This window comes from Microbacterium sp. 2FI, assembly GCF_005502885.1.
Classification (GTDB): Bacteria; Actinomycetota; Actinomycetes; order Actinomycetales; family Microbacteriaceae; genus Microbacterium.
The window spans coordinates 1-57,671 of sequence record NZ_SCMR01000022.1 but is presented as its reverse complement, the minus strand read 5'-3'; the positions used below and the strand labels follow the sequence as shown (position 1 = coordinate 57,671).

Annotated in this window: 48 protein-coding genes (1 of these 48 running past the window's edge); 21 read left to right on the top strand and 27 right to left on the bottom strand. The window is 70.1% G+C overall.

All coding sequences use genetic code 11. The features are described 5' to 3' along the window. The 6 genes in view from FFS15_RS15475 to mnhG are tightly spaced (each overlapping or abutting the next) and all read left to right on the top strand, a layout consistent with a single transcriptional unit that may run on beyond the window. Nucleotides 1–2,299 carry the 3' portion of a Na+/H+ antiporter subunit A gene (locus FFS15_RS15475; protein WP_137845943.1) on the top strand. It extends 641 nt beyond the left edge of the window, so only the last 2,299 of its 2,940 coding nucleotides appear in the window; its start codon lies off the left edge, out of view; it ends in the stop codon at nt 2,297–2,299. After that, nucleotides 2,299–2,874 carry a Na(+)/H(+) antiporter subunit C gene (locus FFS15_RS15470; protein WP_137845942.1) on the top strand — a complete coding sequence of 192 codons (576 nt, stop codon included), beginning with the start codon at nt 2,299–2,301 and terminating at the stop codon, nt 2,872–2,874. The genes FFS15_RS15475 and FFS15_RS15470 overlap by 1 nt, the downstream gene beginning before the upstream one ends. Next, nucleotides 2,871–4,469: a Na+/H+ antiporter subunit D gene (locus FFS15_RS15465; protein WP_137845941.1), complete on the top strand. Its 1,599-nt coding sequence runs from the start codon at nt 2,871–2,873 to the stop codon at nt 4,467–4,469. Before FFS15_RS15470 ends, FFS15_RS15465 begins: the two co-directional genes overlap by 4 nt. After that, nucleotides 4,466–5,041: a Na+/H+ antiporter subunit E gene (locus tag FFS15_RS15460; protein WP_249354114.1), complete on the top strand. Its 576-nt coding sequence runs from the start codon at nt 4,466–4,468 to the stop codon at nt 5,039–5,041. The genes FFS15_RS15465 and FFS15_RS15460 overlap by 4 nt, the downstream gene beginning before the upstream one ends. Beyond that, entirely contained in the window at nt 5,038–5,307 is a 270-nt protein-coding gene (locus FFS15_RS15455) for a monovalent cation/H+ antiporter complex subunit F (protein ID WP_137845940.1), read from the top strand. Before FFS15_RS15460 ends, FFS15_RS15455 begins: the two co-directional genes overlap by 4 nt. Further along, nucleotides 5,304–5,669, top strand: a complete 366-nt coding sequence (gene mnhG / locus FFS15_RS15450) for a monovalent cation/H(+) antiporter subunit G (protein WP_249354112.1) — start codon at nt 5,304–5,306, stop codon at nt 5,667–5,669. The genes FFS15_RS15455 and mnhG overlap by 4 nt, the downstream gene beginning before the upstream one ends. A 28-nt stretch (nt 5,670–5,697) precedes the next feature. Here mnhG and FFS15_RS15445 read toward each other — a convergent pair whose 3' ends face one another. Then, nucleotides 5,698–8,319, bottom strand: coding sequence for a penicillin acylase family protein (locus tag FFS15_RS15445; protein ID WP_137845939.1), 2,622 nt, complete (start codon nt 8,317–8,319; stop codon nt 5,698–5,700). A 225-nt stretch (nt 8,320–8,544) separates the two neighbouring features. Between FFS15_RS15445 and FFS15_RS15440 the strand changes: the two genes are divergently transcribed. Continuing rightward, complete coding sequence (locus tag FFS15_RS15440; protein WP_137845938.1) at nt 8,545–8,892, top strand: hypothetical protein; 348 nt, start codon at nt 8,545–8,547, stop codon at nt 8,890–8,892. A 31-nt stretch (nt 8,893–8,923) separates the two neighbouring features. Here the strand turns inward: FFS15_RS15440 and argG are convergent, their stop codons facing one another. Together argG and FFS15_RS15430 are read right to left on the bottom strand one after the other, a co-directional pair. Beyond that, nucleotides 8,924–10,366 (bottom strand): argininosuccinate synthase, encoded by a 1,443-nt coding sequence (gene argG / locus FFS15_RS15435; RefSeq protein WP_137845937.1) that lies wholly within the window; start codon nt 10,364–10,366, stop codon nt 8,924–8,926. Between the two features lie 43 nt (nt 10,367–10,409). Continuing rightward, a complete protein-coding gene (locus tag FFS15_RS15430) occupies nt 10,410–11,147 on the bottom strand; it encodes a Pr6Pr family membrane protein (RefSeq protein WP_137845936.1) in 738 nt (245 codons plus the stop codon). Between the two features lie 224 nt (nt 11,148–11,371). Here FFS15_RS15430 and FFS15_RS15425 point away from each other — a divergent pair, with 224 nt between their 5' ends. Beyond that, nucleotides 11,372–19,855, top strand: coding sequence for a DUF5979 domain-containing protein (locus tag FFS15_RS15425; RefSeq protein ID WP_137845935.1), 8,484 nt, complete (start codon nt 11,372–11,374; stop codon nt 19,853–19,855). A gap of 18 nt (nt 19,856–19,873) precedes the next feature. Here the strand turns inward: FFS15_RS15425 and FFS15_RS15420 are convergent, their stop codons facing one another. Beyond that, nucleotides 19,874–20,605: a Pr6Pr family membrane protein gene (locus FFS15_RS15420; protein WP_249354111.1), complete on the bottom strand. Its 732-nt coding sequence runs from the start codon at nt 20,603–20,605 to the stop codon at nt 19,874–19,876. A gap of 88 nt (nt 20,606–20,693) precedes the next feature. Between FFS15_RS15420 and FFS15_RS15415 the strand changes: the two genes are divergently transcribed. After that, entirely contained in the window at nt 20,694–21,980 is a 1,287-nt protein-coding gene (locus FFS15_RS15415; RefSeq protein ID WP_137845934.1) for an adenylosuccinate synthase, read from the top strand. 7 nt (nt 21,981–21,987) lie between these two features. Further along, complete coding sequence (locus FFS15_RS15410) at nt 21,988–23,175, top strand: beta-propeller fold lactonase family protein (protein ID WP_137845933.1); 1,188 nt, start codon at nt 21,988–21,990, stop codon at nt 23,173–23,175. Nucleotides 23,176–23,260: 85 nt separating this feature from the next. Here FFS15_RS15410 and FFS15_RS15405 read toward each other — a convergent pair whose 3' ends face one another. Next, nucleotides 23,261–24,472: an AI-2E family transporter gene (locus FFS15_RS15405; protein ID WP_137845932.1), complete on the bottom strand. Its 1,212-nt coding sequence runs from the start codon at nt 24,470–24,472 to the stop codon at nt 23,261–23,263. Nucleotides 24,473–24,554: 82 nt separating this feature from the next. Here FFS15_RS15405 and FFS15_RS15400 point away from each other — a divergent pair, with 82 nt between their 5' ends. Then, nucleotides 24,555–24,848 carry a chorismate mutase gene (locus tag FFS15_RS15400; protein WP_137845931.1) on the top strand — a complete coding sequence of 98 codons (294 nt, stop codon included), beginning with the start codon at nt 24,555–24,557 and terminating at the stop codon, nt 24,846–24,848. A 21-nt stretch (nt 24,849–24,869) separates the two neighbouring features. Here FFS15_RS15400 and FFS15_RS15395 read toward each other — a convergent pair whose 3' ends face one another. The 4 genes from FFS15_RS15395 to FFS15_RS15380 are packed head-to-tail and all read right to left on the bottom strand — an operon-like array spanning nt 24,870 to nt 27,794. Continuing rightward, a complete protein-coding gene (locus tag FFS15_RS15395) occupies nt 24,870–25,769 on the bottom strand; it encodes a hypothetical protein (RefSeq protein ID WP_137845930.1) in 900 nt (299 codons plus the stop codon). Nucleotides 25,770–25,807: 38 nt separating this feature from the next. Beyond that, nucleotides 25,808–26,494 carry a hypothetical protein gene (locus FFS15_RS15390; protein ID WP_137845929.1) on the bottom strand — a complete coding sequence of 229 codons (687 nt, stop codon included), beginning with the start codon at nt 26,492–26,494 and terminating at the stop codon, nt 25,808–25,810. Further along, nucleotides 26,491–27,408 (bottom strand): ABC transporter ATP-binding protein, encoded by a 918-nt coding sequence (locus FFS15_RS15385; protein WP_137845928.1) that lies wholly within the window; start codon nt 27,406–27,408, stop codon nt 26,491–26,493. Before FFS15_RS15385 ends, FFS15_RS15390 begins: the two co-directional genes overlap by 4 nt. Further along, nucleotides 27,405–27,794, bottom strand: coding sequence for a GntR family transcriptional regulator (locus FFS15_RS15380; protein ID WP_137845927.1), 390 nt, complete (start codon nt 27,792–27,794; stop codon nt 27,405–27,407). The genes FFS15_RS15385 and FFS15_RS15380 overlap by 4 nt, the downstream gene beginning before the upstream one ends. 99 nt (nt 27,795–27,893) lie before the next feature. On the opposite strand from FFS15_RS15380, the gene FFS15_RS15375 reads away from it, so the two are divergent. Both FFS15_RS15375 and FFS15_RS15370 read left to right on the top strand, forming a co-directional pair. After that, a complete protein-coding gene (locus FFS15_RS15375) occupies nt 27,894–28,745 on the top strand; it encodes a patatin-like phospholipase family protein (RefSeq protein ID WP_137845926.1) in 852 nt (283 codons plus the stop codon). Further along, the gene (locus FFS15_RS15370; RefSeq protein WP_137845925.1) at nt 28,745–29,857 is read left to right on the top strand and encodes a 1-acyl-sn-glycerol-3-phosphate acyltransferase; all 1,113 of its coding nucleotides are present in this window, start codon (nt 28,745–28,747) and stop codon (nt 29,855–29,857) included. The genes FFS15_RS15375 and FFS15_RS15370 overlap by 1 nt, the downstream gene beginning before the upstream one ends. On the opposite strand, the gene FFS15_RS15365 is transcribed toward FFS15_RS15370, so the two are convergent. The 8 genes from FFS15_RS15365 to FFS15_RS15335 all read right to left on the bottom strand — a co-directional run bounded on the left by FFS15_RS15365 (nt 29,846) and on the right by FFS15_RS15335 (nt 37,771). Beyond that, nucleotides 29,846–30,760, bottom strand: coding sequence for a hypothetical protein (locus FFS15_RS15365; protein WP_137845924.1), 915 nt, complete (start codon nt 30,758–30,760; stop codon nt 29,846–29,848). The two genes, FFS15_RS15370 and FFS15_RS15365, sit on opposite strands and share 12 nt — an antisense overlap. Before the next feature lie 22 nt (nt 30,761–30,782). Beyond that, nucleotides 30,783–31,538: a hypothetical protein gene (locus FFS15_RS15360; RefSeq protein WP_137845923.1), complete on the bottom strand. Its 756-nt coding sequence runs from the start codon at nt 31,536–31,538 to the stop codon at nt 30,783–30,785. A gap of 50 nt (nt 31,539–31,588) precedes the next feature. Beyond that, nucleotides 31,589–31,726, bottom strand: coding sequence for a hypothetical protein (locus FFS15_RS18695; protein WP_171013233.1), 138 nt, complete (start codon nt 31,724–31,726; stop codon nt 31,589–31,591). A 106-nt stretch (nt 31,727–31,832) separates the two neighbouring features. Further along, nucleotides 31,833–33,332: an HNH endonuclease signature motif containing protein gene (locus FFS15_RS15355; RefSeq protein ID WP_137845922.1), complete on the bottom strand. Its 1,500-nt coding sequence runs from the start codon at nt 33,330–33,332 to the stop codon at nt 31,833–31,835. 149 nt (nt 33,333–33,481) lie between these two features. Continuing rightward, the gene (gene purL, locus FFS15_RS15350; protein ID WP_137845921.1) at nt 33,482–35,815 is read right to left on the bottom strand and encodes a phosphoribosylformylglycinamidine synthase subunit PurL; all 2,334 of its coding nucleotides are present in this window, start codon (nt 35,813–35,815) and stop codon (nt 33,482–33,484) included. 74 nt (nt 35,816–35,889) lie between these two features. Continuing rightward, entirely contained in the window at nt 35,890–36,285 is a 396-nt protein-coding gene (locus FFS15_RS15345) for a PIN domain-containing protein (protein ID WP_137845920.1), read from the bottom strand. Next, nucleotides 36,282–36,536, bottom strand: a complete 255-nt coding sequence (locus tag FFS15_RS15340) for a type II toxin-antitoxin system prevent-host-death family antitoxin (RefSeq protein WP_137845919.1) — start codon at nt 36,534–36,536, stop codon at nt 36,282–36,284. The genes FFS15_RS15345 and FFS15_RS15340 overlap by 4 nt, the downstream gene beginning before the upstream one ends. Nucleotides 36,537–36,577: 41 nt before the next feature. Continuing rightward, nucleotides 36,578–37,771 (bottom strand): ROK family transcriptional regulator, encoded by a 1,194-nt coding sequence (locus FFS15_RS15335; protein ID WP_171013232.1) that lies wholly within the window; start codon nt 37,769–37,771, stop codon nt 36,578–36,580. A 178-nt stretch (nt 37,772–37,949) separates the two neighbouring features. On the opposite strand from FFS15_RS15335, the gene FFS15_RS15330 reads away from it, so the two are divergent. The 8 genes from FFS15_RS15330 to FFS15_RS15295 all read left to right on the top strand — a co-directional run bounded on the left by FFS15_RS15330 (nt 37,950) and on the right by FFS15_RS15295 (nt 46,086). Then, nucleotides 37,950–39,083: a substrate-binding domain-containing protein gene (locus FFS15_RS15330; RefSeq protein ID WP_137845917.1), complete on the top strand. Its 1,134-nt coding sequence runs from the start codon at nt 37,950–37,952 to the stop codon at nt 39,081–39,083. 73 nt (nt 39,084–39,156) lie between these two features. Next, nucleotides 39,157–40,203, top strand: coding sequence for an aryldialkylphosphatase (locus FFS15_RS15325; protein WP_137845916.1), 1,047 nt, complete (start codon nt 39,157–39,159; stop codon nt 40,201–40,203). Next, a complete protein-coding gene (locus tag FFS15_RS15320; RefSeq protein WP_137845915.1) occupies nt 40,200–41,129 on the top strand; it encodes an ROK family protein in 930 nt (309 codons plus the stop codon). Before FFS15_RS15325 ends, FFS15_RS15320 begins: the two co-directional genes overlap by 4 nt. Then, complete coding sequence (locus tag FFS15_RS15315) at nt 41,126–42,100, top strand: ABC transporter permease (protein ID WP_212743177.1); 975 nt, start codon at nt 41,126–41,128, stop codon at nt 42,098–42,100. The genes FFS15_RS15320 and FFS15_RS15315 overlap by 4 nt, the downstream gene beginning before the upstream one ends. A gap of 8 nt (nt 42,101–42,108) precedes the next feature. Then, nucleotides 42,109–43,317, top strand: coding sequence for an alanine racemase (locus tag FFS15_RS15310; RefSeq protein ID WP_137845914.1), 1,209 nt, complete (start codon nt 42,109–42,111; stop codon nt 43,315–43,317). A gap of 15 nt (nt 43,318–43,332) precedes the next feature. After that, nucleotides 43,333–44,115 carry an ATP-binding cassette domain-containing protein gene (locus FFS15_RS15305; RefSeq protein WP_137845913.1) on the top strand — a complete coding sequence of 261 codons (783 nt, stop codon included), beginning with the start codon at nt 43,333–43,335 and terminating at the stop codon, nt 44,113–44,115. Then, nucleotides 44,112–45,143, top strand: coding sequence for an SIS domain-containing protein (locus FFS15_RS15300; RefSeq protein ID WP_137845912.1), 1,032 nt, complete (start codon nt 44,112–44,114; stop codon nt 45,141–45,143). The genes FFS15_RS15305 and FFS15_RS15300 overlap by 4 nt, the downstream gene beginning before the upstream one ends. A gap of 37 nt (nt 45,144–45,180) precedes the next feature. Continuing rightward, nucleotides 45,181–46,086, top strand: coding sequence for a TerC family protein (locus FFS15_RS15295; protein WP_137845911.1), 906 nt, complete (start codon nt 45,181–45,183; stop codon nt 46,084–46,086). Nucleotides 46,087–46,112: 26 nt separating this feature from the next. On the opposite strand, the gene FFS15_RS15290 is transcribed toward FFS15_RS15295, so the two are convergent. The 10 genes from FFS15_RS15290 to FFS15_RS15250 all read right to left on the bottom strand — a co-directional run bounded on the left by FFS15_RS15290 (nt 46,113) and on the right by FFS15_RS15250 (nt 57,550). Next, entirely contained in the window at nt 46,113–46,790 is a 678-nt protein-coding gene (locus FFS15_RS15290) for a response regulator (protein WP_137845910.1), read from the bottom strand. Continuing rightward, nucleotides 46,787–49,282, bottom strand: a complete 2,496-nt coding sequence (locus FFS15_RS15285; protein ID WP_137845909.1) for a DUF4118 domain-containing protein — start codon at nt 49,280–49,282, stop codon at nt 46,787–46,789. The genes FFS15_RS15290 and FFS15_RS15285 overlap by 4 nt, the downstream gene beginning before the upstream one ends. 10 nt (nt 49,283–49,292) lie before the next feature. Continuing rightward, complete coding sequence (kdpC, locus tag FFS15_RS15280; RefSeq protein ID WP_137845908.1) at nt 49,293–49,904, bottom strand: potassium-transporting ATPase subunit KdpC; 612 nt, start codon at nt 49,902–49,904, stop codon at nt 49,293–49,295. A gap of 43 nt (nt 49,905–49,947) precedes the next feature. After that, the gene (kdpB, locus tag FFS15_RS15275; protein ID WP_137845907.1) at nt 49,948–52,104 is read right to left on the bottom strand and encodes a potassium-transporting ATPase subunit KdpB; all 2,157 of its coding nucleotides are present in this window, start codon (nt 52,102–52,104) and stop codon (nt 49,948–49,950) included. A 3-nt stretch (nt 52,105–52,107) separates the two neighbouring features. Beyond that, nucleotides 52,108–53,790 carry a potassium-transporting ATPase subunit KdpA gene (gene kdpA / locus FFS15_RS15270; RefSeq protein ID WP_137845906.1) on the bottom strand — a complete coding sequence of 561 codons (1,683 nt, stop codon included), beginning with the start codon at nt 53,788–53,790 and terminating at the stop codon, nt 52,108–52,110. After that, nucleotides 53,790–53,879, bottom strand: coding sequence for a potassium-transporting ATPase subunit F (locus FFS15_RS15265; RefSeq protein WP_137845905.1), 90 nt, complete (start codon nt 53,877–53,879; stop codon nt 53,790–53,792). The genes kdpA and FFS15_RS15265 overlap by 1 nt, the downstream gene beginning before the upstream one ends. Next, on the bottom strand, nt 53,876–54,016 hold the full coding sequence (locus FFS15_RS18690) for a hypothetical protein (RefSeq protein ID WP_171013231.1): 141 nt from the start codon (nt 54,014–54,016) through the stop codon (nt 53,876–53,878). Before FFS15_RS18690 ends, FFS15_RS15265 begins: the two co-directional genes overlap by 4 nt. 188 nt (nt 54,017–54,204) lie before the next feature. Further along, nucleotides 54,205–54,663, bottom strand: coding sequence for a Fe-S cluster assembly sulfur transfer protein SufU (gene sufU / locus FFS15_RS15260; RefSeq protein WP_137845904.1), 459 nt, complete (start codon nt 54,661–54,663; stop codon nt 54,205–54,207). Further along, nucleotides 54,660–55,943 (bottom strand): SufS family cysteine desulfurase, encoded by a 1,284-nt coding sequence (locus FFS15_RS15255; RefSeq protein WP_137845903.1) that lies wholly within the window; start codon nt 55,941–55,943, stop codon nt 54,660–54,662. The genes sufU and FFS15_RS15255 overlap by 4 nt, the downstream gene beginning before the upstream one ends. 353 nt (nt 55,944–56,296) lie before the next feature. Beyond that, nucleotides 56,297–57,550 carry an amidohydrolase gene (locus FFS15_RS15250; protein ID WP_137845902.1) on the bottom strand — a complete coding sequence of 418 codons (1,254 nt, stop codon included), beginning with the start codon at nt 57,548–57,550 and terminating at the stop codon, nt 56,297–56,299. Nucleotides 57,551–57,671: the final 121 nt, after the last annotated feature.

Sequence of the window (57,671 nt, the reverse complement as noted above, 5' to 3'; positions counted from 1 at the left end):
CAGCAAGTCCGCCATCTTCCCCTTCCACTTCTGGCTGCCCGGCGCCATGGCAGCCCCCACCCCGGTGAGCGCGTACCTCCACGCCGCGGCCATGGTTAAGGCCGGCATCTACCTCATCGCCCGCCTCGCTCCGGTGTTCGCGATCGCCCCCACCTGGCGCCCGATCGTCATCGGGCTCGGCGTGTTCACGATGCTGCTCGGCGGCTTCCAGGCCCTGCGCGAGACCGACCTCAAGCGCGTCCTCGCCTTCGGCACGGTGAGCCAGCTCGGACTCCTCACCGTCGTGCTGGGCTACGGCACGCGCGACGCCGCGCTCGCCGGCCTCGCGCTGCTGCTCAGCCACGCGCTGTTCAAGTCCGCCCTCTTCCTCGTCGTCGGCGTGATCGACCGCCAGCTCTCCACGCGCGACATCGGCGAGCTCAGCGGCGTCGGGCGCCAGGCGCCCGTGATGGCGACGTTCTCGATCATCGCTGTCGCCTCGATGGTCGGCGTGATCCCGACCCTCGGCTTCGTCGCGAAGGAGGGGGCGCTCACCGCCCTCCTGCATGAGGCGGCCGGCGGTGCGCCCTGGGGCATCGTCGCCTTCGCGGGGGTCGTGCTCGGGTCGGTGCTCACGGCCGCGTACGGCCTGCGGTTCATCTGGGGCGCGTTCTGGACGAAGAAGGATGCCGACGGCACGGCGCTTGCGCGCACCGAGTGGCCCGACCCGCCGATCGGCTTCCTCGGCGCTCCGGTCGTGCTGGCCGGCCTCACCGCGATCGCCGGGTTCGCGGCATCCGCCCTCGACGTCGCCTTCGCGGGGTATGCCGACCTCGCCCCCGCATCGACGCCGGGAGTCGCCGCTCCCGAGCAACCGGCGCATCTCGCGCTCTGGCACGGACTCGAGCCGGCGCTGTGGATCTCGCTCGGCTCGATCGCCATCGGCGCCGTCCTGTTCGCGGTCACGCGGCGGCCGGTGCTGGCCCGGCGCCTCATCCCGTTCACCGCGCCCGAGGTGTACAACGCGGTGCTCCGCGGCATCGCACGGCTGTCGGTGATCACCACGAGCTTCACCCAGCGCGGGTCGCTGCCCGTCTACGTCGGCACGATCTTCGTGGTCTTCGTCGCAGCCGAGGGCACGGCGCTGCTCGCGGGCGACGAATGGCGAGCGCAGCTGGACGCGTTCCAGACGCCGATGCAGCTCGTGGTGGCCCCGATCATGATCGCGGCCGGGCTCGTCGCGGTGCGCGCACAGAAGCGGTATACGGGCGTCGTGCTGGTGTCGGTGACCGGTCTCGGCATGGTGCTGCTGTTCGCGACGAGCGGCGCGCCCGACCTCGCCCTCACGCAGATCCTCGTCGAGACCGTCACGCTCGTCGCGTTCGCGCTGGTGCTGCGACGCATTCCGTCCCGCATGGGCGAGCACAACGCCTCGGTGTGGCCGGTGGCGCGCGCCGTGCTGGGCGCCGCGGTCGGCGTGACGATGGCGATGGTGGCCCTCGTGGCGACGGCCGCGCGCACCGCCCGACCGATCTCGGAGCGGTTCCCCGAGCTCGCGTACGAGCTCGGCCACGGCAAGAACGTGGTCAACGTCGCGCTGGTCGACCTCCGTGGCTGGGACACGATGGGCGAGCTGTCGGTGCTGATCCTCGCCGCGACAGGCGTCGCCTCGCTCGTGTTCGTCACGCACCGGTCCGACACGCTGTCGCGCTCGATCCAGCCGCTGCCGACCGCCGCGACCCGCACGCGCCGCCCGCTCGTCGAGACGGCCGAGGGTGTGAAGCCGCGCGCCGAGGCGCCGGACTCGGGCCGCATGGCGTGGCTCGTCGGCGGCCAGAAGGTGCGTCCCGAGAACCGCTCGATCATGCTCGAGGTGGTCGTGCGGATCCTCTTCCACACGATCATCGTCGTCTCGCTCTACCTGCTGCTCGCCGGGCACAATCTTCCCGGCGGCGGCTTCGCGGGCGGACTCGTCGCCGGCATGGCGCTCGTCATGCGCTACGTCGCCGGCGGCCCGTACGAGCTCGGCGCCGCCGCGCCGACGGATGCCGGGCGCCTTCTCGGCGTCGGCATGACGATCGCGGTGGCGTGCGCGATCGTGCCGATGTTCTTCGGTGCCGCGCCATTGACGAGCGCGTGGTTCGAGGCCGAGATCCCCGTCATCGGCCACATCGAGTTCGTGACCTCCACGCTGTTCGACATCGGCGTCTACCTCGTCGTCATCGGCCTCGTGCTCGACGTGCTCCGCAGCCTCGGGGCCGAGGTCGACCGCCAGTCGAACGAGGCGCGCGACGACCGGCGAGCGGGGGTGAGCCGCTGATGGATGTCTCACTCGTCCTCATCATCGTGATGGCGGTCCTGTTCGCGTGCGGCGTCTACGCCATGCTCGAGCGCAGCCTCACCCGCGTGCTCATCGGGTTCCTGCTGCTGGGAAACGCTACGAATCTGCTGCTGCTGATCGTCATGGGACAGCCCGGCATCGCGCCGTTCTTCGGTGCGGCGGCGACGACCGACGAGATGAGCGACCCGCTGCCGCAGGCGCTCACGCTCACCGCGATCGTCATCACCTTCGCCGTGTCGGCGTTCCTCCTCGCCCTCATCTATCGCTCGTGGCAGCTGGGTCAGGCCGACACCGTCGAGGACGACGAGGCCGACCTCGCCGTCCGCGGCCGTGCCGCCGAGACGGAAGGGGCGATGGACGAGGAGACCGGCATCGAAGACGAGGACGACGACGCGACCACCGACTTCGTCGGCCTCGACACGTCGCCGATCACGGTGCTCGGCAGCCGCGACGTTGCCGCCCTTCGCGACGACGCGCCCGTGGACCGGCCGGAGCGCCCGACCCGCCCGACCCGCCCGACCCCGCGCGATCAGGACGGCGGTGACGACGCGTGAGAGAACTCGCCCCCGCCCTCGTGCCGCTGCTGGTCACGCTGCCGCTGCTCGGCGCCGCGATCGCCCTCATCGCCGGGCGCCACCGCCGCACGCAGGTCGTCGTCTCGGTGTTGACCCTCACCGTCGTCTCGGTGATCGCCGCGATCCTCCTCGCCGTCGTCGACGGCGGCGATCAGGCGATCGCGGTGTCGGTCGGGGGCTGGCCGATCCCGTTCGGCATCGTGCTCTACGTCGACCGGCTGGCATCGCTCCTGGTGCTCGTCTCGAGCATCGTGCTGCTCGCGGTGCTCCTCTTCTCGGTCGGCCAGGGCGCCGCCGACGGCGACGACGAGACGCCGGTCTCGATCTTCCACCCCTCGTACCTGATCCTCGCGGCGGGGATCTTCACGGCCTTCATCGCGGGCGACCTGTTCAACCTCTACGTGGGATTCGAGATCCTGCTCGTCGCCTCGTATGTGCTCATCACGCTCGGCTCGACCGAGTCGCGCATCCGCACCGGCGTCGTCTACATCGTCGTCTCGCTCGTGTCGTCGATCCTCTTCCTCGCCGCGATCGCGATGATCTACGGGGCGCTCGGCACCGTCAACATGGTGCAGATCTCGGAGCGGATGGGCGAGCTCCCCCAGCAGACCCAGCTCGTGCTGCACCTCATGCTGCTGCTCGCCTTCAGCATCAAGGCCGCGGTCTTCCCGCTGTCGTTCTGGCTGCCCGACTCGTACCCGACCGCGCCGGCGCCGGTCACGGCCGTGTTCGCGGGCCTTCTGACCAAGGTCGGCGTCTACGCGATCATCCGCACCGAGACCGAGATGTTCCTCGACAACGACGTCAACCAGCTGCTGCTGTGGGTGGCGCTCGCGACGATGATCGTGGGGGTGCTCGGCGCTGTCGCGCAGGCCGAGCTCAAGCGGATCCTCTCGTTCACGCTCGTGAGCCACGTCGGATACATGATCTTCGGACTCGCGATCGCGACTCCCGCGGCGATCGGCGCGACGATCTACTACATGATCCACCACATCGTGGTGCAGACGACCCTCTTCCTCGCCGTCGGCCTCATCGAGCGCCGCGCGGGCAGCACCTCGATTCTGCGGGTCAAAGGCCTCATGCGCGCGGCACCCGTGATCGCGGTGCTCTACTTCATTCCGGCCGTGAACCTCGGGGGGCTCCCGCCGTTCTCCGGCTTCATCGGCAAGTTCGCCCTGTTCGATGCGGCGGCCGAGGTCGGCACGCCCCTCATGATCGTGCTGATCGTCGGCGGCATCGTGACGAGCCTGCTGACCCTCTACGCGCTCATGCGTGCGTGGAACCTCGCGTTCTGGCGCGAGGAGGACGACTCGGCCGAGACCGAGGCGCGCATCTCGTACCTCGGCGCCTCGCCCTCGGGCGTGCAGACCGAGCGCCGCGTGATCCCGAAGATCATGACGGCGGCGACCACCGGGATGGTGGCGATCACCGTCGCGCTGACGCTGTTCGCCGGTCCGCTGTACGACGTCTGCGCCCGGATCGGCGCGTCCCTCCTCGAACCGGTCACCCTCGGGCAGCTCCAAGAGCAGCACGACGTGAGCACCGGCGGCGACGAGAAGGAGGTGCAGCCGTGACCGGGAAGCGATCGCTCCTCGAGCAGCTCTGGCGGCAGCTGCCCTTCTTCGTGTGGCTCATCGCCCTGTGGATGCTGCTGTGGGGCCAGTTCACGTGGCTCGCGTTCCTCACGGGACTGGCCGCCGCCGTGCTGGTCACGCGCGTCTTCCGCCTCCCCCCGGTCGAGCTCTCCGGCCGCGTCAACGCGTGGTACGGCGCGGTCTTCATCATCGAATTCCTCGCGGCCGTCGTGGTCGGATCCCTCACGGTCGTCTGGCAGGTGCTCGACTTCCGCCGTCAGCCCGGGGCGGCGATCATCGCGGTGCCGCTCGTCACCGACGACGACCTCATCATGACGCACACGGCCGTCACGGCATCCCTCATCCCGGGCTCGCTCATCGTCGACGCCGACCGGGATCGCAGCATCCTGTATCTGCACGTCATCGGCGTGCGCAGTGCCCGTGACGTCGAGAGGCAGCGCGAGAGCGTGCAGCGCTGGGAGCGCCGGATCGTCATGGCGGTCGGCTCGCGGGCGCAGGTCGAAGCCGTGCGCGCGGCAGCCCCCCTTCGCACCGCGGGAGGTGCCGCGTGAACGCCCTGCTCATCGTGATCTACGTCGTGTTCGCGGTCGCTGCGCTCCTGACCCTTGTGCGCATCGTCATCGGCCCGTCGATCCTCGACCGCGCGGTCGCCTCCGACGTGCTGCTGACCGAGGTGATGTGCGTGCTCGGGGCCGAGATGGCGATCAATCAGCACACACGCACGCTCCCGGTGCTGCTGATCATCGCCGCCGTCGGCGTGTTCGGCTCGATCTCCATCGCCCGCTTCGTCGCACGGAAGGACAACGCGCCCGGATGAACGCCTTCGACGCATGGATGGATGCCGCCGCCCTCGTGCTGATCCTGATCGGCGCGCTGTTGTGCCTCACCGCCGCGATCGGCTTGCTGCGCTTCCGCGACGTGCCCACGCGCCTGCACGCGGCGACCAAGCCGCAGGTGCTCGGGCTGATCCTCATCTGCCTCGCCGTCGCGTTGTCGCTGCGCTCGTGGCCGGTCGTCGCCTTCCTCGTGCCGATCGTGCTGATCCAGCTCGCCACCGCGCCGCTGTCGGCGCACATGGTCGGCCGGCAGGCGTACCGCAACGGAACGATCGACGAGTCCGAGCTCTTCGTCGACGAACTCGCCGAGTCGCAGCGCACTCCGCCCGCTGCCGGCGGCTGACCGGAGACCGATCAGCCGCCGACGAGAATCAGCCGGCCGGGACGAGCGTCAGCGTGTTGGTCGTCGCGGCATCGACCGCCGACCGCGAGAACGCCCACGGCGTCATCTCGGCCTTCTGCCACGTCTCGACCTGGTCGATGTAGTTCGTGTGGAACGCGTGGCCGCTCGTGCCGGTGAGGTGGTTCCACGTCGACGCGTCGAGGTCGGCGAGGTCGACGACCATGCGCATCGACGGCACGGTCACGGTCGCGAAGCCCTCGCCCATCGACCAACCGGTGGCGTTGGCCACCGACGACCCGCCGCCGACCGCGTACGGGCCGCGGTTGAAGAGCATCTCGATCGGGGCGATGCCCGATGACCCGAACGTGTCGCTGACGAGTTCGAGAGCGTGGAGCGAACCCCAGTTCCACCGCGACGGGTTGTCGCCCTGCAGGTCGACGAGCTTCTCGTACGCGGCGACGGCGGTGTGCTCGAGCATCGCCGCCTGGCCGTCGACGCCCAGGCTCTCGTTGGTCCACCACGGCGACTGCGGGTCATCGAGCAGTCCGTCGACGACGAGGAAGAGGCGCCCCTGGTCGGTGAGGGGGGCGGGGTTCTCGCGGCCGGTCTCGAAGAGCGCGTAGGCGAGCTCGCTCCACAGCACGTTCGCGTAGGCGGCCGCAGCCGAGTCGGCATTGTTCTGGGCGTCCCAGTGCCGCAGCAGGTCGAGGGCGGCATCCGCTCCGTCGTCGCCGGTGACGATGTCGACATACGCGGCCGAGAGGCGCTTGCCCATGAAGAACTCGTTGTCGGCCTGGATGTCGCGCATGTCCTGCGTCGTGAGCGGGCCGTTCGCCGCGCGTCGCTCGATCATGTCGACGATGCGCGCGGCACGCCAGCCCTGATCCCAGTCGCGCGTGAGGAAGTGGGGGTACTCCTCGCCGACGACCGCGTTGTTCGCGGTGACGATGTAGCCCTCGTCGGGGTTGTACGCGACCGGCAGCTCTTCGAACGGGATGTAGCCCTGCCACGCGTACGACGAGTCCCACCCCGGCTGCGGCATCGAGCCGTCGGCGGCGCCCCGCATCGGGAGCGATCCCGGCGTCTGGTAGCCGATGTTGCCGTCGACGTCGGCGTAGATGAGGTTCTGCGCGGGCACGTTGAACAGGGCAGCCGCCCCGCGGAAGTCGTCGAAGTCCTGCGCGACGTTGAGCGCGAAGATCGCAGCCGCCGTCGTGCCGGGCTCGAGCGCGGTCCACCGCAGGCTCACCGCGTACTCGCCGACAGGGTCGCCGACCGGCGCCTCGACGAAGCCGCCGGTGCCGGTGTAGGGCTCGGTCGCGATCGCGGTGAAGTCATCGGTCAGACCCGAGACGATCGGTCCGTTGACGGTCGAGCGGATGACGAGTTCGACATCGTCGCCGCCCGCGATCTTCAGCGTCTCGGTGCGCTCCTCGAGCGGCACGAGCAAGCCGTCGTACCAGTAGCTCGAGCCGTCGATCTTCTCGAGGTAGAGGTCGGTGACGTCGGTGGTGAGGTTGGTGAACCCCCACGCGACGCGGGCGTTGTGGCCGATGATGACGCCGGGGACTCCTGAGAAGCTGAATCCCGAGACGTCGAACGGGCAGTCCGCGGTGACCGCGTCGCACCGCAGCCCCACCTGGTGCCACACGCTCGGCAGCGACGCGCCCAGGTGCGGGTCGTTGGCGAGCAGCGGCATGCCCGACTCGGTGAGGTCGCCCGAGACGACCCACGAGTTCGACCCGATGCCTTCACCGGCCCCGCCGACGAGAGCACCCACGGCCTCGATGACGCCGTCGACCTCACTCCATTCGATGGCGGCGGTCGCGGCATCCGCTTCGCCGTCGTCCTGCCGTGACGCGACCGTGCCGACGGCGGGCACCTCGGTGATCGACGGGACGATCACCGGGTTCCGGTCGAACGGGTAGGTCGGGTAGAGCTCGGCCATCTCGTCGGAGGTGTAGTCGGCGGCGACGATCGCGCGCTCGGTCTCCTCCTCGATGTTCGAGCGGAGGTCCCAGGCCATCGCCTTCAGCCACGCGACCGAGTCGGCCGGGGTCCACGGCTCGATCTCGTAGTCGTCGTTCTGCAGGCCCAGGATCGCGTACTCGAGCGAGACGTCGGCGCCGTCGTGCTCCGCGAGATACGCGTTCACGCCCTCGGCGTAGCTGTCGTAGTACGAGCGGGTCGCCTCGTCGAGCGCCTCGACCTCTTGCTCGGCGATCTCGCGCCAGCCGAGGGTCCGCAGGAACTTGTCGGTCTCGAGCTGCGACTCGCCGAACAGCTCGGAGAGTCGGCCACCGGTGACATGCCGGCGGAAGTCCATCTCCCAGAAACGGTCCTGCGCGTGCACGTAACCCTGCGCGTAGAAGAGATCGTCGGTGCGGCTCGCGGTGATGGTCGGGATGCCGAGGGCATCGCGCTGGACCGTGACCTCGTCACCGAGCCCGGGGGCTGCGACCGTGCCGTCGAGCTGCGGGAACGAGCGCTGGATCGTGTAGACCACGAAGCCGGTGGCGATGAGGGCGAGCACGACGACACCGGCGACGATGCTGTACAGCGTGATGCCGATCGTGCGGCCGACCGAACGACGCCTCGGGGCCTGTTCGTCGGGCGCGTTGAGAGGAGAGGCCGGGGAGGGCTTCGACATTGAAGAGATCTTTCGGATGGTCGGGCTCGACGCAGTGCCGGGCACTGCGAGCCGGAGTGCCGCGCTTTCGGGTCGCGCACACCGTCAGGCATCGTAACCCGGGGGCGTAGCGCTAACGAATCCTGCTCGCTTTTCGCCCACCCACCGGGCCTTGTGGGCGTCGAGGAGACCGTGATAGACCGGGACGTATCCATTACTCGACTGGGGAGAGTAACCATGATGACCATGCCCATTTCACGCCGGATCGCCGCGTTCGCCGGCGCCACGGCCCTCGCGGCAGTCGCCGTTCTCGGTGCCGCGTCGCCTGCGTTCGCGACCAAGCCCGCGAGCGACGGCGAGCACAAGGTGCCGTACTGCCACGCCACGCACAGCGAGAAGAACCCGTACGTCTTCATCGAGACCGACAAGATCGCGGTGGTCCGGGCGCACAACAAGCACCAGGACCTCGAGGACCACTACCCGAGCTTCGTCTACCTCGACACCGACGGCGTCGAGAAGTTCTTCGAGGGTCGCGGCGACGGTCAGTTCGCCGAGAACGGCTGCGTCGGCGAACCCGGCGGCGGGATCGGCTGAGTCTCAGCCGCCCGACGAGAGCCCCGAGGACTCAGTCGCTGCCGAAGTCGAACGCGGCGCCCTCGGACGCCTCATCGACGGCATCGGCCAGCTGTTCGCGCGCCTGATCGTACGGTTGCGCGTGCTCTGTGATCTCGTCGGCCTCGCCCGCGGTGACGCGGCCGACGAGGTCGCCCGCTGCGCCGCCGATGATGCCCTGGGCGGCGTACTGCTCGAGCCGCGCGCGCGAGTCGGCGATGTCGAGGTTGCGCATCGTCAGCTGGCCGATGCGGTCGGTCGGACCGAAGGCCGCGTCGCCGACGCGCTCCATCGAGAGCTTCTCGGGCGAGTACGACAGGTGCGGCGCGGTCGTGTCGAGGATCGTGTAGTCCTCGCCGCGGCGGAGTCGCAGGGTAACCGTGCCCGAGATCGATGAGCCCACCCACTTCTGGATCGACTCGCGCAGCATGAGCGACTGCGGCTCGAGCCAGCGGCCCTCGTACATGAGACGCCCCAGGCGGCGACCCTGCTCGTGGTACGTCGCGAGAGTGTCTTCGTTCAGGATGCCGTTGAGGAGGCGCTCGTAGGCGATGAACAGCAGCGCCATGCCCGGAGCCTCGTAGATGCCGCGGGACTTCGCCTCGATGATGCGGTTCTCGATCTGATCGCTCATCCCGAGACCGTGGCGCCCGCCGATGCGGTTCGCCTCGAACACGAGGGCCACGGGGTCGGAGAACTCCACGCCGTTGAGGGCGACCGGGCGGCCGGCCTCGAACGTGACGGTGACGTCTTCGCTCGCGATCTCGACCGCGGGATCCCAGAACCGAACGCCCATGATCGGCTCGACGGTCTCGAGCGACACGTCGAGGTGCTCGAGGGTCTTGGCCTCGTGCGTCGCACCCCAGATGTTGGCGTCGGTGGAGTAGGCCTTCTCAGCCGAGTCGCGGTAGGGGAAGCCGTGCGCGACGAGCCACTCGCTCATCTCCTGGCGACCGCCGAGCTCGGTGACGAAGTCGGCGTCGAGCCACGGTTTGTAGATGCGCAGCGCGGGGTTGGCGAGGAGCCCATAGCGGTAGAACCGCTCGATGTCGTTCCCCTTGTAGGTCGAGCCGTCGCCCCAGATGTCGACGCCGTCGTCCTTCATGGCGCGGACGAGGAGCGTGCCGGTGACGGCCCGCCCGATGGGCGTCGTGTTGAAGTAGGTGCGCCCGCCGGAGCGGATGTGGAAGGCGCCGCACGCGAGGGCGCCGAAGCCCTCCTCGACGAGGGCGGGCTTGCAGTCGACGAGGCGTGAGAGCTCGGCGCCGTAGTGCAGCGCACGCTCGGGGATCGAGGCGATGTCGTCTTCGTCGGGCTGACCGAGGTCGCCGGTGTAGGTGCACGGCACGGCGCCCTTGTCGCGCATCCACGCGACAGCCACAGAGGTGTCCAGCCCCCCCGAGAAGGCGATTCCGACGCGTTCGCCGACGGGCAGGGACTGAAGGACCTTCGACATGCCCTCAAGTGTAGTGACGGGCGCCAGGGCGGCCCGCCGGGTGTCAGACGGGGACCGCGTCGACGGCCGGGGCGGAGTCGTTGCGGGCGGCGGCGCGCCTCTCGCGGAACCGGCCGATCGCGATGATGATCGCGCCGATCGCGAGGAACCCGGCCGTCATCGCGGCGAGGTAGGTGAACGCAGAGGCGTACCCGCCGTCGCCGTGCGGGTCGAGGAAGGGGTACGGATACCACCACGGGTTGCTGCCGTCGGGGTTGGGGACCAGTTCGCCGCGGATCATCGTGTACGCCGCCCACGTGAGCGGGTACGCCGCGATCACGATGAGCGACCGCCACGGCAGCCCCCGGCGCCGGGGCGCGAACAGCAGATCGAGCAGGAAATAGATCGGCATCACCACGTGGAGGATCTCGACCGCCCACGAGTCGAAGAACGCGATCATCGGGGGGTCGGTCAGCGCGATGCCGCTCGGCGGATCGCGGAGGAGGACGTTGTAGACCACACCGAGGAGGAAGATCGGCACGGTCACGGCCGCGAGGCCGAGGGCGATGAGGCCCGGTTCGGGCGAGGTTCCGGGATGCCGCAGTGACCAGATTCCGGCGGCGAGGAGCACCGTGACGCTGAGGAGGGTCGTGAGGATCGTGAAGAGGCTGAAGAAGTTCGCCAGCACGAGCCCGAGATCCCACCCCTCGCGCTGAGCCCTGTCGACATTGACGATGAAGCCGGCGACGACACCCGAGAAGGCGACGATCGCGGCGGCGATCCGGAGCCAAGACCAGAGCATGACAACCCCTTTCGATCGGTGGTGCCAGCCGCCTGCCCCGGGCGACTGCGACGGCGGATCCGTCGACTTCGTTGAGCACAGTGTGGACCCGTGTGATACCTGAACGCCAGCATGCTCGCAGCGACCCGCCGCGAAGCGGCATCCTGCAAGGTCTCGCGACGCGCGCTGGTGGGTGTCGGGAGGTTCGTCCTAGGCTGGCCGAGGACGGAAAGGCGGGGTTCCGGATGCAGCGGCGTGAGGTTCGGCAGGCTCGGCGACGAGCGGCTCAGAGGCGATGGCTGGCGGCACTGACCGCAGTCGCACTGGGGCTCAGTGGCGCGCTGGTCGCCACGACCCCCGCGGCGGCGGCGGCCGACGGTGACGTCGAAGTCATCAAGACGGCGAGCGTCACCACCGTTCAGCCGGGTGACACCTTCACCTACACGATCACCCTGACGTGTACTTCGCTGCTCGCCGGCTGCACGAACGCCTCCCTGGTCGACCAGGTGCCCGACGAGTTCATCGTCGACGACGTGTCGATCTCGGCGGGGCTGCAGGGCACGATCGCGCAGGACGGCCAGAGCGTGGAGGTGGACTTCACCGCTCCCCTGGCCGACGGTACGGTCGGCATTCCCGCCGGCTCGACCGGCGCGGTGACCATCCAGGTGCACGCCGACGAGGATCTGCCGTACTCCGCGAACGGCATCCCCGTTCCGAACACCGCGACGACGGATGCCGACACGCAGACCTCCGGCCCACTGTCCGACACCGTCGAGGTGACGCCGGTCATTCCCCTCGTCCTCGACCCCGAGGTCGACAAGACGATGTCGCCCCCGAGCGCTCTCGCCAACCCGGGGGAACCCGTGGTCGCAGACGTGACCGTGACCAACAGCTCGAACGCCGCCGTCGAGCAGCTGGTGATCAGCGATCCCGCCGACCCCGCCGCGGTGCCGAGCCCGTTCGATCAGCTGGACTTCACCGGGGTCGGCACGGTCTCCTATCCGCAAGGCGCCGACACCGCGCAGATCGTCTACATCACCGACGGCGGGCCGGTCGAGGGCACGCCCGCGACAGCGCCCGATCAGCCGGTGCCGCCGGCGGTGCCGGCAACGGACGTGATCGGCGTTCAGATCGTCTTCACCGACACCGACGGCTCGGGCATCCCGGTGGACGCTGCCGGCGGTGTGGAGATCGGCTTCGCGCATCCTGCCGACGTGGGAGACCTCGCCGGCAACCTCACCGTCACCAACATCGCCGAGGGCGAGGTCTCGCGAGACGGCGAGTCGCAGACCGACACCGGGTCGGCCACCCACCAGATCGTGGCGGCAGACATCGATCTGATCGCCGACAAGTCGTTCGATCCGTCCGAGGTCGCCGCCGGCGACACCTCGACCGCCACCATCACGGCGGGGAACGCGAGCGACTTCGATCTGGCGGAACTCACCGTCACCGAGCCCGCGCTCACCGATCCCGGCGACCCGTGGGCGGGCGGCTTCGACACCTCGATGGCCTTCGCCGGCTTCACCGCCGGCATCGCCTACCCCGACGGCGCCACCGGCGCGACGATCACGTACTACTACGACGACGGGTCCTCTGATGGACCGTTGGCGTTCGACGACGGGGAGGAGCCCCCGGCGCCGAGCGGAGACGTGGTGCGCTGGGAGATCACCTTCACCGGCGACATTCCCAACGGAGCTTCCACCGACATCCCCTTCGACGTGCAGACCGACCCCGACCAGGCGGGCTATCCCGCCACGCTGACCAACGTCGCCGACGTGTCGGGCACCGACCCGAACGGCGGAACCTCCACCGAGCAGGTGGATGCCGACCTGCTCGTGTACGAGGCCCACATCGAGGTGATCACCGGCAAGTCCATCTACCCCGACGCGGTGCTCGATCGTCCGGGCGAATGGGTGCTCGTCACGCTGGACGCGCAGATCGCGGAATTCCCGCGGTCGACGACGGACGCGACAACCATCGTGGTGCAGGATCCCGCGGTCGTGCCTGCGCCGATCGACGGCACCTTCTGGGACTTCTTCAACGCCACCGAGATCACCGAGACGGCGGTGCCCGACGGCGCCACGCTCACGATCACGTACTGGAACGGCTCCGCGTGGGTGCCGCTGCTCGACGAGGACGACCAGCCGGTCGTCGTCGAGGGCCCGACGGTGTTCAGCATGGACATCCCCGCCGACGAGCAGGACCTCATCCAGGGGCTGCAGTTCACCTTCACCGCCGACGACGGTCAGCCGTTCCCGCCGGGAACCACGGTCGAGCCGCACTTCACCGCAGAGGTGCGCGAGACCGAGCGCGACACCACCACGGTCGTCACGCCGCCTGCGCTGCTCGCCAACTGTGCGCTCGGCGAGGCCGAGGGTGCGGGCGGACTGCAGTCCACGCCCACCGACGACGACACAGCCTGCGCCGAGACGAACATCGATCCGTACGACCCCGACGGGGACGGTCCGGACGTCCTCGACAAGCAGATCGACCCGAACGTGGTGACTGCCCGGTCGCAGGCGACCGCGGAGATCACCCTCCACTGGTCCACCGGCGGACTGAGCGGCGTCGAGCAGGTCGTCATCCAGGACGAGGCAGCGCCGCCGCCCGCGCCGCCGGCACTCGGCGTGGCGGACTCCTTCTGGGATGCGTTCGACATCACGGGCGTCGCCGCCATCACCGATGCGATGGATCCGCACCTGGAGTTCGACCAGATCACCGCGGTGCAGCTGTGGGACGGCGACTCGTGGGAGGACCTCGAGAACGACCCGTGTCCGGCCGCGTGCGACGGCACGTTCCCGGGCGTGACGCTGACCGATGCCGATCGCCAACGCGCGCTCGGCATCCGCCTCCTCGTGGCGGAGAGTCCGACGCGCGCGCAGACCGCCGAGGGCGACCTGACCGCGCCTCCCGTCGGCAGCGGCGTCGCCCGTTCGTCGGGCAACGACCGCGATGTCGTCATCGACATCGCGCTGCGCGACTACCTGCGCTCCGATGCGAGCCAGCCGGTCATCGGCTCGCTCGACTACAACATCGACGACGCCGACCCCGCGATCGGCACCGTGCTCGACGTCGCGTCGGTGACCGGCACCGACTCCGCCGGCCAGGAGGTCATCGGCACCGAGGACTCCGACACGATCGCCATCCTCGACGTGCCCCTCAACGTCGACCTCACCAAGACCTGGTCCAACAGCCCCTTCGGCATCCCGCCGGACGGCACACCCCAGGATGCATATCCGACCGGGCGCGTGCAGCTGACGGCGACGAACCGCACGGCGGCGAAGGTCGACACGATGATGATCGCCGATCCGGGGCCGACCGCGGACGAGAATCCGTTCACGTGGTTCGATCTGTACGACATCCGGCAGATCAGCGTTCCGCCGGGCACCGAGAGCACGGTCGTGACACTGAGTCTCGACAGCGATCAGGACGGCGTCGTCGATGACACGCAGGACGTCGACGTGAGCACGGCGCTCGGCATGACCTCGGGTGAGCTCGTCGACGTGGTCGGAATCCTCGTCACGCACGACGGCCGCATCGACGCGGGCGCCGTCGCGGTCGTCGAGATGGATCTGCGCCTCCGCGAGGACGTTCGGGGACAGCCCGGCACCCGGGTGTCGGTGACGGACAGCCCTGTCGACAACCGAGCCCAGGCGACGGTCGACGACGCCGGCGGCGGGGCCGCCGGCAATATTCCCGCCGCCGATGCGGACGCATCGGTCACCCTCGCGGAGCTCGAGATCGGGGTCGAGGCGGGCAAGTCCTTTGCGCCCGACGTGCAGGTCGAGCCGGACGACGACCCGGTCGTGATGACCCTGACGGGTCAGCCCACGATCGAGACCTCGGCGCGCGTGGGCGGCATGGCGATCAGCGACACCGCGCCCACGTTCTGGAACGCCTTCGACTTCGTCGGCATCGATCCGTCGTTCACGCTTGCGACGCCCATCAACCAGGTGAAGATGGTCGTCCGCACAGGTGGTTCGTTCGTCGACATCGGATCGGGCGTCGTTCACGTGGGTGGCGCGTGGACCGCGGGGGAGTGGGTGGATGCCGCAGACCTCGCCGCGTTCATCGCGGATCCGCTGCCCGACGGGGCGAATGCCGCCGATGTGAACGCGATCCGGTTCGAGTTCCAGTCCGTCGACGGCACGGGAACCCCGGTGCAGTGGGAGAACCCGGTCAACCCGCTGCAGGAGGTGCCGGTGCTCGTGCAGCGCCGCGCGGAACTGCACACCGGAGGTCCGGTGCCCAGCGACCTTGCGGGCAACGAAGCTGCTCCCGGCGAGGCCGCCGCGGGCGAGTTCACCAACGAGACCAACGCGACGGCGTGTGCGATACTCGCCCCCGTCTGTGCGATCGGGCAGATCGGCACGGTCACGGACCAGGCGACCGACGTGATCTATTACCAGCACGCGACGACGGCGGTCGAGATCGACAAGCAGCCGACGGGCGTGTACGCGCCGGGTCAGTCGATCCCCTACGAGATCACGGTGACGAACACGGGCGACTGGCCCATCGTGAACCCGGTGATCACCGATGACCCGACCGCATCCGGCACGCTCATTGTGAACCCCGACGCGACCGATCCCTTCGCGTACGACCTGGAGGGCGCCGCGCCGGAACCTCCCACCGGGCTGGCGCTTCCCGAAGACGCCGCCTCGGTCACTGCATCCGTCGACGAGGCGACCGGCGCGATCACCTTCACCTTCCCCACGGGGTCGGTGCTGGAGGTCGGCCAGTCGTACACCATCTCGATCGACATGGTCTTCGCGCCCGGCGTTCCCGGCGGCATCCCGGTGGACAACGTCGCGACGATCACGGGCGACCGCCAGTTCGACAGCTGCAACGGCGGCGGCGTACCCGTCGACGAGTGTGCCGACACGGCGACGGTGACGCCGCTCATCGCGGGAGCGGTGCGCTCGGGCAAGTTCGTACGCGCCGAAGACACCGAGCTCGGCGCCTTCGACTATCGCGATGGAAGCGCCGAGGGATGCGAGGCACCGAACACCGGCGAGCTCGTCGACCCCGACGGTGAAGGCTTCTACTGGTTCCCCTGCGTCCCGCGCTCGAAGCCGGGAGACACCGTGCACTGGCGGTTCGGCGTGCAGAACACCGGCAACGTGGACCTCGATCGCCTCGTGATGGTCGACCTCCTTCCGACGCCCGGAGACACCGGTGCGATCAGCGACCTTCCGCGTGAATCCGCGTGGTCGCCGATCCTCGAGGCGAGCGAGCTCGTCCCCGTGCGGCTGCCCGACGGCGCGGTGATCACCTTCACCGTCACGACCGACCCCGGAGTCTGCGCCGACGACCTTTCGGCACCGGGCGCGCCCGGAGACCCGCTCGAGGCCTGCGGCGCAGGCTACTGGGTCGCACCGGGCTCGGTCGACCAGGCGCTGATCACCGGAGTCCGCACCGTCATCGACATGCCCGACAATCCCCTGGCGCCCGGCGAATCGATCCTGATCGACGCCCCGACCATCACACCTCCCGTGAGCGAGACCGCCGGCGACGACACGATCGCCTGGAACTCCGTCGCCGTCGGCGCACACACGACCGAGGAGCAGACCACCGCGGGCGGCGGCCAGGTGATGGTGCCGAGCGAAGGGACCAAGGTCGGCGCTGCGCTCGCGACCGGGGGCATCTCGGTGCGGAAGGAGCTGAGCGGAGACGGGATCGGCTATGCGCCCGACTCGTTCACCGTCGACGTCGTCTGCACGTCCGTCGGCGTCGAGATCGACCCCGCGGCGAGCGTCGTGGTGACTCCCGGCACGCCCGAGGTGGTCACGGGACTGCCGTGGGGATCCGAGTGCACGCTCAGCGAATCCGATCAGGGTCAGGCGGACTTCACCGTCGACCCCGACACGGTGATCGCGGTCGAGCCTGAACAGGGACTTGCGACCATCACGATCGACAATGAGTACCTCCTCGCCGGGCTCGAGGTGACCAAGACGGTGGAGAGCGCGGCGCTCGACGCCGATGGCGAGCCCATCGACTACGGCCCCTTCGAAGTGGGCGTGACATGCACCTATCTCGGCGCGGCTGTGTTCGCCGACGGGTACGACGCCAACGACCCGATGGAGTTCACGATCGTCGACGGCGACGTCGTCACCCTCGACGGGCTGCCCGCCAGTGCGGAGTGCACGGTGTCCGAGACCGACACGAACGGCGCGGCATCCACCACGGTCGCGAGCGCGACGGCCGACGTGACCACGCCGGCCGCGGACGGCACGTCGGCGACGATCGTGCTCACTCCCGACGCGGACGACGCCATCACGAACGAGGTGGCCTTCGTCAACGCGTACGACGTCGGTTCGCTCACCGTCGAGAAGCTTCTCGACCCGGTCGACTCGCCGTTCGCCGAGGGGCCGTACGCGGTTCACGTCACCTGCGTGCTGGGCGAGCTCACCACGTGGGACGGCGACCTGACGCTCGACGTCGACGCTCCCGTCATGATCGACGACATCGCGACCGGATCCGTGTGCACGGTCACCGAGACCGACGACGGGTTCGCCAGCGAGACCGTGATCGACCCCGCCGAGGTGACCATCGGCGCCGACGCCGCCGTGACGGTGCAGGTCACCAATATCTACGACGAGGGCAGCGTCACCGTGACGAAGGTCTTCGAGGGCGACACGCGCTGGGCAGCCGACAGCTTCGAGGTGACGATCATCTGCGTCGACCTGACCAGCGGCACCCTCATCGTCGACATCCCCGGCGGTCGCACCCGCACCCTCACCGCCGGCAGCGATCCGGCATGGACGGCCTCGTTCGAGCGACTGCCGGCTGGAGCGGCCTGCGCGATGTTCGAGTCCGAGACCGGCGGGTCGACGTCGAGCGAGATCGTGGATGAGAACGGCGAGCGGGCCGGCATCTTCCTCGTGGAGGCCGACGCGCAGCCGCAGTTCTCGGTCGTCAACACCTTCGCGGTCGGCAGCATCGCGGTCACGAAGTCGACCTCGGGCGACGGCGCCGACCCGTACGGCATCGGAACCTTCACCGTTCACCTCGATTGCACGTACCAGGGTGAGCCGATCGCGATTCCCGACGGCGCCGACCGCACCCTCGAGATCACGGCTGCGGGCGAGACCGACGTCGTCGTGTACGAGGCGCTTCCTCCCGGAGCGGAGTGCACGATCACCGAGCCCGACGACGGTGGCGCCAGCGATGTCGTGATAGATCCCGAGACGGTCACGGTCACCGTCACGGATGCCGATGATGACGGCACGCCCGAACCGGCCGAGGTGTCGATCGACAACGTGTTCGACCTCGGTGCGATCACCGTCGAGAAGGAGATCTCTCCCGGGCTCGGCGCCCGCTGGGCGATCGGCGAATTCGAGATCACCATGACCTGCGTGTGGCAGGGCGAGCAGATCGAGATCGATGAGCCGGTGCGCACGCTCTCGGTCGACGGTGGACTGTCGACGACCTACGAGGGTCTTCCCGACGGCGCCCTGTGCTCAGTCGAGGAGACCGACACCGCGAACGCCGAGGTGTCGATCAGCCCGACCGATCCGGTGACGGTCGACCCCGATGCGACCGAGCCGGTCACGATCACGGTGACCAACACGTTCGCCACAGGTGCGATCGATGTCGTGAAGGAGTTCGACGGCGCGGGCGCCGAGATCGGCGCCGACACCACCTTCGAGGTCGAACTCTCCTGCAGCTGGGAGGTCAACGGCGAGGTCGTCGACCTCGACCCCGCTCTCTTCGTCGGCGGTGCGACGCGTGAGCTCGACGCCGACAACGACTACAGCGCCTCGTACCTCGGGCTGCCGGTCGGCGCCGAGTGCACGCTCACCGAGACGTACGACGGCGGGGCGGGAACGGTCACCATCACCCCCAACGCCGGCGACCCGGCCGTCGGCACGGCGACCGTGGGCGAGGGCGACCCCGCGGTCATCACCGTGCTGAACTTCTTCGACTCCGGCCCGCTCGAACTGGCGAAGGTCGTCGACGGCGCCGGAGCCGAGTACTTCGGCCAGGGACCGTTCACGCTCCACGTCACGTGCACGCTGGCCGACGGCGAGCTGGTGCCGAGGGTGGTCTACAACGCCGACGTCGAGATCGGTGCCGGAGAGACCGTCACGATCGAGGGCATCCCCACCGGCGCGGTCTGCCGCGTGACCGAACCCGACGACTCGGTGGCCGACAGCCACGAGATCTCCGGTTCGCCGGCGACGATCGGGTCGTCCGATGACGAGGCTCCTGTCGTGGTCACCGCCACGAACACGTTCCTCATCGGCAGCGTGCGGGTGGACAAGCTCGTGGTCGGCGGAGGCGCCGACCAGTTCGGCGCAGGACCGTTCGAGGTGACCGTCGAGTGCATCGATCCGGCGAGCGGCATCGCTCTCGTCGACATCCCGGGCGGCGCCGTGCGAGAGCTCAACGCCGCCAACGGGTACGAGACGACGTACGAGATCCTGCCCGCCGGTGCGCTCTGCGGCATCGCCGAGACGGACGATGGCGGAGCGGACTCGAAGCGGCTTCTCGACGAGAACGGCGACGAGATCGGACTGGTGGCTCCCGGCGGCGGCACGAGGGTCGGGTTCTTCGTCATCCACCCCGGTGTCGAGCAGTCGTTCGTGCTCGAGAACACCTTCCTTCCGCCTCTTCCTGCGACGGGATCGGACACGGTGCCGGTGGTGGTGGCCGGCGGAGTCGCCGCGACCCTGATCCTCGGCGGTGCGGTGCTGATGCTCCTCACGCGCCGGCGGCGCCCGGTGTGACCTCCGCGCGCCCGGGCGTCACACCGCCGCGGTGCGGGCCTCGCGACGCGAGGCCCGCACCCGGCCGATCCAGATCACGAGGAGCCCGACGCCCACGATCGCGACCGCGATCCCGGCGATGTACGCCGCGACGCCGAGGTAGCCGCCGGGGACCAGGTTCGGGTCGAGGAACGGATACGGGTACCAGTACGACGTGCCGGTGGCCGGTGCGACGATGAACGGCGCGCGCAGGAGCGTGTACACCGCCCACACGATCGGGTAGATCGCGACGATCCCGACCGTCGCCCACCCGAGCGCGCGCCGGCGGGGCGCGAAGAGGACGTCGAGCAGCAGGATCACCGGGACGACGACGTGCAGCACCTCGTTCGACCACGGCACCGTCACTCCCTGGTCGAGAGCCACTCCGCGCAGCAGCGTGTTGTAGACGATGCCGGTGACGATCATGTACGTGCTCACGCACGCGAGGGCGATCGCGAGCCCGCGGGGCTCGGCATCGGCATCCCGGCCCTTCGTCCACGCCCAGATCGCCGCGATCGCCAGCACGACGGCGGCGGCCAGGTTCGACTGGATCGTGAAGTAACTCAGGAAATTGGTGATGACGGTGGGGATGTCGCCGGCGTAGGCGGTCTCGGCGGCGAGGGCGCGCTGAATGGTGCGCGAGAGCTGCGCGGCGACGGCGGCGAGCACGAGGCCGGTCGTGCCGATCCGCACGAACGGCCAGAGAGCATCCATCGGAGAGCGCTGCGTCATAGCTCGACCATATCGACGGCACACGCGGGTGTGACGGAGCCGGGTCGATAGGATGGGGTGTAACCGTCCGATAACGGGGGAGTAGCCCATGCCAGGCATCGTGATCGTCGGAGTCCAGTGGGGGGACGAGGGCAAGGGCAAGGCCACAGACCTGCTCGGGGACCGCACCGACTGGGTCGTAAAGTTCAACGGCGGCAACAACGCCGGCCACACCGTTGTGATCGGCGACGAGAAGTACGCACTGCACCTTCTCCCCTCCGGCATCCTGTCCCCGGGCGTCAACGCCGTGATCGGCAACGGCGTCGTGATCGACCTCGAGGTGCTCTTCGACGAGCTCGAGGCGCTTCACGCCCGCGGCCTCGACACCTCGCGCCTGCGCGTGAGCGCGAACGCGCACATCATCACGCAGTACCACCGCACGCTCGACAAGGTCACCGAGCGCTTCCTCGGCAAGCGCCAGATCGGCACCACGGGTCGCGGCATCGGACCGGCCTACGCCGACAAGATCAATCGCGTCGGCATCCGGGTGCAGGATCTCTTCGACGAGAACATCCTGCGCCAGAAGGTCGAGGGCGCCCTCGACGGCAAGAACCACCTGCTGGTGAAGGTCTTCAACCGACGGTCGATCACCGTCGACGAGATCGTCGACGATCTTCTCGCCTATGCCGAGCGGCTGCGCCCGATGGTCGCCGACACCGGGCTGCTGCTCGGCGAAGCGCTCGACCGCGGCGAGGTCGTCGTCTTCGAGGGCGGCCAGGCGACGATGCTCGACGTCGACCACGGCACCTACCCGTTCGTGACCTCGTCGTCGGCGACCGCGGGCGGCGCCTCGACCGGCTCGGGAGTCGGTCCGAACCGCCTCGACCGGATCGTCGGCATCGTGAAGGCGTACACGACCCGCGTCGGGTCGGGCCCGTTCCCCACCGAGCTGTTCGACGAGAACGGCGACTTCCTGCGCTCGCGCGGGTTCGAATTCGGCACCACCACCGGGCGGCCCCGCCGTGTGGGCTGGTACGACGCCCCGATCACGCGCTACGCGACCCGTATCAACGGCATCACCGACCTCGTGCTGACCAAGCTCGACATCCTCACCGGCCTCGAGCAGATCCCGGTCTGCGTCGCGTACGACGTCGACGGGCAGCGCTATGACGAAGTGCCGGTGAGCCAGTCCGACTTCCACCACGCCACGCCGATCCTGGAGTACTACCCGGGGTGGAAGCAGGACATCTCGGGAGCACGCACGTTCGACGAGCTTCCGATCGAGGCGCAGGAGTACGTCCTCGCGCTCGAGGCGATGAGCGGCACGCGCATCTCGGTCATCGGCGTGGGCGCGTCGCGCGATGCCGTGATCGTCCGTCACGATCTCGTCGACTGATGCTCGCGTGAAGTTCCTCCTGGGCGGGTACACCGCCGACATGGACGGCGCGGCGACGGGGATCGGGATGCTGCGCGCCGGCGCCGCAGACGATGCCTATGCCGGCGGTTCCCTCTCGTACGAGGGCGAGGTCGCGCGCGCCGACTCGCCGTCGTGGCTCGCGCAGCATCCGTCGCTCGATGTCGTCTACGCCGCCCTCGAGCGCACCGGAGCGGTGCAGGCCTTCCGTCGCACGGGCGAGGATTCGTACACGGCTCTCGGCGCCCCCGTCACGGCGGGCGAGGCGACCTGCCATGTCGCCGTCGCTCCGGACGGCGGGTCTCTCGTCGCGGCGTGCTGGAGCGACGGCCGCGTGGTCCGCATGGACCTCGATGCGACCGGCAGGCCCTCGGCCCCGGTCATCGCGCCCGCCGCGGTGGATCCGTACGATCCCGATGCGGCAGCGGCGCCGGAGGCGCTCGGCGGTGGGATCGACCTCGCGGCCGCCTCTCGTGCACTGCGCGAGGCTGCCGGAACCGAGTTCGCCCACCTCATCCCTGAGCACGATCGCGAGCCCGTGCCCGAACCCGCGGTGGCCGAGGCCGCGGCATCCGATCGCCGTCCGTCGCGCGCGCACCAGACGCGGTTCCTGAACGATGGGCTGATCGCGACCACCGACATGGGGCTCGACCTCGTGCGGTTCTGGCGCGTGGGCAGGCAGGGGCTCCGCGTCGTGCAGCAGGTCGTGCTGCCGAAGGGCAGCGGCCCGCGCCACATGGTGTTCCACCCGAGCGGGCACCTCTACGTCGTGGCCGAACTCTCGTGCGAGGTGTTCGTGCTCGCCGCCGCGGTCGACGGCTCGTGGCACGTGGTGGGCGGCGCTCCGCTCGGCGTCGGAACCCTGCCGGGCGATACCGCGGCCGAGCTCGCGTCGTCGCGCGACGGCGATTTCGTCTACGCCGGCGTTCGCGGCAGCAACACGCTCGCGACGCTGCGCGTCCGCGGCGACGGATCGCACCTCGAGCCCGTCGCGCTGGTCGAGGCCGGGGTCGACTGGCCCCGGCACCACGTGATCGTGCGCGACATGCTGCTGGTCACAGGTCAGCTCTCGAACGAGGTCGCCTCGCTCACCCTCGACACCCGGTACGGGGTGCCCGGGCGCGTGCGTCACCGCGCCGAGGTGCCGTCGCCGACCTGCCTGCTGCCCTGGAACTGAGATCTCGATACGGCGCTGGCGCGCCTACTCGATCTTGAGTCGCACCGCATCAACGCGGGCTGCGCTCGCATTGATCCGGCCCGGCTCAAATTTTCGCGTCCTGCTTCGGCAGGAAGACCTGCTTGATGATCAGCAGTATCGACGCGGTGACGGGCACCGCGATGAGAGCACCCAGCAGCCCGAGCAACGTGCCGCCGATCAGGGCGCCGATCACGACGAGCGAACCGGGGATCGCGATCGCCTTGCTCATCACCTTCGGGGTGATGACGTAGGCCTCGATCTGGATGTAGATGAGGTATGCGATCGAGAAGATCAGCGCCGTCACCGGATCGGTGAACAGGGCGAGCAGCGACGCTGTGATCCAGTAGAGCACCGGACCCACGAGCGGGATGATCGTGATCGCGAAGGCGAGCACACCCATGAGCAGCGGGAAGGGCAGCTGCAGGATGGCGTGGAGCGTGAACGCGACGATCGAGTTGAAGAACGCCAGCAGCACCATGCCCATGAGGTAGCTGCCGACCGAGTCGGTGATCTCGTTCGTCATCGAGCGCACCTTCGCGCGGTTGCGAGCGGGGGCGAACTGCGTCAGCGACTCCTTGATCGCGGGGAGCGAGGCGATGAAGTACAGGGTCAGGACGATGACGATGAGCCCGCCCGAGATTGCCGTGGCGATCCCTGCGCCGACCTTCAGCAGGCCGCCCGAGATGGCGGCGATGTTCGCCGGGTTGGTGATCCACGCCTCGAGGTCGTTGACCAGCGTTCCGAGTCCGGCCCCGAAGATCGTCTCGAGCCACGCGAAGAAGTCGGAGTCCTCGAAGTTCGCGATCGTGTCGGGGATGCCGGTGATGAACGCTCCGATCTGCTCGATGAGGGTCGGAACGACGAGCATGACGAGGCCCGCCAGCACGACGCCGAAGATGAGGAAGACGATCGTGATGGCCCACGGGCGCTTGACGTTGTGGCGCATGAACCACTTGATGACGGGATCGAGGCCGAGGGCCGCGAACATGGCGAACGCGATGTAGATGAGCACCGTGACGATGTTCGCGAGTGCGAGTCCGAGCAGCACCGCGGCCAGGCCGCCGAAGGTCAGCAGGAATCCGACACTGAACGGACTGTCCAGGCGCGCCCAGAACGGCTTGCCCCCGCGGTCGGCGGGGGCGGTGGCGGCGACCATGACGGCGCCGGTGTCGGCGGAGACGACGGTCGCGGCATCCGTGCCGGCGGCGGGGTCGGCGGAGAGAGGGCCGGATCCGGCACCCGCGGGCGGGTCGGCGGGCGTCGTCGCGTCAGTCATGGACTCACTCTAGGGGTGAGGTGACACGCGCCCATGCTGTGTGGCGAGCCTCGGGTATCGTCGAGGCACGAGGAGGACCCCTATGACCGAGGACCCGACGACCACCCTGCGACGCCTGCGCAGCAGCATCGACAACATCGACGCGTCGCTCGTGTATCTCCTTGCCGAGCGCTTCAAGGCGACCAAGCAGGTCGGCCACCTGAAGGCCGATCACGGGATGCCGGCTTCCGATCCCGCCCGCGAAGAGCAGCAGCTCGAGCGTCTTCGCCGCCTCGCGATCGAGGCCGAACTCGATCCCGCGTTCGCCGAGAAGTGGTTCAACTTCGTCGTGGCCGAGGTGATCCGCCACCACACCGAAGCGGCCGACGGGCGCTGACGACCCCGAGCCGGGTGCGTGTCAGCCGAGGCGCCCCTCGACTACCAGCACGCCCTGTTCGACGTCGACGGTGAGAGCGCTCAGGCGCACACCCGCGGGCATCGAGGCGTTGAGATCGATGACCTGACCCTGCGCAGCGCGGATGTGCGAACGTGCCGCCAGCAATGCGAGGGCGACGAACGGATTCGCGCTGCGCACCGAGACCCGCTCGACAGTCGCGGTCATGCGTCGGGGATCCAGGCGAACCACGGCGCGGGCGCGGGCTTTCGCCGACAGGATGCCGCGACGCAGTCGCGCCTGGCCGGACGCCTCGACGACCCCGCGCCGCTTCGCCCGCACGTCCATGTCGAAGTCGCTCAGTGTGAGCCGCTCGGCCGCGAGAGCCTGGGTGAGCACGGTGCGCAGGCCCTCGCGAGCAGCGTCCACGGCGACTCTCACACGGAAGCGCGCTCGCAGCTGATCGGCTCGGGTCTCGTCGACGCGCAGCCACAGTTCGCCGGCCGTGTCGGTGATCCACTCGACCGGTATGTCCTCCGCGTCGAAGGTCGCGTGCACCCGCACACCCCAGACCTCCAGGGGAGCGGCGATGAAGCTCAGACGGTCGATCTGCGCGGGTGTCGATGTCGCGATCTCGGCGTTGCGCGGGGGGACGGGCGGCGTCACCGGGTCTGCCGGCGGGGTCGCGGGCGTGCCGACCGTGAACCCGGTGAGGTCGAGGGCCGCACTCGCGATGCCGGGGTGCGCCCCGAACAGCGCGGTCACACCCGGCACCGATGCCCAGCCGTCGCGGGGTTCCTCAAGGGATCCGGTGACGATCTCCCACAGCCGTTCGGAGAGCTCGGCATCCGTTCGCGGGAGTGGTGCCGCGCCCAGGGGCGCGGCGTCCGACTCGTCCACGTGGGTCAGGCGCGTCGTCTCCATCCGCGCCACTCTAGCCGTCGATGCCCAACGGCCTCCGCTCAGGGCACCGCGCGGCGCAGCGTGCCGAACGCGATCGCGGCGAGGGCCGCGATCACGACGATGCCCCACAGCGCGAGACCGACCGCGCCCTGAGTCGCGAACCACGTGAAGACCTGCACCCAGGCCTCGAGGCGCCCGACGACGAACAGCGCCAGCACGAACAGGGCGCCGAGGCCGACGAGCACGACGGTGAGCCACAGGCCGCCCCATCTCTTGTAGATGGTCGCGGCCCAGAACCCGGTGACGAAGAAGAGCATCGCGCTGACGAAGTAGAAGAGCGCAGCGCCCAGGGGCCCGGATTCCCACACCCAATCGAGACGGAAGAACCAGCCGTTCATGCCCCAGCCGTTCGTCGCCGATTCGATGAAGCCGCCGACGACGAAGATCGCCGCGAGGATCGTCGAGGTGAGGGCCGCGGTGAGCAGGGTCCCGAGGTAGAACTCGCGCCGCGACACACTCATCGCCTGCGAGAACGGGAAGGAGAGGGTGAGCGCCTGCACGCCGACCGCCAGGAAGTACCACAGCGGAGCCTGCGCGCCCCCGCCGTACTTCGGCTCGTCGGTCGGGATCAGGGCGTAGACCGCGAGGCTCAGCAGGAAGGAGCCGGCGAGGATGAGAAGCGGGATCCAGATGTAGGTCTGCCGGTTGACCAGCTGCATGCGGACGACATTCAGGGTGCGGCTCATCGCAGGGCTCCTTCGTCGAGGGTGGAGGCATTCGTCGAAGCTTCCGCAGCGTGCTGGGTGACACGGACGATGAGCTGCTGAAGCGACACCGGCGCGACGTCGAGGCCGGCGGAGGCCAGGCGCTCGCGGTCGGCTGCCGTGAGCGTGCCGAGGACCGTCACCGAGGCCACGTGGCCGAGGGACTCGCGATGGATCACCTCGCGCCCCGCGACGAACGCGTCGACCGCCGCCGCGTCGCCGACGATGTTCGCGGCGCGATCGCGCACGGCATCCGTCTCCTCGTCCATGATGATCCGCCCGCCGTCGATCACGAGCACGCGTTCGATGAGGTTCGACACCTCGTCGATCAGGTGACTCGAGAGGATGACCGTGCGCGGGTGCTCGGTGTAGTCCTCGAGCAGCCGGTCGTAGAAGATCTGCCGTGCGACGGCGTCGAGGCCGAGGTAGGGCTCGTCGAAGAAGGTGATCTCGGCACGCGAGGCGAGCCCGATGATGACGCCGACCGCCGACAGCTGCCCGCGCGAGAGCTTCTTGATGCGCCGCTTCATCGGCAGCTGCAGCTCGGCGATGAGGCGCTCGGCGAGCTCCTGGCTCCAGTTCGGGAAGAACAGGCGCGCCATCTCGAACGCATGGCGGGGGAGGGCGTCGTCGGGATACTTCTGGCTCTCGCGCACGAAGCACATGCGCCCGAGCACGTGCGCGTTCTCGTACGGATCCTCGCCGAAGACGCGGACGTCGCCGCTCGTGGCGAAGTTCTGCGCCGTGAGGATCGACATGACCGTCGTCTTCCCGGCGCCGTTGCGGCCGAGCAGGCCGTAGATGGTGTCCTTCTCGATCGCGAAGCTCACGTCGTCGACGGCGAGCGTCTCGCGATAGCGCTTGGTGAGGTTCGTCACCTCGATCACGGCGGTCATCGGGGGTTCCCTTCGGTGGTGGGGTCGGATGCCGCGGCCCGCTCATTCAGGAGCGCGCGGAGGTCGGAGGCGTCGAGGCCCAGCTTTCGGGCCTCGGCGAGCAGCGGATCGAGGAAACGGTCGGCGAAGACGGTGCGCCGCTCGGCGAGGAGCATCGCGCGGGCACCGGGGGCCACGAACATGCCGATGCCTCGGCGCTTCTGCAGCACGCCCTTGTCGACGAGCAGGCCGATGCCCTTGGCGGCGGTGGCGGGGTTGATGCGGTAGAAGGCGGCGAGCTCGTTCGTCGACGGCGCCTGCGCCTCTTCGGCCAGGCTCCCGTCGATGATCGAGTCCTCGACGCTCTCCGCGATCTGCAGGAAGAGCGCCCTGCCTTCTTCGATCACACCACTCCTTCTTGGTCGGTTAGTTACTTGACTAACTAACCATGCAACAGGATCGGGCGCGTTGTCAACTATCGTCGGGATCGAACGAGGAGGTGACGGATGCCGGTGGCCTTCGTGCTCGGCGGCGGCGGCGTGCGTGGTGCCGTCGAGATCGGCATGCTGCGGGCGCTCTTGGAGCGCGGCATCCGCCCAGATGTGGTCGTGGGCACCTCGATCGGCGCGATCAACGGCGCGCTGGTGGCGAGCGACCCGACGCCGGGGGTCATCGACGCCCTCATGGACGCGTGGATGTCGCCCGAGGCCAACGCCGTCTACGGCGACTCGCTGTTCACGCAGCTGTCGCGGCTCGTGAAGACCAAGACCCACCTCAACTCGCCCCGGCCGCTGCGGCACCTCCTCGAACGCGCGCTGGGCGCCGATCGCCGGTTCGAAGACCTGCCGGTGCGGCTGCGGGTTGTGGCGGCGAGCATCGAGCGTGCCGCCGAGAAGGTGTTCGAATCGGGCCCCCTCATCGAGGCGATCCTCGCGTCTGCCTCGGTGCCGGGCCTCTTGCCGCCCACCCGCATCGGCGACGAGCACTACATCGACGGCGGGATCGTGAACTCCATCCCGATCGAGCAGGCGGTGGAGGTCGGGGCGAGCACGATCTACGTGCTGCAGGTCGGCCGCATCGAGACGCCGCTGGTCGCACCGTCGTCGGCCGTCGACACCGCGCGCGTCGCATTCGAGGTCGCCCGCCGGCACCGGTTCGCGCGCGACACGGCGAATCTGCCCGACGGCGTCGCTCTGCACGTGCTGCCCAGCGGCGGCTCGCTCGAGGGCGACGACTCGCTGCGGTCGTACCGCCGTATGGACACCGTGCGGCGACGGATCGATCAGGCGTACGAGGCGAGCAGTGAGTTCCTCACCGGCCTCGACCACCGCGCCGACGACCGGGGCTCGGAGAAGTGATGGGGCTGCCGCCGATCTGGGTGCGCCGCCTCGTGCTGGCGCCGCTCGTCGTGGTGGCCGCACCGCTGTTCATCGGGCTGATGCCGCCGCTGCTGATCGCGATCATCCTGGTGGCGTCGTTCATCCCCCGTCGATTCCGCTGGCCGCGCGCGCTGCTGCTGGTCGCGCTGTACCTGCTGTGGGACGCGATTCTGCTGATCATCCTGTTCGTGATGTGGATCGCGTCCGGGTTCGGGTACGCGCTTCGCAAGCCCGGGTTCGTGCGGGCGCACTATGCCATCGCCGCATTCGGGCTGCGCGTGCTGTTCTGGCTGTTCGGCGCCGTGCTGCGCCTGACGATCACTGTCGAGGCGGAGGATGCGTCCGACGGCGAGGCGGTGGCGTTCGACGAGCTCCTCCGCGCCGGCGCGCCGCTCGTCGTCGCGAGCCGGCACGCCGGCCCCGGCGATTCGTTCATCCTCGTCCACACGCTCATGAACCAGGTCGGGCGCCGCCCGCGCATCGTGCTGAAGGACACGATGCAGTGGGATCCGGCCATCGACGTGCTGCTCAACCGGCTGCCGACCCGGTTCATCACGCCGACCGGATTCTCGGCCACCCGCACCCGTGGGACGGGCGCCCATCCCATCACCGCGCAGATCGCCGACCTCGCGCAGGGTCTGGGGCCCGACGACGCGTTCGTGATCTTCCCCGAGGGCGGAAACTTCTCGGTGTCCCGGCGCCTCAGCCGCATCGATCGGCTGCGCGTGAGCGGCAACGAGACCTTGGCACTGCGAGCCGAGGCGCTCCAACACGTGCTCGCGCCGCAGCCGGGAGGGATCAACGCCGCGCTCGCGTCGTCGCCCGACGCCGATGTCGTTTTCATCGCCCACGCCGGCCTCGACGACCTCATCACCGTCCGCGACATCTGGCGGGCCCTGCCGATGGACAAGCAGATCACCCTGCACGCGTGGCGGATCCCGCGGAAGGACATCCCCGCGGATCGCGCGGAGCAGGAGGCGTGGCTCTACGACTGGTTCGCGCGCATCGACGCGTGGGTCAGCATCCATTCGCGGGATGCCGTCGACGAAGCGCAGCCCGAGGCGGGCGACGCGACGGACTCAGGAGGGTGAAACGGGCGGAGCAGTGCGGGGCGGCGGTGCATCGCCCGTTCCGCGCGCCGGGACCGGCCACGGAGCGGGAGCAGGCGCGGGTGGGCCGGTCTGGGTCGGGGTCGTCGGTGGGGCGGCCGCGGCGGGCGGCACCTGTTGGACTCCGGTGGTGAGCTCGAGCGAGACCTTCTTCTCGAGCACCTCGATCGCCTCGTCGGGGAGCAGAATCAGCCCGTCGAGCTCTTCGCGCACGCGCCGGTACGCCACCTGACGCTCGGCAGGCGTCGCCGCCTGATCGATCGCGACGGTCAGCAGCTTCTTCGCGGTGTCGAGGCGCTTGCGCTCGACGTCGGTGAACGACGAGTCGCGGATGCGCCGGGCATCGCGCTCGGCGACGTCGAACGCGACCTCGAAATCGGCGACGGCGTTGCGGTACTCGGTCAGCTGCTCGCGCGAGAGTCGCGCCTTCGCCGATGCCGGGCGCAGGCCGTCGGCGATGCGCTTGGCGCGCAGGAACGACGCCGTCAGCGGCTGGCGGCCGTCGCTCATCGCCGGGAACGCGATGATCCGGCCGACGTCGAGCTCGTACTCGAGCCAGCGCGCGGTCACGGCGTCGTGGGCGGCGAACAGGCGCTCGAGCTGCGTGCCGGTGGGGGCGGATGCTGACGCTTGCGGCACCGGACCGGTCTGTGCCGCCGCGATCGGCGTCGCCGCCGTCGGTGGCGAGACCGGCAGCGGACCCGTACGACCGCGCGCGGCCGCCTGCGCCGCCTTCAGCTCGGCCTTCGCGTGCAACACCTCGAGGCGGCGCTTGTGCCGGCGCCGGGCGCTGCGCTCCCAGGCGCCGCCGACCGAGGCGAGCACTCCGAAGAGCGGAAATGCCAGCCACCAGTAGTTCCCGAGGAACGTGAAGAACTCCCCCACCCTGTCATGCTAGCCGCACGCCTCAGCGTGAGAGCGGGGGCCGCGGCATCCACCAGCCGGGGAGCGGGATCATCCCGATGCGCGCCGGAGCCGGGCGCTCGGCGGCACCGGCCTGCCACTCGGCCTCGTCGAAGGCCACTTCGAGTGCGCGCACCGCCTCGCGGTAGCGCACGTACTGCTCGGGCGGGATCCGGTCACGCTCGGAAGCGGGTCGTGCGTCCTGCGCCGCGCGCTGCGCGCGGAGGAACGCGACGGTGGCGGGATGCCGCGAATCGAGCATCTGCGGAAAGGCGAGCGCCTTCGCCGGGTCTGTCTCGTACGCCAGCCACCGGGCGGTGACGGCGTTGTGGGCGGCGAACAGCGTGGCGATCGGCAGGGGATCGGACGCGCGGGTGCCGTGGTACTGGACGCTGGCCGCCTTGACGCGGGCGCGCGCGGCGCGGAGGCCGAGCGCTGCGGCCTTCTCGGCGCGCTTGGCCTCCTGCATCCGCGCCCGGGCGTCGTTCATCGCCGCGGTTCCCAGCACAGCTGTGCCGAACGCCGGGGCTCCGGACTGCGCGCGGGCAGCGAGCACGTTCGCCTGGGCCTCGCTGACGCGGGCGCGGGACGAGATGAGTGCCCGGTAGGCGAGCGCATGCTCGTGGCGGGCCGCGTCGAGTTCGAGACGCCGCGCGCGACGACTGCGCGTCGTCAGGCCTGCGTAAGCGCCGGCTCCGGCGGCGACGGCGGCCGGAACCGTCCACCACCAGGTCTCGAGGATGAGGAGGAAGGGCTCCACCCTGCCATGCTAACGCCGGTCACCCACGGGCGCCCCCGACGGTGGCGGGCTCAGCCGAAGAGCAGTGCGAAGACGGTGGCGCCGCCGCCGACGAGGATCAGGGCGACGATCGTCACCCAGGCGACGACCTTGATGCGCTTCTGCCGCGTGTCGTTGAAACCGCTGTATTCTTCGTCGTCCGGCGCCATGGGGTCCAGTCTAGGGTCGTCGCCCCAAGGTCGCCTCCGCGCGCTGAGACTCCGTCGCCGAGCCGCCGGCAGTTCACGCCGCCCGTCAGCTCACACCGGTCGCACTTCACGCCGCTTCGAAACGACGCGGTGACTTCGAGACGAGTCTGGTGGGTTCGACCATCTCGCCCGTGAGGGGATCCGGAGGTGGATGCAGCCAGTAGGTGTCGGCGCCGGTCACGGGATCGCGTGTCCGGCGAATCCGCCAACCCTGATTGTGCAGGCGGAGGTGGCAGTTTCGGCACAGCGGGATGCCGTCATCGACGTCGGTGCGCCCGTGGTCTTCCCACCAATGGTCGAGGTGATGGAACTCACACTGCGAGATCGGCGCCGCGCACGACGGCCACATGCAGCCACCGTCGCGCGCACCGATTGCGATGCGCTGCTTGCGGGTGAACAGCCGCAGCTCGCGGCCGATGTCGAGGGGTCGGCCATCGGTGTTCCAGAACACCGGGACGGCGCCGGAATCGCAGAGCCGGGCCTCTACAACACCTGCGGGAATCGCCGCGCCTCCGTCTTCGCAGTGCCCGACGCGCGTCAGGGTCATTGCACCTCGCTCGTCGCCGTCGGTGATCGCCGACGAGTCGACGATGATGCGCACGCCCGGCTGCCGATCGCCGAACGCCTGCTGAGGGTCGGCGTTGGCGCCGGTGCGCAATACGGCGACAAGAGTGTCGTACTGCAGCTGCTCGTTCGTGCGTTCGTCGGATTCTGCCGCGCGGGTTCGGTCACCGGCATCCGCCCCGACGAATCGTGGCCCGCGGCGCGGACGCAGCGCAGCCTGCAACAGGGCGTCGACCCACGCGCCGGCTTCGTCGTCGAAGAGGATGTGCCCGTGACGCTGCCCCTGTGCGTCCGTCCAGGTGCGGAACGAGCGTGCCGCGAACCGCTCTTCGAATCGCAGTGTCACCCCGACCGGGTCGAGCCGATCGCGCGCGACGCGCGCCTGATTGCGCAGGTCTTCGACCGCCTGCGTGGCGGCCTCGTCGAGGAGCAGCTCCACGGCGCGCCCCCACGCCTGCGGCAGGAAGTCGGGGTCGAGCTCGGGGTAGCGCTCGACCGGCGGCTCGCCGAGTCCGGCGCGGATCGCCTGGAACTGCGCCTGAGACAGAGCCCCGGCGGCGAGAGCGTCGCGCAGTCGCTGCAGCCACGCCGCGGAAGTCGCAGGGGCGGGGGTCGCGGCATCCACCCCCTCCGCGACCGGCGCGACCGGTGCGACCGGTGCGACCGGCGCGAGTTCGGTACCCGCCTCGACGGCGCGAACGACGTCGGCGCGGGCGAGTCCGGTGATCTGCTGAACGAGCGCCGTTCCCGTGCGCAGACCCTTGCGTTGGGCCAGGCCTTCGTACCCGAGGTCGCGCGATGAGCGGCGCGACACCTCGGTCGACGCCGCGGCCACGATCAGCTCGAGCGCTTTGCGCGTGTCGGCAGCGTCAGCGAGCAGGCCCAGCAGCTCTTCGTCTTCGAGAGTTTGGATGTCGATGCCGGGATCACCGAGCCGCTGGGAGATGCGCGCAGCAGCGTCGGTCAGCCGCGTTGCGGGAGACGTTGCTGCCGAGAACCTCATAGAACAAAGATACGAAGGGGTTCCGACATTCCGGCTCTGATCAGCGGGCCGTGAAGCACGTAAAGGTCACGAAGAGGTAACGGTTCGGGCCTCGCGCTACGCTGCATTCCTCGAGAACGTCGCGCTCACCCAGAGCCCGGGCGCCGGCGTCAGACCGCGGGCTCGGCGATGACCGGGCCGAAGGCTGCGGGCAGCGTCGCGGTCGACAGGTCGCGCAGTTCGCGCAGCGGCACCGTGAACACGCCCTGCACCTCGAGCGCCGGCTCGTCCCCGTCGGCGGCCGGGTCGGTCACGCCGATGCGCAGCACCGGGTAGCCGCGTCCCTCGCAGAGTCCGCGGAACTTCACGTCGTCTTCGCGCGGCACGCTCACGATGACGCGACCGGTCGACTCGGAGAAGAGGGCGGTCGCAGCATCCACGCCGTCGCGCTCCATGATCTCGCCCAGCCACACACGAGCGCCCACGCCGAAGCGCATGACCGCCTCGGCGAGTGCCTGTGCGAGGCCGCCCGACGACAGGTCGTGCGCGCTCGAGACGAGCGACTGCTGCGATGCCGCGTGCAGCAGATCGCCGAGCTTGCGCTCGTTGGCGAGGTCGACCGCCGGCGGGCGACCGCCGAGGTGGCCGTGCACGGTGCCGGCCCACGCCGAGCCGCTCAGCTCGGTGGCCGTGACGCCCAGCAGGTACACGTTCTCGCCGGCATCCTGCCAGCCCGACGGGATGCGGCGGGCGACGTCGTCGATGATGCCGAGGACGCCCACGACGGGTGTCGGGAAGATCGGCTGGTCGCCGGTCTGGTTGTAGAACGACACGTTGCCGCCGGTGACCGGGATGCCGAGTTCGAGGCAGCCGTCAGACAGGCCGTCGACGGTCTGCGAGAACTGCCACATGACCTCGGGGTTCTCGGGGCTGCCGAAGTTGAGGCAGTCGGTGACGGCGGTGGGCTTCGCGCCCGTGACGGCGACGTTGCGGTACGCCTCGGCGAGGGCGAGCTTGGCGCCCTCGTACGGGTCGAGCTGGCAGAAGCGGCCGTTGCAGTCGGTCGCGATCGCGAAGCCGAGACCGGACTGCTCGTCGACGCGGATCATGCCCGCGTCGTCGGGGAACGACAGGGCCGTGTTGCCGAGCACGAAGTAGTCGTACTGGTTGGTGATCCACGCGGTGTCGGCGAGGTTCGGGCTGGCCACCAGCTGTAGGAACTGCCGGCGGAGCGTGTCGGGGTCGACCGCGCGCGTGAGCGCCGAGGCCGAGTCGTCGCGGAGGGCGTCGACCCACGTCGGGTACGCGACGGGGCGATCGTAGACGGGGCCGTCGACGGCGACCGTCGACGGGTCGACGTTGACGATCTCTTCGCCGTGCCAGAAGATCTGGAGGCGTCCGTCGCCGGTGACCTCGCCGAGCACGCTCGTCTCGACGTCCCACTTGTCGACGACCGCGAGGAAGGCGTCGAGCTTCTCGGGGGCGACGATCGCCATCATGCGCTCCTGGCTCTCGCTCATGAGGATCTCCTCGGGCGTGAGCGTGGGGTCGCGCAGCAGCACGTTCTCGAGGTCCACGCGCATGCCCGAGCCGCCGTTGGCGGCCAGCTCGCTCGTCGCGCACGAGATGCCCGCAGCGCCGAGATCCTGGATCGCTTCGACCAGCTCGTCGCGGTACAGCTCGAGGCAGCACTCGATGAGCACCTTCTCGGCGAACGGGTCGCCGACCTGCACGGCCGGGCGCTTGGTCGGGCCGGTGCTGTCGAACGAGTCGGAGGCGAGGATCGAGGCCCCGCCGATGCCGTCGCCGCCGGTGCGGGCGCCGAAGAGGACGACCTTGTTGCCGGCGCCCGTGGCGTTGGCGAGCTTGAGGTCTTCGTGGCGGAGGACGCCGACCGCGAGCGCGTTGACGAGCGGGTTGCCCTGGTAGACCGAATCGAAGACGGTCTCGCCGCCGATGTTGGGGAGCCCGAGGCAGTTGCCGTAGAACGAGATGCCGCTGACGACGCCGTGGACGACCCGCGCGGTGTCGGGGTGGTCGATCGCCCCGAAGCGCAGCTGGTCCATCACGGCGACCGGGCGCGCGCCCATCGAGATGATGTCGCGGACGATGCCGCCGACGCCGGTCGCGGCGCCCTGGAACGGCTCGATGTAGCTCGGGTGGTTGTGCGACTCGACTTTGAACGTGACCGCCCAGCCCTCGCCGATGTCGACGACGCCGGCGTTCTGACCCATGCCGACCATGAGGCGCTCGCGCATCTCGTCCGAGACCTTCTCACCGAACTTGCGGAGGTAGATCTTCGACGACTTGTACGAGCAGTGCTCGCTCCACATGACGGAGTACATCGCCAGCTCGCCCGAGGTGGGGCGGCGGCCGAGGATCTCGCGGATCTGCGCGTACTCGTCGGGCTTGAGCCCGAGCGCCGCATACGGCTGCTCCTTCTCGGGCGTGGCGGCGGCGTTTTCGACGGTGTCGGCGACAGAGGTCTGAGAAGGATTGGTCACGCGGCTGAGCTCCAGAGAACGAGGGATGCCGGACGGCACAAGTCTATCCGGGGCTCTCGCCTTCGCCCGCCCCGCTACGAGGTGCCGATGACGTCGACGGCGAGACCGGCGGATGCTGCAGCCAGGCGCCGGTCGTTCGTCCACAGTTCCTCGCACCCCGCGAGTTCGGCTGCCGCGAGGTGGAGGGCATCGACGGTCTTGAGTCCGGGCGATGCCGCGCGCAGTTCCGCGGCGCGCATGTAGGCGTCGAGGTCGACGGCGACCATGTCCCAACCGGTGAACAGCCGGTGGTACGCCTCGATGACGGGGTCATCATGCGAGCGAATCGGCGCCACGAGGGCCTCCATCATCACAAGTGGGCTGAACGCGAATGGCATCACGGGATTCCGGAAGAGCGCCCGAGCACGACTTCCGCGTGGCCCTGGGTCTTCGATCGCGTAGATCGCGAGGCACGTGTCGACATAGATCACGCACCGGCCTCACGCATCTCGCGGATCCCGGCCTCGATCTCGTCGCTCGTGCGTCCGCCCGTCGGCGGACGGTATGTGGCGAAGAACTCGGCGAGCCTGTTGCCCGAAGCAGTTGCGTCACCCGATTCGACGGGGACGATCCGCGCGACGGGCTTGCCGCGCCGCGTGATGGTGACCTCGGCACCGGACTCGACCGAGGCGATCAGCCGGGACAGGTTGTTCCGCGCTTCGAGGATGTTGTACGCCGCCATGGCGGCATCCTACGCCCGACCTAGCCAGGTTGCTAGCCAGGTCACCTGCCAGGTTGCTGCGCAGCGAGCGCGGCCGTGACGGACGCGAGGTCGAGAGCTGCGCCGCCGGGCACGTCGGCTGCGCCGACGGAGCGGACGCCCAGGTCGGCGAGGATCGCGCCGAGCCCCGCGACGATCGCGCCGGCGGCCCCCGAGTAATCGCCGAGGGCGGGGAGCGCGAGGCGCGGCGCGAAGCGGAGGCTGCGGGCGAGTGAGGCCTCGTAGCGCGGCAGGTCGCCGGCGATCGAGCGGGCGATCCCGCCGCCGAGCACGATGACGTCGGGCTCGCTCGAGACCACGATCGCGGTGAGGACGATGAGCAGCGCGTTGTCGAACTGCGCGCGCAACGGGTCGGCGGCGTCTCGCGCCGGATCGAAGAGCTCGGCGGGGCTCTGCAGGTGCACCCCCGCGTCGGCCGCGTGGCGCAGGATGCCGGGCCCGGTGAGGAACAGCTCGAGCCGCGTGCCGAGCGGCCCGACGGGCAGCTGGCCGAACTCGCCGATGAGCCCGTGGCGGCCCTGCAGGATCGTGTCGCCGACCGACAGCGCGGCGCCGAGTCCCGCGCCGAGCGTCACCATCGCGGCAGACGGCGTCTCGCGCGCCTCACCGAAGCGGCGCTCGCCGAGGAGGGCGAGATTCGTGTCATTGTCGACGAGCAGCGGCCGTTCGAGGCTGCGCTCGAGAGCGTCGAGGAAGGCGGGATCCTCGACCTGGCGGAGGTTCGGGGCGTTCGAGACCACCCGCGTCTCCTGCGCGACGGCACCGGGAAGCCCGAGGGTGACCGCGGCGACAGCGGGCCAGTGGTCGCCGGCCGTGTGGACGATGAGGTCGCCGAGCCAGTCCGCGAGCGCCGGAACGTCGGCATCGGCGGCCGTCGGGAGCTCGACGGCCGCGACCGGGCGCCCAACGAGATCCGCGACGATGATGCGGGTGTTGCTGGCGCCGAGATCGACGCCCACCGCGTATGCCCGCTCGGCCCGGAGGTCGAGCTCGCGGGCACGGCGACCCTGGCCGGCGACGACGATCTCGTCGCCCTCGACGACGATCCCCTCGGCGATCAGGTCTTCGACGACGCGACTCACGGTCGCCCGCGAGATGCCGGTCTCAGCCGCCACGTCCCGTCGTGACGAGGGGCGACGGCGCGCCAGCTCGGTGAGCACGGCGGTGCGGTTCATCGTCCGGATGTCGACCGACACACGTACCGCCTTTCTGTGCAGTGGTGGCTCAAACATAGCGGTCAGGGGCGCCGCGCAGGGAGCCCGATTCCCGAATCGGCAAGATTTCTCTTGACTTTGGTTGCAGACTGCAATCAAACTGACGAACAATCCACCCGGCATCCCGCCGACCCGCAGCATCCACCCGAGAGGAAATCTCATGACCACACGCACAGCACGCCGCGGTCGCCTCCGCCTCGCCATCGTCGGCGCAGCGGTCGGCGCCCTTGCCCTGACCGGCTGCACGGCCGCCTCGGCCGGCGACGACACCCCGGCAGAGTCCGCGGCTCCGGCCGCCGAGCCGAGCCTCGAGTTCGTGGGACCGAACGGCGAGATCCCCGGACTCCTCGACGAACTGTCGCTCACCGACGAGGAGTCGGCCGAGGTCGCCGCGGGCGAGTACACCGCCGCCTTCGTGTGGCACACCTCGTCGGAGTTCGTCAGCGCGGTCGAAGACGGCGCCCGGGCGGAGTTCGAGCGCCTCGGCATCGAGGTCGTCGCGAGCACGCAGGCGAACTTCGACGCCGCGACGCAGGCCAACAACCTCGGCACCGTCCTCGCCCTCGACCCCGACGTGATCGTCACGATCGCCGTCGATCCGGTCTCGGCCGAGGCCACCTTCCAGCCGGCCGTCGACAGCGGTGCGAAGCTCGTCATCATGACCACGCCGCCGGCGAACTACACCGCCGGAGACCAGTTCGTCTCGATCGTCACCGAGAACCTGGCCGAGGCGGGCCAGATCAACGCCGAGCTGCTCGGCGAGGCGCTCGGCGGCGAGGGCGAGGTCGCCTACATGTTCCATGACGCCGACTTCTGGTTCACCAACCAGCGCGATCAGGCGTTCCTCGACTGGACCGCCTTCCTCTACCCCGACATCGATGTGGTCGCCGAGGAGGGCTTCACCGACGAGGCGAAGACCCAGGAGATCGCGGCAGCGTTGATCGCCCGCAACCCCGGCATCACCGGCATCTACGTGCCGTGGGCGACGGCGGCACAGGGCGTCGTCGCAGCCCTCCGCGACGCCGGCCGGGCGGACGTGAAGGTCGTCACGAACGACCTCGACGCGACGCTGGCTGCCGACATGGCGGGCGGCGGCAACGTGATCGGCCTCGTCGGCAACGGCGCGATCGGCATCGGCGAAGGACTCGCGATCGCGGGCGCTTACGGCCTCCTCGGCAAGGAGGCGCCCGAGCTCGTCGCCTCGACGCCGATCGCCGTCACGGCGGACAATCTCGAGGAGGGGTGGATGGCCGACTACGGCACCGAGCCGCCCTCGAGCGTCACCGATCAGTAAGCACCCCCTCGTCGCGGGGACCCCTCGAGGAATCTCGGAGTCCCCGCGACGGGCACCACGTCAAGGAAGCATCATGGCCGCATTCATCCAGACCGTCCTCGGTCCGCTCCCCCCGAGCGCGGTGGGGCGCATCCTCCACCACGAGCACCTCGGCGCTCTCGTCCCAGGCCCCTGGCTCAGCGGCGGCGCACCCATCGGCGCCGATGAGACCGAGTACGCGCAGGAAGACGTCATCGAGCGCGCGGTCGGGGCGCTGGCCACGCTGGCCGGCTACGGCATCGACACCGTCGTCGACCTGAGCCCCTATGGGGTCGTCGGTCGCGATGAATCCGGCGACAGCGTGCTGCTGCTGCAGGAGATCTCGCGCCGGTCGGGCGTGCACATCGTGGCCGGCAGCTCGGTCTACCTCGAGCCGTTCAGCCCGCAGTGGACGCACGAGCTCACCGTCACAGAGCTCACCGAGCGTTTCGTCCGCGACGTCACGGTCGGCATCGGCACCACCGGCGTCCGCGCCGGGATCCTCGGCGAGCAGGCCACCGGGCTCGATGAGATCACCGCGCACGAAGAGAAGTGCCTGCGCGCCGCGGCCCGCGCGCAGGTCGAGACCGGCGTGGCGCTGGTCACCCACACCACCCACGGCACGATGGCGATGGAGCAGGTCGGCATCCTCCGCGAGGAGTCGGCCGACCTCTCGCGCGTGGTCATCGGGCACATGGACATCCAGCCCGACCTCGACACCCTCGTGCGCGTGCTCGACACCGGCGTCGGCATCGCGTTCGACACGATCGGCAAGCAGCACTGGGATTTCGTGCTCGAGCCGCTGCCGGCAGAGCCCGCCGAGGGCGAGTACGCCAAGCGCGCCTACTTCCGCTCGGATCTCGCGCGCGCCCGCAACCTCGTCGCCCTCACCGAGCGCGGCTACGCGTCGCAGCTTCACCTCAGCGAAGACCTCACCGGCGCCGAGGTGTACCTCAACCCCGAAACGCACGGCCGCTGGGGCTACGGCTATCTCGCCGCGGTGTTCCTGCCGCTCGCGATCGACGAGGGCCTCGATCCCGCGCTCGTCGACCAGCTTCTCGGTGCGAACCCGCGCGCTCTCCTCACGCAGGGCACCGCATGAGCGGCGCGACTGGCCCGGTCGTCGGGATCGACCTCGGCGGCACGAAGATCCACGCGGGGCTCGTCGACGGCACCGGAGCCCTGATCGCCGAGGCGTCGATCCCGACCCATGAGGCGGGAACGACGGTGAGCGGCCAGATCGCTCGGGTCGTCTCGCTCGTGTGCGAGAAGGCGGGGACGGATGCCGGCGCCATCGCCGCGACCGGCATCGGCGGTGCCGGCGCGACGCAGGGCGACGGCTTCACGCTCGCTCCGAATCTCGAGGGCACCGGTGACGCGTTCGGCATCGGCCTCGCCACCCTGCTCGGGCACCCCGTCGTCCTCGACAACGACGTGAACGTCGCCGCCCTCGGCGAGCTCGAACGGGGCGTCGGCGCCGAGCACCAGGACTTCGTCGTCATCACCGTCGGCACCGGCATCGGCATGGGGATCATCGCCCGGGGCTCACTCGTGCGCGGCGCGTCAGGCGCGGCCGGTGAGATCGGGTTCCTGCCGTTCGGCACCGATCCGCTTCGGGAGTCGAGCCGCCGCCGCGGAGCGCTCGAAGAGGCGGTCGCCGGCGACGCGATCGTCGCGCGCTACCGCGAGCTCTCCGGAGCCGACATCTCCTCGCGCGAGGTCTTCCGCCTCGCCGCCGACGGCGATGCCACGGCGATCCGGGTCGTCGACGACGAGGCGCGGTGGATCGCGACCGCGATCGCCGCGGTCCGCAGCATCCTCGACCCGGGGCTCGTCGTCCTCGGCGGCGGGATCGGCTCGCGCACCGACCTCCTCGAGCGCACCCGCGAATGGATGCTGCGCCTCGGCGTCGGCGATCTTCCGGTGCGGCACAGCACCCTCGGCGCCCTCGCGCCGGTCTTCGGCGCGGCCCGTCTCGCCCGCGAGCACACCCCCTCCGACATACCCGCGAAAGGACAAGCGGCATGAGCACCATGACTGCGTCACCGCCGGCGATCGCCGAGCGGCTCAGGACCGTGAACTGGTCGAACTACGTCGTCTACATCGGCTTCGCGCTGGTGTTCGCCTTCTTCGCGATCACCCAGACGCCGTACTTCCTCAACCCCGCCAACCTCACCAACATCGTGATCCAGTCGGCGCCGATCGCGATCATGGCGATCGGGCTCGTGTTCGTGCTGTCGACGGGCGAGATCGACCTCTCGATCGGCTCGACGGTCGCCCTGTCGGCGCTCTCTGCGGCCGTCGCGCTGCAGGCGACCGGCCAGTGGTGGATCGGCGCACTCGCCGGTCTCGGTGTCGGCGCCCTCGTCGGGCTCGTGAACGGCCTGTTCGTGACGTGGGTGCGGCTCCCCTCGTTCCTCGTGACGCTCGCCACGATGGGGATCGTCGCGGGCCTTGCCCGCCAGCTCACCGACCTGCAGTCGGTGCCGGTGACCGATGACGTCTTCGTCTGGATCTTCGGCGGCGGAACGCTCGGTGTTCCCGTGCTCCTGTGGTGGACGCTCGGCGCGGTGCTCGTCGGCTGGCACCTCCTGCGGCAGCGCCGCTACGGCGCCCACGTCCTCGCGGTCGGCGACAGCATCTCGGCCGCGCGGGTGAGCGGCATCCGGGTGAACCGGGTCAAGCTCATGGTGTTCGTGGGGAGCGCGATGGCGGCAGCCCTCGCCGGCCTCCTCTACGCCGGGCGCCTCCAAGGCGCGCGCTACACGCTCGGCGAGACCGACCTCATGACCGTGATCGCGGCCGCGATCGTCGGCGGCACGAGCCTGTTCGGCGGCAAGGGCGCCGTCGTCGGCGCGCTCATGGGCGCCCTCCTCATGACGATGATCAACAACGGCCTGATCATCGCCGGTCTCAACGTGTCGCAGCAGATGATCGTGCGCGGCGTCATCATCCTCATCGCGGTGTCGTTCTCGCTCCGCGCCAAGAAGAGCAGCTAGGAGTATCCGTGTTCCTCTCCCTCCTCGCGCGGCGCAACCCCGCGTTCCTCGATGCGATCTCGGCGCTGCACGCGACGGGCGACCTGCCCGCGAACACGTACGCGATCGACCTGGATGCCGTCGCCCGGAACGCGCGCGGATTCGCCGACGAGTCCGCGCGGCTCGGGCTCACGCCGTTCGCGATGACGAAGCAGATCGGCCGCAATCCCGACGTCTCGCGCACCCTCGCCGCGAACGGCATCACCCACGCGGTGGGCGTCGATCTCGCGTGCGCGATCGCCGCCCACAACGGCGGGCTCGGCGTCGGCCACATCGGGCACCTCGTGCAGATCCCCCGGCATGAAACGGATGCCGCGGCATCCCTCCGTCCGCTCTACTGGACCGTCTTCAACACCCGCAAGGCCGAAGAGGCGGGCCGCGCGGCCCTCGCGATCGGCCGCGTGCAGGACGTGCTGGTGCGCATCCACGCGCCGGGCGACCGTTTCTACCCGGGCCACGAGGGCGGCTTCCCCGCCGCCGACATCGCCGGCGTCGCCGATCGGATCGACGCGATCCCCGGGGTGCGGTTCGCCGGCATCACGACGTTCCCGGCCACGCTCTTCGATCGCGCGAGCGGCCGTGCCGAGGCGACACCCAACCGCGAGACGCTGCGGCGTGCGGCGGCAGCGCTCGCCGCCGCCGGGCGCACGGACGTGCAGGTCAACGGCCCCGGCACCACGTCGCAGTCGGTGCTCGAGAGCCTCGCCGAGGCCGGGGTGACGCAGGTCGAGCCCGGTCATGGGCTCACCGGCACGACCCCGCTCCACGCCGTCGAAGACCTCGTCGAAGAGCCGGCGATCGCCTACGTCAGCGAGGTCTCGCACGCCTACGACGACCGCGCGTACGTCTTCGGCGGCGGCCTGTACGTCGACCCGGTGCTCGGCGACGCGGCCACCCGTGCGATCGTCGTGCGACCCGGGACGACCGGTGTCGCAGCCCACCCGGCGCTCCCGGTCGAGATGCCGGCCGCCGAGGCGATCGACTACTACGCCACCATTCCGATGGACGAGGCCGAGAGCCGCGTCGGCGACTGCGTGATCTTCGGGTTCCGCCCGCAGGTGTTCGTGACCCGCGCCCTCACCGCCGCGATCAGCGGGGTGAGCACCGGCAGCCCCCGCGTCGCCGGCGTGTGGTCCGCCGACGGCTCACCCCACCCCATTCCCGAGCTCCGCTCCTGAGAGGCAGGACCCGTCATGTCGATCCCCACCGCTGACCCCGTCACGCCGCCCGCCGGCGCCCCCGACGCCGTTCCGCTGCGTCTCTCCGGCATCCAGAAGCACTTCGGCGGCGTCGTGGCCATCCGCGGCTTCGACCTCGAGGTGCGTGCCGGCGAGATCGTCGCCCTCGTGGGCGACAACGGCGCCGGCAAGTCGACGCTCATCAAGATCATCTCGGGGCTCTACCAGCCGAGCGCCGGCGAGATCCACCTCGCCGGCGAGGAGGTGCGCTTCCGCGATGCGTCCGACGCCCGCGCGAAGGGCGTCGAGGTCGTCTATCAAGACCTCGCGATGGTTCCCGAGCAGCCGGTGTACATGAATATGTTCCTCGGGCGCGAGCTCGTGAAGGGTCCCCTCCGCATCCTCGACCGCAAGCGCATGGCGACCGAGACGCAGCAGCTCGTCGACACGCTGGAGGTACGCATCCCCTCGGCGAAGGCGACGCTGAGCGACCTGTCGGGCGGCCAGCGTCAGGGCATCGCGATCTGCCGGGCGACGCACTGGGCGTCGAGCCTCGTGCTCCTCGACGAACCGCCGGCAGCCCTCGGCGTCGCCGAGACCGCGAAGGTCGAGGAGCTCATCCTGCAGCTCAAGGAGCGTGGCGCGGCCGTCCTCATCGTCAGCCACAACATGGACCAGGTCTTCCGCATCGCCGACCGAGTGAGCGTGCTGCGCCGCGGCACCCAGGTCGCGACGCGTCGGCTCGACGAGACCAGCCACAACGAGCTGGTCGCCATGATCACGGGGCTCGCCTCGTGACCGCCGACTCGGTGCCGGGCGCGCACCTGCGCCGCGAGATCGCCGAGCAGCCCGAGCGCTGGCTCGACCTGGTCACCGCCGGTCGGAGCGACATCCTGGCGGCCGCCTCGACGCTCCGCCGCGTCGACCCGCAGCTGCTCGTGCTCGCCGGGCGCGGCTCGAGCGATCACGCGGCGATGTACGGCCAGTACCTCGCGCACAACCTGCTCGGCGCCCCCGCGATGCTCGCGACACCGGCGTCTGCATCGGTGTTCGGCGCCGAGGTCAGCTACCCACGCACGGTCGTCATCGCGGTGTCGCAGTCGGGGGCCTCACCCGACCTGCTCGCCACGGTGGCCGCCGCCCGGCTCGCCGGGGCGACGGTGATCGGCATGACGAACGACGATGCGAGCGCGCTCGCCGCGGCATCCGATTCCCCCGTCGCGCTGCGCGCCGGCGTCGAGCGATCCGTCGCCGCGACCAAGACGTACACCGCCGAGCTGCTCGCGCTGTTCCTCGTGATCGCGTCGGCGGCGGGTCAGCCGTGGCACGAGCTCGAAGAGCGAGTGGCGCGCGCGGCGGGTGCGGCGCGCGGCATCCTGAGCTGCGAACTCGACCCGAGCGTCGTGGATGCCGTCGCCGGAGCCGACCGCGCGCTCGTCGTCGGGCGCGGGTACTCGATGGCGACCGCGAAGGAGGCGGCGCTCAAGCTCATGGAGACCAGTGCGCTCGCCGCGTCGGGGTGGAGCGCCGCCGACGCGACGCACGGTCCGCTCGGCCAGGTGGTCGACGGCACCCCCGTGCTGGCGCTGACCTCGGGACCGGCCGGACGCGACTCTGTCGAATCCTTCGCGGTGGCGGCGCAGGATCGTGGCGGGGTCGTCTTCGATGTCGCCGATCTTCTCGGAGGCGCCGAGGCCGACGACCCCGAACTGGTGCCGCTGCTCGAGATCCTGCCGCTGCAGCGGCTCGCGCTCGAGGTTGCCCTGCGGCGGGGCCTCGATCCCGACCGCCCGGCGGGGCTGCGGAAGGTCACGCTGACCCGGTGACGGCGGGAGACGTGGGCACCTCGCCTACGATGGCGGGGTGGACTTCTCCCTCGAATTCACCCCCGACCTCGTCGCCGTCTTCCTGACGCTGTTCGTGCTCGAAGTCGTGCTGGGTGTCGACAACGTCATCTTCATCTCGATCCTCGCCTCGAAGCTCCCCAAGGAGCAGCAGGCGAAGGCGCGAAACCTCGGCCTCACCCTCGCGATGCTCATCCGCGTCGTGCTGGTGTTCTTCGCGGGCTGGATCATCACATTGAAGGAGGACATCTTCTTCATCGGCGAGTGGGGCTTCTCGTGGAAGGACATCATCCTCATCGCGGGTGGTCTGTTCCTGGTCTACAAGGCCGTCACGGAGATCCATCACAAGCTCGAAGGAGCCGAAGAGGAGCACGGGGCCGGCGGCAAGGTCGTGCAGGTGACGTTCGCGTCGGTGCTGACGCAGATCCTGCTGCTCGACATCGTCTTCTCGCTCGACTCGGTCATCACCGCGGTCGGCATGACCGAGAACCTCGTCGTCATCATCACCGTCGTCGTGCTGTCGTTCGGCATCATGCTGTTCGCGTCGCGCTTCATCTTCACGTTCGTGAACAAGCACCCCACGGTGAAGATGCTCGCGCTGTCGTTCCTCATGCTGATCGGCGTGTTCCTCGTCGCCGAGGGCTTCGGCGTGCACATCGACAAGGCCCTCATCTACGCGCCGATGGCCTTCGCGATCGTCGTCGAGGCGCTGAACCTGACGTACTCGGCCCGCAAGGCCAAGCGCGAGCAGAAGCGCCTGAGCGCCGTGCAGCTGCGCCCGCAGTACCCCGACGTCGACGAGTCGGTCGCGGTCTCGGCGGCGCTCGGGTCGGGGTCGGGTTCGGTCGGGCTCTCGCGCAAGCCGGTCTCCGGCGACGGCGAGCCCGCGCAGGGTCGCGACGACGAGCGTCACGGCCTGGGCTGATCGGACCGGATGCCGACGCCGCGGCGTCAGGCGTCGAGCACCAGCCGGTACCCCATGCCGGCCTCGGTGATGAGGTGCACGGGGTTCGCGGGGTCGGCCTCGAGCTTCTTGCGCAGCTGCGAGAGGTACAGCCGCAGGTAGCCGGTGTCGGTGACCTGCTCGGTGCCCCAGATGTCGGTCAGCAGGGTCTGGCGCGTCACGAGAGAGCCGGGGTGGCGGGCGAGGAACTCGAGGATCTGCCATTCCGTGGGCGTCAGGTGCACGCGCGTCCCGCCGCGCGTCACGGCCTTCGCGGCGAGGTCGATCGCGACGTCGGCGAACGCGACGACGGGGTCATCGGATGCAGACACCGCCCGCCGCGACAGCGCGCGCAGCCGCGCGAGCAGCTCGTCGATCTGGAAGGGCTTCGTGACGAAGTCGTCGGCGCCGGCATCCAGCGCCTCGACCTTGTCTGCCGAGCCGGTGCGCCCCGACACCACGATGATCGGCACGCTCGTCCAGCCCCGGAGCGCGTGGATGACAGCCACGCCGTCGAGGCGCGGCATCCCGAGGTCGAGCATCACGATCTCGGGGCGCTCCTTGGCGGCGAGGGCGATGGCGGCCGCGCCGTCGGGGGCGGCGACCACGTCGTAGCCGTGCGCGGCGAGGGTGATGCGCAGCGCACGGACGAGCTGCGGGTCGTCGTCGGCGATGAGGATCTTCATGTCGTCGCCACCCGCAGCGCGATCACCATCGTGAGCCCTCCGCCCGGGGTGTCTTCCGCAGTGAGGGTACCCCCCATGCCCTCGGTGAACCCCTTCGACAGCGCGAGGCCGAGCCCGAGCCCGGTGGAGTTGTCGGTGTCGCCGAGGCGCTGGAACGGCGCGAAGATGTCTTCCTGCCGGTCGGCCGGGATGCCCGGGCCGTGGTCGATGACGCGCAGCTCGGCGATGCCGGCCAGCCGGCTCGTCGTCACGCGGACGAGGGTTCCGGCCGGCGCGTGCCGCTCGGCGTTCGCGAGGACGTTGACCAGCACCCGCTGGAGCAGCACCGGGTCTGCGTCGAGGGGTGGGAGATCGGGATCGAGGGCGAGGTCGACGGCGGCCGGGCCGAGGTCGAGTTCCTCGAGCGCCGCGAGCACGACATCGGTGGCGTCGACGGGCCGGATCGACACCGCGAGCACGCCCGCCTGAACCCGGCTCACGTCGAGGAGATCGGTCACGAGCGTCGACAGCGTCGCGAGCGATTCGTCGGCGGTCGCGATCAGCTCGGCGCGGTCCTCGGGCGAGAGTCCGGGACCCGACGAGCGCAGTCCGCCGATCGCGGCGACGGCGGCCGCCAGGGGGCGGCGGAGGTCGTGGCTGACCGCCGAGAGCAGAGCGCTGCGCACCTGATCGGTCTCGGCGAGGGCGCTCGCCTCGCGCGCCGTCGCGGTGAGATCGGTGCGTTCGAGCGCCGCGTCGAGCTGCGAGACGATGACGTCGAGCAGTCGGCGCTCGGACGCGTCGAGCGGTCCGCCGTGCAGTTCGAGTGTCGCACGGGGGTTCGCGCCCGGACCGATGGCGACGGCGGTGAACTGCTCGTCCCGCACCGGCTCGCCGTCGGTCGCGAGCACGGCGCCGTCGGTGCCCAGCAGGCGAACCCCGGCGAGCCCGAACGCCTCGCGTGTGCGGCTGACGAGCGCGGGCACCGCGCTCTCGCCGCGCAGCACGCTGCCGGCGACGGCGGCGAGCAGCTCGGCCTCGGCGGTGGCGCGCTGCGCGACGCGCGCTCGCCGGGCCGCCTGATCGACGATGTAGCTCACGAGCACCGCGATCACGATGTAGAGGCACAGCGCCCACAGGTGCAGAGGATCCGAGACCGTGACGGTGAACAGCGGCGCCACGAACAGGAAGTCGAGGGTCAGGCCCGACAGCACCGCGGCGAACAGCGCCGGCCAGATGCCGCCGACGAGCGCGACGACCACGACGAGGAGCTGGTAGGCGAGCACGTCGGAGGTGATCGACTCGGGCGTGCGTGAAACGTACAAGAGCCACGTCAGCAGCGGACCCCCGACGAGGGCGAGGGCGAACCCCAGCACCACCCGCTCCCGGCTGAGCGCGCCGCCGGTCACTCGCGGCAGGACGAACCGGCCGCCGGCGGCGGAGTGGGTGACGATGTGCACGTCGATGTCGCCCGACTCGCGGATGACGGTCGCACCGATGCCGGGACCGGCGAGGGCGGCGCTCAGTCGCCCGCGTCGGCTCACCCCGATCACGAGCTGCGTCGCGTTGACGGATCGGGCGAACTCCACGAGCGCGCGAGAGGTGTCGTCGCCGACCACCTGGTGATACGTGCCGCCGAGGGACTCCACGAGCGCGCGCTGAGCGGCGAGGGCGCCGGGCTCGGCGGTGCGCAGCCCGTCCTGGCTCGAAACGTGCACGGCGAGGAGCTCGCCGCCGGCCGACCGCGCCGCGATGCGGGCACCGCGGCGGATGAGCGTCTCACCCTCGGCGCCGCCCGTGACGGCGACGACCACGCGCTCGCGCGCCTGCCACGTGCCGTCGATGCCGTGCTCGGCCCGGTACGACCGCAGCGCGCTGTCTACCTCGTCGGCGAGCCACAGCAGAGCGAGCTCTCGGAGCGCGGTGAGGTTGCCCAGTCGGAAGTAGTTCGACAGCGCGGCGTCGATCCGCTCCGCCGGGTACACGACGCCCGCGGTCAGGCGGTCGCGCAGCGACTGCGGCGCGAGGTCGACCACCTCGATCTCGTCTGCCGCGCGCACGACCGCGTCGGGAACCGTCTCGCGCTGGGGAACCCCGGTGATCTGCTCCACGACGTCGTTCAGAGACTCGATGTGCTGGACGTTCACGGTCGTGACGACGTCGATGCCGGCATCCCGAAGAGCTTCCACGTCCTGCCAGCGCTTGGCGTTTCGCGAGCCGGGCGCGTTCGTGTGGGCGAGCTCGTCCACGAGCGCGACAGCAGGCGACCTCTCGAGCACGGCCTCGAGGTCCATCTCGCTCAGGTCGACACCGCGATGCGAGACGCGGTGCCGGGGCACCACTTCGAGTCCTCCGACGAGTGCGGCGGTCGCAGCGCGCCCGTGGGTCTCCACGAGTGCGACGACGACGTCCTTCCCGCCGGCGAGAAGGTGCCGGCCCTCCTCGAGCATCTCGTAGGTCTTGCCGACACCGGGTGCGGCGCCGAGCAGAACCCGCAGCCTCCCGCGCTTCATCGCCTCATCCTCAGTTCTGCAGCTCGTCGAGCGCGAGGTTGAGCTCGAGCACGTTGACGCGGGGTTCCCCGAGGAAGCCGAGGTCCCGTGACTGGATCCTAGACTCCACGAGCGCGCGGACCTCGCTCTCGGGAAGCCCGCGCGCCTCGGCGACCCGGGCCGCCTGCAGCAGCGCATACTCCGGGCTGATGTGGGGATCGAGCCCCGAAGCGGATGCCGTCACCGCGTCGGCCGGGATCTCCGACTCGTCGACGCCTTCGCGGACCGCGATCGCGGTCTTGCGCTCCTGGATCGCCGCGATCAGGTCGGCGTTCTCCGGACCCTGGTTCGATCCGCTCGACGCGCCGCCGTCGTAATCGGCACCGGCGGCCGACGGACGCGACTGGAAGTACCAGGGGAGCGCCTGGCCGTCGGCATCGGTGAAGGCCTGCCCGATCAGCGCCGACCCGACGGTTTCGCCGCTCGTGCCGGAGAGCAGCGAGCCGTTCGCCTGCCACGGCGTCGTGACCTGGCCGATGACGGTGATGAGCGCGGTGTAGCCGACGCCGAGCACCAGGGTGAAGACCAGCATCAGCCGGACGGAGACGCCGGTCGTGCGCAGAGTGGTGCGGGTGGTGGACATGTGTCTCGACTCCTCGGGAGTTGATCGGTGAAGGTCAGAAGGGTCAGAAGCCCGGGAGCAGGCTCACGACGAGATCGATGAGCTTGATGCCGACGAACGGCGCGATGATGCCGCCGAGGCCGTAGATCGCGAGGTTGCGGCTGAGGATCTGCGACGCGCTCGCCGGACGGTACGCGACGCCCCGCAGCGCCAGCGGGATCAGCACCACGATCACGAGCGCGTTGAAGATGATCGCGCTGGTGACGGCGGAGGCGGGGCTGCTGAGCTGCATCACGTTCAGCGCCGCGAGTCCCGGGTAGATCCCCATGAACATCGCCGGGATGATCGCGAAGTACTTCGCGATGTCGTTGGCGAGCGAGAACGTCGTCAGAGCGCCCCGCGTGATCAGCAGCTGCTTGCCGATGCGAACGATGTCGATGAGCTTGGTCGGGTCGCTGTCGAGGTCGACCATGTTGCCGGCCTCTTTCGCCGCCGACGTGCCCGTGTTCATCGCGACGCCGACATCCGCCTGCGCGAGCGCCGGGGCGTCGTTCGTGCCGTCGCCGGTCATCGCGACGAGGCTGCCGCCCTCCTGCTCGCGCTTGATGAGGGCGAGCTTGTCCTCCGGCGTCGCCTCGGCGAGGTAGTCGTCGACACCCGCCTCTCTGGCGATCGCTGCGGCGGTGAGCGGGTTGTCACCCGTGATCATCACGGTACGGATCCCCATCGCGCGCAGTTCCGTGAAGCGCTCGCGCAGGCCGTCCTTCACGATGTCCTTCAGGTGGATCACGCCGAGGATCGTGCTCGTGCCTGCTGCGTCGCGCGTCGCGACGACCAGCGGGGTGCCGCCGGACTGTGCGATCGCGTCGGTCTCGTCCGCCAGGTGCGCTCGCATCGCGGCGGTGACGGGTGCACCGCCGGTCTCGAGCCACGCGAGCACGGCGGAACCGGCGCCCTTGCGCACCTCGGTCCCGTCGGCCAGATCGACACCGCTCATGCGGGTCTGCGCCGTGAAGGGCACGATCGAGGCGCCCGCCGGCTTCTCGATGCGGATGCCGCGCACGGCGGCGAGCTCGACGACCGAGACGCCCTCGGGGGTGGGGTCTGCCAGCGACGACAGTGCGGCGGCCCGGGCGAGCTCGTCGTCGCCGACGCCCGGCATCCCCACGAAGTCCGCCGCGCGGCGGTTGCCGTAGGTGATCGTCCCCGTCTTGTCGAGGAGGAGGGTCGTCACGTCTCCCGCCGCCTCGACCGCGCGTCCCGACATCGCGAGCACGTTGTGCTGTACGAGGCGGTCCATGCCCGCGATGCCGATCGCCGACAGCAGCGCGCCGATCGTCGTCGGGATGAGGCAGACCAGGAGAGCCACGAGCACGGGGATCGAGACGGGCGACGCCGCATAGGAGGCGATCGGGTTGAGCGTCAGCACGACGATCACGAACACGATCGACAGGCTCGCCAGCAGAATGCTCAGGGCGATCTCGTTGGGCGTCCGCTGGCGGGCGGCGCCTTCGACGAGCGCGATCATGCGGTCGACGAAGGTCTCGCCGGGCTTGGAGGTGATGCGCACCACGATGCGGTCGGACAGCACGCGGGTGCCGCCGGTGACCGCCGAGCGGTCGCCGCCCGACTCGCGGACGACCGGCGCCGATTCGCCCGTGATCGCCGACTCGTCGACGGTCGCGATGCCCTGCACGATGTCGCCGTCGCCCGGGATGAGCTCTCCGGCCGAGACGACGACGACATCGCCCAGCGCCAGGTCGGCCGACGAGACCTCGGTGATCGCGGCGCGCTCGGCTGCGGCATCCGTCATCTCGTCGTAGTCGGCGACGCGGCGGGCCACGGTGCTCGTGCGGGTCTTCCGCAGCGATGCGGCCTGCGCCTTGCCGCGGCCTTCGGCCACCGACTCGGCGAGGTTGGCGAAGAGGACTGTGAGCCAGAGCCACACGACGATCCCCCATGTGAACCCGAACGGCACTGCGGTGCCGCCGGAATCCTGCGGCCCGCCGAGGAAGGGCTCGGCGATCGCGATCGCCGTGGTCAGGGCGGCGCCTATCCAGACCAGGAACATGACGGGGTTCCGCCACTGCGCCCGCGGGTCGAGCTTGCGGAAGGCGCCCGGGAGCGCCGACGCGAGCTGCGACCAGCCGAACGCGCGGGCGGGCTGCTTCGGCGACGGGGTGACCGTGCCGGACACGGGGGTGATGGTCGAGACGGACATGTGTCAGACGAGCCCTTCCGCCAGGGGACCCAGCGTGAGTACGGGGAAGTAGGTGAGTGCGGTGATGACGACCGCGACGACGGCGAGGAGGCCGACGAACTGCGGGCGATGGGTGGGCAGCGTTCCGGTGGTCGACGGGGTCGTGCCCTGCGCGGCGAGCGAGCCGGCGAGAGCCAGCACGAGCACGATCGGGATGAACCGCCCGAGCAGCATGGCGACGCCGAGCGCGGCGTTCAGCCACGGAGTGTTCGCGGTGAGCCCGGCGAACGCCGACCCGTTGTTGTTCGCGGCCGAGGTGAAGGCGTAGAGGACTTCGCCGAGGCCATGGATGCCGGGGTTCCAGATCGACGTCGCCTCCATGTCGGAGCGGATGCCGGGGATCGCGAAGCTCAGCGCCGTTCCGGCCAGCACGAGGGTCGGCGTGACGAGGATGTACAGGCTCGCGAGCTTGATCTGGGTCGGGCCGATCCGCTTGCCGAGGTACTCGGGCGTCCGCCCCACGAGCAGCCCGCCGACGAACACGGCGATCACCGCGAGTACCAGCATCCCGTAGAGTCCCGAGCCCACACCGCCGGGAGCGATCTCGCCGAGCATCATGTTGACCATCGGGATCATGCCGCCGAGCGCCGTGTACGAGTCGTGCATCGAGTTGACCGCGCCGGTGGAGGTGAGGGTGGTCGCGCCCGCGAAGAGCGTCGAGCCGAAGATGCCGAACCGCGCCTCCTTGCCTTCCATCGCGCCGCCGGCGAGCTGCGGGGCGGTTCCCGCTCCGAGCGCCTCGAGGGCGGTCACCGCGGCGATCGAGACGACGGCGATCGAGGCCATCACGGCGAGGATCGCGTAGCCCTGCCGGTTGTCGCCGACCATCCGACCGAACGCCCGGGGCATCGCGACCGGGATCGCGAGCAGCAGCAGGATCTCGAGCACGCTCGACCACGGCGCAGGGTTCTCGAAGGGATGCGCCGAGTTGGCGTTGAAGAATCCGCCGCCGTTCGTGCCGAGCTCCTTGATCGCCTCCTGGCTCGCCACCGGGCCACCGGGGATCACCTGCGTGCCGCCGGTGATCGTGCCGACCTCGGTGAAGCCGGTGAAATTCTGCACGACGCCGGCGAAGAGCAGCGCGACGGCCGCGATGACCGCCATCGGCAGCAGGAGTCGCGTGATGCCGCGGGTGAGATCGACCCAGAAGTTGCCGATCGTCGCAGACCCTCGCCGCGCGAAGCCGCGCACGAGCGCGACGGCGACGGCGATGCCGACCGCAGCCGAGACGAAGTTCTGCACGGCGAGGCCGGCGAGCTGCACCGTGTACCCCAGCGTCAGCTCGGGCGAGTACGACTGCCAGTTCGTGTTCGTGACGAACGAGATCGCCGTGTTGAACGCGAGGCCCTCGGGGACGGCCGGGAGGCCGAGCGAGTACGGCAGGACCGCCTGGAAGCGCTGCAGCGCGTAGACGAAGACCACGCCGACCGCGGAGAACACCAGCACCCCCCGGGCATAGGCCTGCCAGGTCTGCTCGGAGCGGGCGTCGACGCCGACCAGCCGGTAGAGCGCGCGCTCGGCTCTCGCGTCCTTGTCGGTCGTGTAGATGCGGGCGATCCAGTCCCCGAGCGGGCGGTAGATCGCCGCGAGCACGAGGACCACGGTCGCGGCCTGGAGGATGCCGAAGCCGATCGTGGCGGCACCCATCAGAACCCCTCCGGCTTCACGAGGGCGACCACGAGGTACACGACGGCCGCGACGGCGAGGGCGGCGGCGAGGATCTCGAAGACGATCATCGCTGCTCCCGTCCGCGCATCGCGTCGCGCTGGGCCGAGCCCCGGGCAGGGAGGTCGAGCCTCTCGACCCCCTTCGCGACGAGGCCGACGAGCGCGAACAGCGCGATCACGGCGACGAGGTAGAGCACATCGAGCACGGCAACTCCAGAGGCTCCGCGAGGGAGCGATCGAGACGATCCGCGCACCTGCTGTGCGCGGAGTGCCGGTGGGCACGTACCGATGCAACTCCACCGTGGGCACGGCGGCCGTCGTCCTCACGGAATCCATACGGGTGGACGCCGGAACCTCACGCGAGTCGGGCGTCAGGGCGTGTGTCAGGCAGCCCTCAGGCGCGCGCCATGGCGTCTTCGAACGCGACCCACGCGAGCATCGCGCACTTCACCCGGGCGGTGAACTTCGACACCCCCGACAGGGCGGCGGCGTCGCCGTAGACCTCTTCGTCGAGGGGCAGCGTGCCGCGCGAGCGCAGCGCTTCGCGGAATCCGTCGATGAGGGCGGATGCCGAGGCCTGCGGCATCCCGTCGTCTCCGGCGTCCTCGGCCACGAGCGAGGCCAGCATCGACGCCGACGCCTGCGAGATCGAGCAGCCGGCGCCGTCCCACGTGACATCGCGCACGGCGCCGTCGGCGGTCAGCCGCACGCGGAGGGTGATCTCGTCTCCGCAGATCGGGTTGCGCTGGTGCGAGGTGGCGTTGCGCCCGTCCTCGTCGGCGAGCCCCTTGCCCTGCGGGCGCTTGGAGTGGTCGAGGATGAGCTCCTGGTAGAGCGACTCGAGCCCGCTCACGAGGTCACCCCGAAGAAGGAGCGGATGCCCGAGACCGCGTCGAGGAAGACGTCGACCTCGTCGGCGGTGTTGTAGAGCGCGGCCGACGCGCGCACCGATGCCGTTATCCCGAAGCGGCGGTGCAGCGGCTGCGCGCAGTGGTGCCCGACGCGCACCGCGACCCCGCGCGAGTCGAGGAACTGTCCGGCGTCGTGCGCGTGGACCCCCTCGACGTCGAAGGCCCACAGTCCCACGCGCTCGGCGCCGGGTGCATCGCCGAGGAGCCGGATGCCCGGAATCGACCGGAGCCCGTCCCCCATCTGGCGCTCGAGTGCGCGCTCGTGGGCGTGCACGGCATCCATCCCCACGCCCTCGAGGTAGCGCACCGCGGCCGCGAGCCCGACGGCCTGCGAGACCGGCTGCGTGCCCGCCTCGAACCGCTGCGGCGGCGGCAGGTACTGCGCCTCGTCGAGGGTGACGGTCGTGATCATCGATCCGCCGGTGAGGAAGGGCGGCAGCGCCTCGAGCACCTCGGAGCGGCCGAAGAGTCCGCCGATCGCGTACGGGCCGAGCATCTTGTGCCCCGAGAAGACGGCGAGGTCGACCCCAAGAGCTGGGAGGTCCAGCGGGAGGTGAGGCGCCGACTGGCACGCGTCGAGCACCGTGATCGCGCCGACCGATCGGGCTAAGGCCACGAGGTCGGCGACCGGGTTCACGATTCCGAGCACGTTCGAGACGTGCGGGAAGGCGACCACGCGCGTGCGGCTTCCGATGACGGATGCCGCGGCATTCATGTCGAGGGAGCCGTCGTCCTGCACCGAGATGTGGCGCAGCACGGCGCCGGTGCGCGCGGCGAGCTCCTGCCACGGGATGAGGTTCGCGTGGTGCTCGCTCTCGGTGACGACGATCTCGTCGCCCGGGCGCAGGGCGAAAGGTGCGCTCGCCGGAGCGCCGCGGCCGATCGAGGCGTTGCCGAGGGCGTAGGCGACGAGGTTGATGCCCGCGGTAGCGCCGCTCGTCCACACCAGCTGTTCGGGCGCCGCGCCGACGAAGCCGGCGACCGTCGCCCGCGCGTCTTCGAAGAGCTCGGTCGCCTCGGCGGCGAGTGTGTGGGCGCCACGATGCACCGCCGCGTTGGACCGCGTGAGGAACGACACCTCGGCGTCGATGACGGCCTGCGGCTTCTGGCTCGTCGCCGCAGAATCGAGGTACACGAGCGGTGCGCCGTTCACCTCCTGGTGAAGCAGCGGGAAGTCCGCGCGGATGGCCGCGAGGTCGAGGACGGGGGCGGGGGAACTCACCCTTCCAGGCTACGCGCGATGCCGGGCGCCCGGGTGGGGTGGTCTATGCCGCGAGACTTCACAGATGTCGCCTTCTGAGTCGCTGGAGCGGGCATTGGTGAAGTCTCGCGGGTGGAGGGCCGGGGAGACGGGATGCTGGCGCCCCGGGGTCAACCGCCGCCGCCTCCCCGGCGGCGAGACGACGCAGAGTGCTGCGTGACGGCGCTTTGATCGCCATCTGCGTCGTCTCGGCGACGGGATACCAGTTGTACGGTCAGCGAGACGACGCAGGTGGCTGGCTGTCCGCGCCCACGCGACGATCTGCGTCGTCTCGGCGGCGAGACGGTGAGGTCGGGAAGTGGATGCCGCCGGGCTTAGGCGCCTGCGCGGGCGCCCAGGAACTCGCGCGCCGCGACGACGAGGTTCGCGACGCCGTTGTCGAGCGTCGGCTGGAGCACCGGCGCGAAGAACGGCGAGTGGTTGGTCGGGATGTCGCGCTCGACGGTGCCGGCGGCGACGGCATCCGCATACTTCTGCGGGTCGACACCGCCCCAGAACCAGAACACCAGCGGTGCGCCCGCGTCGCGCGCGAACCACGAGACGTCCTCGCTGCCGGTGAACATGCCCGGGTCGATGACGGTGCCCTCGCCGAAGGCGCGGTCGAACGCGGCGGTCAGCCGCCCCGTGGCATCGGCATCGTTGATGGTCGGCGGCAGCGAGTGGTCGATCGCGATGACCGGCGGTTCTTCGGCGCCGGACGCCTGCGCCTCGGCGCGCACGACCCGCTCGACCTTCTCGAGAATGCGCGCGCGGGCCTCGTCATCGGGGTAGCGCAGGCTCAGCTCGAGCTTCGCCTCGGCCGGGATGATGTTGTTCTTGAGCCCGGCGTGGATCGAGCCGACGGTGACCACGGCGACGTCGCGCGGGTCGACCTCGCGCGAGACGATCGTCTGCAGGCGCATCACGGTGGCGGCGGCCATGACGACGGGGTCGATCGTCGAGTGCGGGCGCGAGCCGTGCCCGCCGCGGCCCAGCAGGGTCACGGTGAGTCCATCGGATGCCGCCATCTGGGTCCCGCTGCGCACGCCGATCGTGCCGGCCGGGAGCGGGGTGACGTGCTGGCCGAGCACGATGTCGGGCCGGGGGAACCGGTCGAGCACGCCGTCCGCGATCATGGCCTGCGAGCCCGCGCCGTACTCTTCGGCCGGCTGGAAGACGGCGACGATCGTTCCCGACCACTCGTCCTTCGTGGCGAGGAGGCGCTCGAGCGCGCCGAGCAGCGATGTGATGTGCATGTCGTGGCCGCACGCGTGCATGACCGGGACGTCGAGCCCCGACGGATCGGTGCCGCGCGCGGTGCTGGCGTAGTCGAGCCCGGTCTGCTCGGGGACGGGAAGGGCGTCCATGTCGGCCCGCAGCCACACGACCGGGCCTTCGCCGGACTCCCCTGAGCTTGACCAAGGGTTTCGGATCACCCCGGCGACGCCGGTCTTGCCGATGCCCTCTTCGAACTCGATGCCGAGGGCTGCCAGGTGCTTGGTGACGACCCCCGCGGTGCGCGTCTCCTGGAACGACAGCTCGGGGTGTCGGTGCAGGTCGATGTACAGGGCGTCGAGGTCGAGGGTCATGCCGTCGAGCCTAAACTCTCACCCGTTTACGGACGGAACACGCCGCGTGCCGGGTGCGCTCCCGCGGCGTGTCCCGTCCGTAAACGGGTGAGAGTTTAGGCTCGACGGCATGACCCTCGAC

Coding starts and splice junctions, on each gene's coding strand:
- FFS15_RS15315 (WP_212743177.1), top strand. CDS start 41,126: ATGAGCACCATGACTGCGTCACCGCCGGCGATCGCCGAGCGGCTCAGG.
- FFS15_RS15370 (WP_137845925.1), top strand. CDS start 28,745: ATGGGGCTGCCGCCGATCTGGGTGCGCCGCCTCGTGCTGGCGCCGCTC.
- FFS15_RS15285 (WP_137845909.1), bottom strand. CDS start 49,282: ATGAAGCGCGGGAGGCTGCGGGTTCTGCTCGGCGCCGCACCCGGTGTC.
- FFS15_RS15355 (WP_137845922.1), bottom strand. CDS start 33,332: ATGAGGTTCTCGGCAGCAACGTCTCCCGCAACGCGGCTGACCGACGCT.
- argG (WP_137845937.1), bottom strand. CDS start 10,366: ATGTCGAAGGTCCTTCAGTCCCTGCCCGTCGGCGAACGCGTCGGAATC.
- FFS15_RS15400 (WP_137845931.1), top strand. CDS start 24,555: ATGACCGAGGACCCGACGACCACCCTGCGACGCCTGCGCAGCAGCATC.
- FFS15_RS15340 (WP_137845919.1), bottom strand. CDS start 36,536: ATGGCGGCGTACAACATCCTCGAAGCGCGGAACAACCTGTCCCGGCTG.
- FFS15_RS15425 (WP_137845935.1), top strand. CDS start 11,372: ATGCAGCGGCGTGAGGTTCGGCAGGCTCGGCGACGAGCGGCTCAGAGG.
- FFS15_RS15440 (WP_137845938.1), top strand. CDS start 8,545: ATGCCCATTTCACGCCGGATCGCCGCGTTCGCCGGCGCCACGGCCCTC.
- FFS15_RS15415 (WP_137845934.1), top strand. CDS start 20,694: ATGCCAGGCATCGTGATCGTCGGAGTCCAGTGGGGGGACGAGGGCAAG.
- FFS15_RS15305 (WP_137845913.1), top strand. CDS start 43,333: ATGTCGATCCCCACCGCTGACCCCGTCACGCCGCCCGCCGGCGCCCCC.
- FFS15_RS15290 (WP_137845910.1), bottom strand. CDS start 46,790: ATGAAGATCCTCATCGCCGACGACGACCCGCAGCTCGTCCGTGCGCTG.
- FFS15_RS15265 (WP_137845905.1), bottom strand. CDS start 53,879: ATGATCGTCTTCGAGATCCTCGCCGCCGCCCTCGCCGTCGCGGCCGTC.
- FFS15_RS15385 (WP_137845928.1), bottom strand. CDS start 27,408: ATGACCGCCGTGATCGAGGTGACGAACCTCACCAAGCGCTATCGCGAG.
- FFS15_RS15430 (WP_137845936.1), bottom strand. CDS start 11,147: ATGCTCTGGTCTTGGCTCCGGATCGCCGCCGCGATCGTCGCCTTCTCG.
- FFS15_RS15390 (WP_137845929.1), bottom strand. CDS start 26,494: ATGAGCCGCACCCTGAATGTCGTCCGCATGCAGCTGGTCAACCGGCAG.
- FFS15_RS15405 (WP_137845932.1), bottom strand. CDS start 24,472: ATGACTGACGCGACGACGCCCGCCGACCCGCCCGCGGGTGCCGGATCC.
- kdpB (WP_137845907.1), bottom strand. CDS start 52,104: ATGTCCGTCTCGACCATCACCCCCGTGTCCGGCACGGTCACCCCGTCG.
- FFS15_RS18695 (WP_171013233.1), bottom strand. CDS start 31,726: ATGGCGCCGGACGACGAAGAATACAGCGGTTTCAACGACACGCGGCAG.
- kdpA (WP_137845906.1), bottom strand. CDS start 53,790: ATGGGTGCCGCCACGATCGGCTTCGGCATCCTCCAGGCCGCGACCGTG.
- FFS15_RS15420 (WP_249354111.1), bottom strand. CDS start 20,605: ATGACGCAGCGCTCTCCGATGGATGCTCTCTGGCCGTTCGTGCGGATC.
- FFS15_RS15375 (WP_137845926.1), top strand. CDS start 27,894: ATGCCGGTGGCCTTCGTGCTCGGCGGCGGCGGCGTGCGTGGTGCCGTC.
- FFS15_RS15470 (WP_137845942.1), top strand. CDS start 2,299: ATGGATGTCTCACTCGTCCTCATCATCGTGATGGCGGTCCTGTTCGCG.
- FFS15_RS15320 (WP_137845915.1), top strand. CDS start 40,200: ATGAGCGGCGCGACTGGCCCGGTCGTCGGGATCGACCTCGGCGGCACG.
- mnhG (WP_249354112.1), top strand. CDS start 5,304: ATGAACGCCTTCGACGCATGGATGGATGCCGCCGCCCTCGTGCTGATC.
- FFS15_RS15445 (WP_137845939.1), bottom strand. CDS start 8,319: ATGTCGAAGCCCTCCCCGGCCTCTCCTCTCAACGCGCCCGACGAACAG.
- FFS15_RS15395 (WP_137845930.1), bottom strand. CDS start 25,769: ATGGAGACGACGCGCCTGACCCACGTGGACGAGTCGGACGCCGCGCCC.
- kdpC (WP_137845908.1), bottom strand. CDS start 49,904: ATGTCCACCACCCGCACCACTCTGCGCACGACCGGCGTCTCCGTCCGG.
- FFS15_RS15250 (WP_137845902.1), bottom strand. CDS start 57,550: ATGACCCTCGACCTCGACGCCCTGTACATCGACCTGCACCGACACCCC.
- FFS15_RS15330 (WP_137845917.1), top strand. CDS start 37,950: ATGACCACACGCACAGCACGCCGCGGTCGCCTCCGCCTCGCCATCGTC.
- FFS15_RS15325 (WP_137845916.1), top strand. CDS start 39,157: ATGGCCGCATTCATCCAGACCGTCCTCGGTCCGCTCCCCCCGAGCGCG.